Origin of the sequence: Brevibacillus sp. SKDU10 (assembly GCF_001645205.1) — a bacterium.
Lineage (GTDB): Bacteria > Bacillota > Bacilli > Brevibacillales > Brevibacillaceae > Brevibacillus_B > Brevibacillus_B halotolerans.
This window is the reverse complement of record NZ_LSSO01000090.1, coordinates 1-57,671: the sequence shown is the minus strand read 5'-3', so window position 1 is coordinate 57,671 and position 57,671 is coordinate 1. Positions and strand designations below refer to the sequence as shown.

Sequence of the window (57,671 nt, the reverse complement as noted above, 5' to 3'; positions counted from 1 at the left end):
TGAAAGGAAAAACATAAAGAACGCCACTACCAATCTTGTTCTTTTTCTGAATACTCTTTTAAGAAACGCTTTCTTATTTCTCCCCCTTCTTTCCCCATTTAGAGTATGCCATACACTCATCAACATCGGCATCGCAAAGCTTTTCTAAATGATCCTGCATCCGGCACAGCACGTATAGATTTCTATGCTTATCGTGATTTCTTTCTCACAAATGAACAGCTAAAAGTAACTTTGACAAATATATTTTTCGCTATTCAATTAACAGAAAACCAAATGATAAAATATTTTCATTAAAAATAAAAACAAATTATTCCAATGTGAAATTTGTTATTTATAAAAGGGAGGTTTTTTTCTTCATTAAACACGTTTTGCCTTATTGCTAGGTATGATTTCAAAGGCGTACGACCTTGAGAAAATATACTTGGATTAAACCGTAACACTAAATACTCCATAGAAAAGAGATGATACCATGAAGTTACCTAACATGTATAAATGTTTGATGGCAACCGCCCTTCTCGGTCAATTTGCAACCTATCCAGAAATATCACACGCAGCTTCAAACGAAAAGGAAGTCGTAACTACACAAGATGCTAATTTTAAAGGCTTAATAGGCTACTATTTTAATGATAAAGAATTAAAACAGACTGCTCTGATCTCGAATTCAGAGACAGGCGATTTATCCATTGACAGCGATCAACTAGATGAAATGTTGCCTGAGGAATTGCAACAGTTTCAATCTGCCATGTGGAAAGGATTTATTAAAGTAGAAAAATCAGGTGAATATACTTTCTCCACGTCTGATAATGACCACACCACGCTATGGATAGATGATCAACAAGTCATCGATCACTCCTCCGCTACGCAAAAAATCGAACTAGAAAAAGGGAAGCTTTATAAAGTAAAAATTACTTATCAGCCAGAATCCTCTTCCACTGACGAATTTGGCTTAGAGCTTAACTGGATTACTCCACAAGGAACGGAAGAAATCATTCCAGAGGGAAATCTACTGCTTCCTGACATAAAAAATCAACCAGAGAATGAATCTAGCAGAAAAAAAAGAAGTATTTCAGCTCCTGAAGACGGAGTTGAAGATAGTGACGGTGACGGCATCCCTGATTCCTTAGAAGTTGAGGGATACACCTTGGATGTCAAGAATAAAAAGCTTATCCTGATGCCTTGGATTGAAAAAGTTCATGGAAAAAAACGCACAAAATCTGGTGAACCACTAACGAAATATAAATCATCTCCTTTGAAATGGAGTACCGCTTCTGATCCGTATAGCGATTTTGCCAAAGTATCAGGAATGATAGATAAAAAGGTACAAGTGAGAAATCCATTGCTTGCTGCCTATCCTAATTTACAGGTTCATATGGAGAAATTTATTATCTCGAAAAATAGACATGAAACGCTGGAAAATGGCGGGAATACAAGTAGTTCGATCAGTGGAAGTACTTCCACAAGCAATACTCATTCAACAGAAGCTTCTGTTGGGGCGCAAGTCCATGCTTCCTTATTTAACTTTGGCGGAAGTGTATCCACTAATTTTAGCGATAGTAATTCACAGACCGTAACCATTGATCGTTCAAGCTCTGAGAGTTTAGGGAAAAACTGGTCTAAGTCCTTAGGCTTAAATGCAGGAGAGGCTGCCTATTTTAATGCGAACATTCGCTATGTTAATAATGGTACGGCACCTATTTATGAAGCAGCACCTACTACTTCACTAGTACTAGGTAAAAACGATACCATTGCAACGATAAAAGCAAAAGAGAACCACCTAGCAAATGTAGTGTTACCGGACCGTTTTTATCCAAGTAAAGATCAAGCAGCTATTTCTCTACAAACCAAAGACGATTTCGGTTCTAGCCCGATTACAATCAATAAAGATCAGCTTGATAAACTAGAGCAAACACAGCAAATGCGCTTGGAAACAGATCAGGTTTCCGGTTATGTAGGAGTAATTGATCCGAAAACAAAATTAGTATCAGTTGATAAAGATAAGCAATGGAGTCATATTATCCCTCAAATTGAGGAAACTACTGCTCGATTGATCTTAAAAACAGATGATTCAGAGACAGAAAGACGAGTAGCTGCTGTTGATCCTGACGACTACACCGAACAAACGAAGCCAGATATTACATTAGGAGAAGCGCTCCAATTAGCTTTTGGTTTTGAGGACAAGGAAGGAACCTTATATTACAACAATAAAAGTATAGATGAGTTTAAATTGGTATTTGATGAAGAAACTGCTGAAAATATTGAAAAACAATTAGAAGATATGGAATCAGAAAATATCTATGACGTCCAACTGCATGCTCGAATGAATATACTAATCAAGCCAAATAATGATGAACCTATTGATGAAGTTGAGGTATCTGGATGGGAATCATTTGATGGAGAAAAATATTACTATAGATTTGGCGTGATGCAAACTGGTTGGCAAACGATAGATGGGAAAAGATATTATTTTAATGAAAATGGTGCATTAGTACCCAACAGAGTAATTGAGGATGGAACCTATCAAATTAAAACAGCATTAAAGAATACAAGTCTAGTTGATTGGAATAGAAGCGATAATAATATCACTGTATGGGAAACGAACGATGGAAGTAATCAAAAATGGAAGTTAGAATATGATGACTCACATCAAGCCTATGTGATTCGAAGCTTAGAAAATAACGATAAAATTATGGCTTGGAATGCTTACCAGGATTCGATTAATGTATTTGCTACACCGTTTGAAGGAAAACCCGAACATTTTTGGATTCCTGAATGGATTGATAATGACTTCTATATCTTAAAAAATAAGAAAGACCCTACTAAAGTGCTAGATGTAGATGGTTCAAGCACCTCAAACGGGTCCAACATTCAGGTAAGTGATTACAAAGGCACTGATAATCAAAAGTGGGAACTAAAACAAGTGAAAGAAAGTTAAGTTGTCGGTCATATAGGACAATGAAATGAACACGAAGTTGATACATCCCCCTCTCTCTATACCATAGATATCAAAAATAGCCCTCTTTTACATAGTAATCACATATTGGACTTACTAAAAAAGAGGGTTTTTTCACTATTATCTTCTAAGATTTACTACCTGTAAGGAGGAATTTAGATGCCACACAGAAATAAAATGTTGAAAGTCTTGAGTACAACTACTATGCTGTTAGCTTTAACAGTCGCTTCTCCAGCGTTTTCCCATATTACTTATGCAGCAAATGGAATACATGATGTAGAAGATAAAAAGAAAGAGGATAAAGAAAAGAAAGACAAAGAAGATAAAGAAAAGAAAGAGCGAGAGAAAAAAGCCAGAGAAGAAAGAATGAAGGAAGTCATAAAAGGTATTGTAAAAGCAGAAGGTAACAAGGAAGATGAGCGACGTTTAGAAGATACCCAAGCACTATTAAAAAAACTTCCACCAGAAGTATTGGAAATGTATGAAAAAGTGGGAGGAAAAATTCATCTGACCGAAAAAAGTATTGCGGAAAATCCTTTAGTCGAAGAAATCAGTGAAAAAGACAAAAACTTAAAAGATAGTGAAGGAAATGAAGTATCCTTAGATTCTCACGTTGTCTTTTCAATTGGCGGGAAGGAACCAGCTCTGATTATACATACGGAAGAGTTTTCGGATAGCCACACAAAAAGTAAAGAGGTTTATTATGAATTCGGAAAAGCAATCGCTCGTGATACGTTAGAAGAAAAGACTTTTGTCAATGAAGCATTTATAGATGCTTTAGATAGTGTTCAAGCAGATGAGGATGCAAGCGCATTACTCCTATCCCATCTACCTGATCATGAGGGAAATTTTGATTCCGAATATGTGAAAGAACACATCGATGACTTTCGCGAAGTGTTTGGACAAGCTTTTTCGTATTATTATGAACCAAACTATCAGCCGGTATTAAAGGCTTATGCGCCAGAAATGTTCAAGTACATGGATGAAATGAATAAAAATGGGTTTGAAGAAATAAATAAGAGCTTAGATGCACCAGAAAAACAGCCAGAGCGAAAAGACTTCGAGGAAGATGTAACAGCGGCTGACACATGGTACAAAGAAATGTATAAGGATTATAGTCAAAAGCTCAAGCCTGAACAAAAATCTGCCATCCAATTATATACCACGCAAAATTATAAAACGATCAATAAAGGACTACGAGAGAACGATTTGCCTCTAGATAAGATAAAAGAAGTAAGAGACATGTCAAAGGCTTTAGCCAAGTCCCCTCTCTCAGAAGCAGGAACTGTCTATAGAAAAGTGGGAAAAGATGCGCTAGGCATTGACATAACAACTAATTTTAAAAACGAAAACGTTGTACAAAAATTGAAAAGTCAGCTAGAAGGTTCCATTAGAGAAGAAAAAGCTTTCCTTAGTACCTCAGTAGCGAACCACTTTAGTGAATCGTTTGATGCGAAAACAGTTTTAGTTAAATTGAATATTCCAGAAGGAACACATGCTGCGTATATTTTTGGAGATCTTGCCACCTATCAAGGAGAATCCGAACTAATCATAGATAAGGGTTCTTCTTACAGAATTGATAAAATTGACACCTACGAATACACGAAAAAGTCTGGCGTTAAACAAACAAATTTACTAGTAGAAGCAACGTTGCTTCCGAGCCACCTTGCAGAAAATGTAAATACAGCAGCAAGAGAATTAGACAGACAGGGTCTAAAAGAAGAGAAAGAAGATATTGTAGAAAAATTAATTGATTTAGATGAGTCACTATCTGATCTGGATCGTCTATTAAAAAAATCAGACAAAATGGATAAGGAAGAAGTACTAGTGTTTTTTAATACGATTGTAGATAATCTCAGTCATGTTACTAAACAAGATGCTGCTATCCTGGATTCACTAGTAACAAGTAGCCGCAGCCAAGAAAATGAAGAATATCAAACCTGGCTAGAAGATGTAAAAACAATGTATAACCATTATGAAACAATGCAACAATTAGATGACAACGAAATCGTTGAATACGTAACTGATTTGAAGAGTAAATTAGATTCTATTACCAACTAAATAGACTTCAACCCGTTTTTCCGTAATCTATGCACCCCTAACGCTCAGCGGTAAGCTATAAGGTTTTCCATTGACTGCTGAAGGGGTGTTTTTTCTTTTAAAGTCCGACTAAGTTAACTCCCAGACGAAACGATCTATTTACACGTAAAGAAGCCTCCCTTTCTTACATATCTCCAATTTCCCCATACTTATGGCCCAGAAAAACAGCACGCCCCTTTACATGTTTTGTTACCCCGTTTTTATGCTTCCTATAATTGCTTATAATAAAACCTATTTTACATAAGCCGGATGGAAATGCTTGCAAGCTACTTCACACGGCAAACAAGCTGCGGATAAAAAAAGGGACAACCCCTCCTTCTATCTCTGGAGCACTTGTCCCAAAACAGTCATTGCTTCACTCTGTCTTTTTTTAAGCAGCATCTAGTGGAACCAAAATTATGTGCAGCGAGGTGTACCTAACGCTAGCAGAATGTTTGCTAATGCTTCATTAATAGGTGTTCGAATTGTCACACCAGCAGCTGTGACAACTAGGAAGAATTGGCCATTTACTTCATCTATACAAGTAACTTCTACCATATTTTCACCTTCTTTCCGAGAGTATGCTATATACTATGAAAAGAAGGAGTAAAATGATAGGGACAACCTCCTAATTGAGGAAATTTCAACGAATTTACTAGTGTAACTTAGTCTATAAAAACTGTAAGTCTCATTTTATCGCATAAAAATCCTTTGAGGGACAAGATATCCGGTACATCGGTCAATCGATTTGATTTTACGTGTAATTGTCTTGTTTTCGTATGTGCCCATGTAAAAATTCCCTTCTTGCAGAACACGACCTGTTAGTGCTGCTTCAAGTCCACCTTTATCCGTTGCATGAAGCGCTGCTAGTATTTTGGTCCGATTTTAACTCATTCATTTACGACGCTGCCGCATCTATTGCTTTTCCGTCCGTACCACGAATTTGCTCTGCTGTACGAATTGGGTAATTTTTGAATAATAGTGAGCCAATATATCCTGAAAGAATGCCAGATACCATAATACATAAGAAACATAATGTCACTTTCATTGGATCGTTAAACCCGTACATAACCATAAGTCCTGCAATTGGCGTTGCTGTTCCTGTTGCATTATTAATCAGATCAAACATTGAAATAATAATTCCCGCTGTTGCTCCACCAATAAAGTTTGTTACATAAACCGGAATTGGATTTGCTGAAATGAGATCCGCTTGCGTTAATGGTTCAATTGAAACGGCAATTACTGTACGCTTATCTCCAAGCTTCATTCGTTTAAAGAAAACGTAGTTCATAAAGGATGAGCTTGTTACCGCCAATGCACCAATTGCCATCGGTAGCCCTGTTAATCCGAGCAATGCTGTTAATGCCATTGAGCTTAACGGTGCAGTTGCAACGACTGTAATAATTCCACCTAGAATAATTCCCATAATAATTGGATTGGCATCAGTTGATGATGTAATAACTGCACCGATTTGCTTCAATGTTACTGTTACAATCGGATCCATTCCTTTTGCAATTAATCTTGTTAATGGTGCTGCAATTACAATACAAGCAATTAAATCTAATCCTTCTGGTACGCGTTTTTCAATTTGTTTTACTAAAAATGATATAAGGTAACCAGCAATAAACCCAGGCAGCAATCCAAAACTTAACACAGAAGCCCCTACAAGCATAGCATAAACAGGTGATACACCCATCGCTAAAGCAACCAAAGTTGCACCAGCTACTCCGCCTAGACTACCGGAAGATTGCCCAACCTCCTTTAAAAATGGTATACCGATTAAATCGCCACCCACGTATAGCTGAAAAGCTTCAACTAAAAAACTAGCAACTGCCGCACTTGCTAAAGCCCCCATAGCCTTCATTCCGTTGGGTGCTTTAAAACTAAAAAGTGAAAACAGACTTAGTACAAATAATAGTAATATCGTACCCTTAAGAATCTCCATGATATCAACTTCCTTTTAATCAGGTTTGGTATGAAATAATGCCAAAAATCCAGTGTTCAAATCATGATGAATTATAATACGCCCTCATTATAGCTTGTTTATTAGGAAACGTTTACTTTTAGTTAATTTAAAAACTTCTGATTTAAATAGCATTCACTTTTCTTACTATAAAATTACCGTAATGTATTACCAGTAAATAGGAAGTTAAAGGATTAAACTCCAGCTTGCTGCCACATAAAGTCGTAGAGAGCTTGAGCAGCACATCCTCTTAAATCACCTGTCAGAGCTAAGCTAGTATAACTAACAGGGCCTTCTATTATGATTCATGTAAATAGTCTGAGAACAGAGTGAGATCTTCACAAAGAATATACTACGCCATTGAACTCTTTTTGTTTTCCCTTAAGTTCCCAGATCCTATGTAAAGCAAGAAAATACATAAATAAATTCCCAAAAACTAAATATTACCAAAAATAAGTCATACACTAATATTACTAGTACTTTCTGGGCTGCGTTCTTACATTGTACTTGTAAAAGGAGGCTTTACTATGAACTTTAAAAAAAATGGTATTTACAAAATCATAAACAAAAAGAGCCATAAGATTATTGGGGTAAGTTATGGTGGAACTGGAGATGGAGACAGATTTGTCATTTATGATGATAGTAATACTGCTGACCAGCACTACATGTTTTTTTCTTTAGATAGCGGTTATGTAATTGTCCCACGACATAGCGGAAGAAGTATCGCAGTATCTTATGGTTCCAATCAGGATGGAGCTGAAATCCTTCAGTGGAAGTATAGCAATGCAAAGGATCAGCAATGGTATTTTGATTTCATTAACAATGATTATTATTTTATACGAAACAACAATAGTGGAAAGGTTATTGGGGTATCCGATGGATCAGAAACCTCAGGTAGCTATCTGATTCAATGGCAAAAAATCTATACAGCAGATGATCAGCAATGGTATTTTAAAAAAATGAATGAGGAGTTCCCTTTACCCATTCTGCCAGTTTTAGGGACATTAGAACCAGCCCCTCGAATCACATCAGCTACCCAAAATTTAGTTGGTCAAACCAAACCAGTAACAGTCGGAGCCATTATGTTACCCTTCATCATGGTTCAGGACAATAACCTTGATTTAGTGGTGCAGCTAACTGAGAGCCCCTATTATACGTTAGAACATCAGAGAAACTGGGTCTTATTAGCCGAGCATACAATTCCTAAAACAGAAGAGCTAGTGAAAGAACTAACAGTTGGTATGAAAACTACAGACCAAGAAAATATGGCTAGAACCCTTAATATAGATGTTGGTGCTGATTTAGGATTGAATATTGGGGGATTAACTGCAGGGTTAAAATTGAGTATAGTAACTTCATTATCTACTACCTTATCTCATACAAGAGAAAAAATGACAGAGATCAAAGTTACTAGGAAAATTCATAACCCTTATGACATACCGCTTCGTTATGCGTCATACGGCCTACAAGATATCTATGTACTAAAACGTACGAATGGCGAAGTTATAGGATCGTGGTCAGTGAAGGACCCAAATAATATACACGACACAACATATCCGTAACGATAAAACCTCATTAAAACATAAGAAATGTCTTTTTCCTCACTATCTAACAGTACTGTTTCTTCATCCACATACTAAAGAGAGCTGTTTGAACAATGATAGCAACGAAAATATGCTCAAATATCTCATTGCACCTTTGCTGTGTTGCTTCTCACGGGAAATACATGGTATATAAAGCTAATGTTAATTCGCTCTTTTCAATAAATATATCTGACGAAGCAAAAAGGTGAGCAAGGATTAGAAATCTATAAACATCTGATTTTTACCCACGAGCAGGAAAAACCCTTACGTACTCATAAGGACGTAAGGGTTTTAATGATTAATACATGTACCTGTTTTTTCTTAAACATTCGGAGGCAATACCCCATTTTTATGATTTCTAGGACCATGCTACTGGCCACGGTTATTACAAGATCGGATGTCTGAAAAGCTAATCACTATTGTTCTTTTTTCATCAAGCTATTTTCTTGGTTCGTTCAGATACAAATGCAAAAAATGCTCCATTACAGATAATTTATCCCTATTCGTTTTAGTTTTTTGCCTTTTCTGCTGAAATAAGGTAGAACATGGGTCTTCGATTCTCATCTTTTAATGCCGGTTCATCCCTTAGCATTTCATCTGAAGGGTTGGTTCCTTTATAGCTTTTAAAACATAGCCAGCTTCAATTCATTCATTATTATATGTCGAGATTGTGCGATGATGTTTAATAACGTTTTTCGTTAAGAAGGATGTTTTACGTACTCCCTCGGTTTGCTAATTGTCCACTGACCAATGCAGGCGATTTCCCTGAGCATCAAGGTACAAATCTTGTTCATTTGGCGAGCTTCACTAGATAAAATCCCTCACTAATTCTGTATATCCTTATGTACTTTACGCCAGTATTGTCTTGTTTTCTCGTCGCGTACAATGTAGCCAAGCTTTGCAAGTTCATTGCGAAGGTCTTTTATATCTTCCTTTTCTTTCTTTTCCAAGGCAATTTCTCGCGCCTTCATTAGAGCATTGGCAGATGGTGATATATCCGGGGTATCAAGGACCCAGCGCCGATACTCGTCTTTATACGGGTCCCCTTCTGAAGACCAAGGATAACCATGCTTCTTAAAAGCATTACTTATTTTGATAGCTGATTCATCGCTTTGTTCTCGTTCAAGCTCATATCCTGATTTCCCGAGAATGACCAGTTGTTTTCCATCCAAGAAAACCGTATCAATATCTTTTAAGGCAATCGTCTGCTTATACTCATCCTTCTCTACTTGTACTTCCTGATTCGTAATCGTTATGATAAGACATTCTTTAACAACTATGTAAGCAAACACTAGACCAGCAAGTAAACCAATCACTGCCAGCACGATAGTAGGCCAGAATCCTTGAAAGGAATTGATAAGTTTTAAAATTCCTCGGAATGGGACCCAAGGAAGTGTTATAGCCCATGCCGCTATTGTTGGAAGAAAAAAACCAAGAGCAAATCCTACTATTCCGAATCCACCGTATAGAAAAATTCCAGTCATTTTGGTATATCCAACAATTGTTTTTTGTTCATTCAATGATATCTTTGATGCCGTCATCTATTTTCACCTACTTATGTATAATGAGCCTACTTCAAATCACGTCTTGCGTAAACGATGAACGATTGCTTCTCTTCTCCATTAATGTTGCTGTGCTTCTCTGCTTTTCTTCACTGCTTTTGTTCACATAAAAGCTCTCCCTTGAGTTTCCGATTCAATAGCCAATTTTTCGAACAATCAATCAAATGTTATCGCAAAAAAATTTTCTAGTCAATTCACTGCATATTTCTAATTTATTTTTGTTTACGTATGAGAGAATAATGGATTTTTCAATAACACCCATCTTATAAAATTCAATCAACAGTAGAAGAAGGAAACTGCTAGTTGTTTTACATAGTGTTTTTCTCTGTCAATTCGTTGATCTCCACGAAGGCTTTAGTCAAACCAAGCCTTAAAAAAGGTTCTTACTCGAATAATAAAATCCTTTCGATTTTTATGTTTGTACCATATGTTGAAATAACAATAAATCTTTGTGTCCAAATTGTTAACTTACCCATATTTGGAAGGATATTCCTTTTTACCAAAGAATTATTCATGTTGTAACAAAAAATAATTTTTAGGGAGTTGAGGCAAATGTTTAAAAAATTTGTTGTTGGTGCCCTAGCCTTAGGACTAATGAGTGGATTTGGCGGTAGTTTCGCGTCTGCGGCTACTTTAGATTCTGCTCAAGAGCAACAGATTGTTAAAGCACAAATAAGAACTGGAAATCTTTTTATAGTGCCAGGCGGACCACCAGTACCTTTGTATTCCATGCGCAATATTTCATATGTAGTGATATCAGGCAACTCACATTTAGAGGTATATAAAAATCCCTATAATCAAACATGGTACATTAGAGCTGATTCCCATTTTAACGGTGGTTATGTTAAAATGCTTCTCGATGGAGAAGATGAAATATTGTATAAAGTTTATAGAAGATAGGTTTTACAAAGCTCTCCTTATTGATGAAGGAGAGCTTTTCAAATCTTCCTCGTAAATACTTGATGAACCACCTTGCCTACTGATCCGCTGGAAAACAATAGTCCTCCCAAAAAGAAAGCTATCTAATTGCCCCCACACCTTCCAAACAACTAGAATCAAGCCTTCAGTTTGCTTCAACTAATTGTTAGTGCATATTTCTACTTGGTTATTTCTAGAAAATCATATTATGTAAAGCAAGTGACTATGGGCAACTCCTAGTAAAATAAAAAAGATCACGGTGATATCGCGATCTTTTTTACCTATTCCTTATGTAATTACGGTTTATCGGTTTTTATGGTGAAAAAATGCAAGTTAATTTATGCATTCATTTATCGTGTTATATCAAGTCAAGCATTTAGATCTGTAATGGCTGGTACATGAATTTCTTTGACGCAAGAAACCTTTGACAAGCTCACAACACATTTGACTAAAGAGACAATGTCCTGGACTGGAATCCGTGTGCCGTTATATTCAGAAATCGCTTTTTCGGCGCCAGCCTCGTATGGGATTTCCGCTGCTAGTTCACCTGGATTGATGCAAGTAACAGCAATTCCATCTTTCCTGACATGTTCTCGCAAAGCATTGGTTATGCCTCGTAATCCGAATTTAGAACTCACAAATGATACCTGGGAATTATTTGTATTATCTAATCCAGCAGTTGATCCAATTAGGATTATCTTCCCACTTTCTGACCTTCTTAGATTTGGCAACAAGGCTTGGATATAAGTAATCGTGGATGTTATGTTTGTATGAATGATAGTAGCAATATCTTCTGGATCGTCCAGTTCGAAGTCATAATGATCTTCAAACCCCTCTTTTTCCCACACCCCAACATTGTATATCAGGACATCTATTCTTTCATGTTGAAGAGTATCCGTAATCATTTTTATTTTATGTTGCTGCGATAAATCGGCTTCCAGCCATATTCGCTGAACTCCGTCATTTAAGTCTAAGCTTCTGGGTCTGCTTCTGGAAACAATCCATACCTGATCTCCAGAACTGGGTAAGCCTTTGACAAAAGCGTCTCCTAATCCTTTGCTAGCTCCAAATATTATGTATTTTTTCACCAAACGACCCCCTATTTCCGTAATTTCCCATAATTATTCAGAATGTTACCATCTTTCATTATTTAAGTCAATTTACGTTAGATCAAGGAAATAGATAGTGAGCGGATTTTTGCCAAAAGTGAAATATTAGAGGTAACAAAGCTAGTCGATGATAAGGGACGTGAGCAGACGTCCAGTTGAAAGCACGCAACGGAACTAATGGAGGGATTACTCCTGATTTTTAATCAAATCTGTTATTAGGTCCTGTTGCTTTCTCTGTTTGTTCTGCATTTGTTTTTCTCTATTCTTGTTATGCAAGTGTAGGTTGGTTATGCTGAAACACTCTTCTGGTTCCATGTTATCGGCTTTAACAAAGAAAGACTTAGCTTGCGAACATATGACATTATAAAAAGGTAAGGGGCACAAACAGGTAATAATCGTTTGTGCCCTCAGGTTTTATTTTTCCATAGGCGTCTCGGCTTCGCCATTGGTTGGTTCTTTTTGTTCGATAAATCCTGCTAATGCTCGGATCGTTCGGTGTTCATAGACAACCAGATCATCGGAGATTAATCCCTCCTCCTCCATCTCTAAGTCAAGAGTAACAGCAAGTAATGAGTTTCCCCCAAGCTCAAAGAAATCCTCGTTTGTCCCTACTTGTTCAACTTTCAGGACACGTTTCCAAATTTCCAAAAGCTTCATTTCTAATACAGTCTTGGGTTCTTCTCCTTCTTGGTTCCTTGGTGTTAAAAGTAGAGCTTCATCCTGAAGTGCACGTCGATCTACTTTTCCACTGGTCGTTACGGGAAGTTTATCCAGTGTCATGAAATGAGCTGGAATCATGTAGCTGGGAAGCTGTTTACTCAGATGTTCCTTAATCTCACTCATATTGAGTGGATTTGTGGTAATGATGTATGCTACTAGCTGTTTATTTCCAAGTGAATCATCTTTATCTAGCACCACAGCGTCAGCTATCCCTTCATAGGAGCGAAGTCTTGTTTCGATTTCTTCCAATTCAATACGGTATCCGCGGATTTTCACCTGATGATCCATTCGACCCAAAAATTCGATATTGCCGTCAGGTAGCCACCTTGCTAAATCCCCTGTCCGATACATCCTCTCATTCGATACAAATGGGTTGGCAAAAAACTTTTGTTCATTTAGCTCAGGCTTATTCAAATAGCCTCTCGCCACACCTGCACCAGCAATATATAATTCCCCTACTATCCCGATTGATTCCAATTGGATTGACTCATTCATCACATAAACCTGAACGTTTTGAATCGGTTTGCCAATCGGCAATGTACTATATTCTCCTGCGTTTCTCAGCGGAAAGCTTGTTGCGATGACGGTTGCCTCTGTAGGACCATAGAGATTATCAAGTGTTACATTCCTTGTAAGAGAGTAGAATTGCTCAACGACGTCATGCGAGATTGCTTCACCCGCTACCAATACGTATTTCACCTTATTGAGAACCTCAATTGACTCTTCGTGAATTGAATTGAGGAATACTTTAAACATGGATGGAACAAAGTTGATAAGTGCCACATGATAAGACTCAAGAGCACGTAGAATACTCTTAGGATTTCGATGTCCATTTGGTTCAAGAATCACCAATGATCCGCCAGAAATGAACCAGCCAAATAATTCAAGCACTGATACGTCAAAGGTATAAGGGGTTTTTAAGAGATAAGCATCATCTGCTGTCATTGGATAGGTCTTTTGCATGGCAAATAGATAATTGACGATGCTGCTATGTTCAATCATGACTCCCTTTGGTCTGCCAGTAGAACCAGATGTGTATAGAATATAGGCAAGGCTGTCCGCTGCAGATATAGGCTCAAGGTTTGCTGTATCTCCCTCATAGAGAGCTTCAGCGTTAAGATCAAGAATTGGTCCCGTAAAAGCAATGGTATCGGTATGCTTGGTTTCCGTAAGTAAAACCTGCGTTTTGCTATCTTCAAGAATGTAGTGTACATGTTCCGCTGGGTAATCAGGATCAATTGCTACATAAGCAGCACCCGCTTTCATCACTGCTAAAATACCTAGAATCATCTCTACCGAACGGTCAAAAAGTAACCCTACCACATCTTCTTTTCCAATCCCTAAGCCACGTAATTTTCTCGCTAATTGGTTCGCTCGTTCGTTCACAAACTCATACGTGTATGTCTGATTTTCAAAGATAAGAGCGGTCTGCTTCGGATTGCGTCTCGCTTGCTCTTCGAATAATTGATGTACCTGTTTATCTTTTGGATACTCTTCTCTGGTATTGTTGAATTGATAAAGAATCTTATCTTTCTCTGCCCGCGTTAGGAGCTCTATATCAGAAATGCTGATGCTTGGATTTCGAAGTATCTGCTCTATAATCGCAAAAAAGTGATTCACCATTCTCTCAATGGTATCTTGCTTAAACAATTTCGTCACGTATTCTACGTGGAGCAAAAGCCCATTCTTTTCTTGAAAAATTTCAAATGTAATGTCAAATTTAGATGCTTTGTGTTTATATTCATAGGGAGTAAAGGTAAGTGTGTTCGCTTGTGTATGGTAGGATGGAATATTTTGCATGATCAGCATCGTATCAAATAAAGGATTACGGCTGTTATCACGTTCCAACTGCAGCTTATTGACTAGCTCTTCAAATGGATACTCTTGATTCTGATAGGCTTGCAGGGCATTTTCTTTTACTTCCTTAAGGAGAAGACTAAACGGTTTATCTTGGTTTAGACTGTTTTTCATCGCCAATGTATTGACAAACATCCCCACCATTTTTTCCGTATCTGCGTGGACACGTCCAGCAATAGGCGAACCAACAATAATCTCTGTTTGTTTTGTATATTTATGAAGAAGAACATTGTAAGCGGCTAATAAGACGATATACAGGGTAGTACCTGTTGATTCTGTAAAACCACTCAACTGCTTCGCGATAGAATCTGGGAAACGTTGAATGACACGGTTACCGTCGAAGCTTTGCTTTGCTGTTCGAGGGAAATCAGTAGGTAGTTGCAAAATTGGAATTTTACCTTCAAAAGTCTGTAACCAGAAGGCTTCCTGATTCTTTATCTCCTCACTTTTCATACGCTTGCGCTGCCACGCCGCATAATCTTTATATTGGATGGACAAGACAGAAAGCTCTTCTTGGGCGTAAAGCTTAATAAAATCTTGCTGCAAAATCACCATTGAAACTCCATCGGAAATAACATGGTGCATATCAAAAAGTAGCAAATGGCGATATTCATTGAGTTTTACCAACCCAACCCGAAGTAAAGGGGCTTGACGTAAATCGAAAGGCTGAATGAACTCGTCTATGATCGAGTCGATATGCTCCTCCGTAGTTTCATGAAACCAAATGTCGATCGTGGCATGCTCCTGCACTTTTTGCACGGGTTCTCCATCTAGGAAAACAAACGACGTACGCAGGCTTTCATGACGTTGTATCAATTCCTGAATAGCTTGTTCGAATCGTTTTTGATCAAGCTCTCCTTCAACGATTAGTGCTCCTGGAATATTGTAGCTAGTTCCTATCCCTTCAAATTTATTCATGACAAAAAGACGCTGTTGTGCAGAGGAAACAGGATAATAATCACGTTTTTCTACAAGGCCAATTGCTTGATACTGCTTTTTATCACCCCGGTCAATATAGATGGCAAGTTCCTCAATCGTCGGATGCTGGAAAATAACCTGTAAGGGAACCTCCACATGGAAGATCTTCATGATGCGTGAAACAAGCGTCGTCGTATTTAACGAATGACCACCAAGTTCAAAGAAATTCTCGTGTATACCAATCTGGTCTTTTGAAAGGATATTCTGCCAGATTTCCACAAGCTTTGCTTCTGTCTCGTTCCGGGCAGCAACGTACTGTTCCTTGGACATATGTTCAAATACATCCTCGGGATGAGTAAGCATTTTCTTATTTATCTTTCCGTTTGAGGTAATCGGTAGCTTATCCACTTGAATTATGTAGGTAGGTACCATGTAGATAGGGAGATCCTTCGAAAGAAACTCACGCACTTCTCTTGCAACTACTGTATGATCTGCTACGACATACGCGCACAGATAGGTTTCTTGCGACGTTTTACTATCCAAACCAATCACAACAGCTTCTCTCATGCCTGAATATGTGAGGAGCTTGCTTTCGATTTCGCCCATTTCAATGCGCATACCACGTATTTTTACTTGCTCATCAAAGCGACCTAGGTATTCGATATTTCCATCTGGCAGCCATCTGGCTAAATCTCCTGTTCTGTACATGCGTTCACTAGATTGAGGAAATAAATCAAGAAATGGATTTGGCGTAAACTTCATTTCGGTTAGCTCAGGACGATTCAAGTAACCTCTGGCTAATCCCTCACCCGCAATACATAGCTCTCCAGGAATTCCAATTGGCTGAAGCTGATTATTCTCGTTTATAATAAATACCTGTTGATTCGCCAGTGGTCGCCCGATGGAGATATTGTTAACTCGATCAATCTCTTCCAAGATTACATGGCAGGATGTGGAATCTACGCAGGTTTCCGTTGGACCATAGGCATTGAGTATTTTTGGTTTATTTGAGAAATGACGTGCAAAATTCGCTACAACCTTAGGCGTAAGCGCTTCGCCTGCAATGAGTAAGTGTTTGAGAGCCAAATCGGTCGTGTTTGCTTTGTGTAAGCAATCCCCTAAAATCCGTAGATGAGTTGGCGTGCCATCTGAGAGTTCTATTTGGTGCTTACGATAGAAAGCAACCAATTTGTCTCCCTCGACTCGTGCATCCTCTGGAACAATAAATAGGCTATGACCGTTTAACAGGGAACCAAACATGTTTTGTATGGATGCATCAAATTCAAGCGGCGACACCATGGCTACTCGCAGAGGGGATGGATATGTGCCATATAATTCTTGGCTAAGCCCCCAAATAAGATTAACAACGCTACGCTGCTCAATCATCGTACCTTTCGGTTTACCTGTTGAACCAGATGTAAAGATCACATAGGCAAGATTGGATGGATTTGCCTTGCAAAATTCTTCAGCCTCATTTGTCTTATATGAAAGAAGCTCTGTTACACTCAGCACTTCCAAGTCTGGGAGGTCCGCCATAAGCGAACTGTCAGAAATGAACTCCTCATTAGTAATGAGAAGCGGGCTATTCGTGTCCTCTAACATGGATTGAATGCGATTTTTTGGCAGGAACGGATTGAGCGGCAAGTATGCACCGCCAACCTGCAGGATAGCTAGAATTGAAACTACAACATCTATATTGCGCTTTAACATCAAACCTACAATTTGTTCTTGTTGAATCCCTTTTTTCTTTAGTAGATACGCCGCTTGGGTTGCCCTGTCTTTCAACTCAGCATAGGTTAACTGACGATTGTCATCTGCCACAGCAATTACATCTGGCGTCTTTTCAGCTTGTAACGCAAAAAGCTCATATAAATTTTTCTCTGTAGGAAATTCCATTTGCGTATCGTTAAAATCACGAATTTGAAGTTTCTCGTTCTCTGATAGCATGTCAATTACAGACAAAGGTGTATCAAGATTATCTAAGATAGTTTGTAATAGTCCTTTGTAATGAGTAGCTATTCTTTGAACGCCAGCTCTGTGGTATCGATCGGTCGAAAATGTAATCTCCAGCTCAAGACTGTCATTTGTTTTGAGGAATGAGAATAAGACTTCCGGCTGGTTTGCAAGTAGGTAGTTATGATCATGAATGTTCTCTAGTAGAATCCCAACATGAAAGAGAGATGAATGATCAGACCTGGAATGACCCATAATCTGTTCATATAAGGATAAAAGCGGATAATTTTGATTCTGAGTCGCATCATTCAGCATTTCTCTAGTCTGCAAGAGTAGCTCCTTATATGTCATTTCATTTCTTAATTGGTTGCGAAGAATAAGGATCGTATTGATAAAATCAGCTTCAGTTTCCTGCTTTAAGACTGGAGTGACCACGATGATGTCAGTATGGCCCGTATATTTGTATAACAGCACGTTCAATACAGAAGTCAAAATCATGTGCAAGCGTATGTCAGAGCCATTGGAAAGCTTCATTAGCTGGCTAAAAGTCAAGCCATCAACAACACTTTTTACATAATCTCTTTGTTCACAAGGGCTCTCTTGGTTTTTTTGATCGTAGGGAAAGTGGCACTCCGTTAGCTCTCCCGACAGCCTCCTCTGCCAATAATCTCTTTCCTTTGACTTCTGGTTTGCAACGATCATTCGATCTTCTGAAACGTTTATCCTACCCATTGACTGCATTTGCATCTCTCCTAATAAGAAGTTCTTCTTATCCTGCTTTGCATGCCACATGTGTAATGTCCTTGAAGTGGAAGATTACGTTCACGATTTGGGCAGTCTCCTTACCCAAATCGTTCTGATCATCGTGCAATTCAATCACTATTTTAATAACCGTTAGCGTTATTCCTCTTCAGTTAAAAGCAACTTTTTGGTCAAAATTTCCCATTCTTTTAGCCCATGCAAATTTTTCAAATCATTTTCAAATTTCACGTCGCTTGTATCTCTCCAGCCCTTGTCAATGGCTCGTTCTAAATAGGAAAGAGCAGTAGTCGTGTCTTTGCTCACAGCAAAGCCACAAGCGATGAGAAAACAATGCCAGTCTTCCAGTTCTCCCAGTCCTTTTGCTCTTCTAACATAGTCATTGGCTGTAACGACATCGCCAAACTCTTTTAGCTGGTAATAAGCACTGCTTACAAGATTATCTTGTTCACGGTAAAAGAAATAGTACGCCATGTAATCCCGACGGTTTTCAAAGCCTAACTTATTTGCTAATCTTATGGACGCATAACGGAAATGTTCTGTCTTCCAATGTGGAGTGATCTCCCGTTGAAGACATTCATCCAGCACAGCGCGAGCAGCCAGTGTTGCCAATCCCTTGTTCCGATGTTTCATATCGTAGGTGTTAATGCCGATCTCAATATTTCCATCACCTGCATAAACAGAAAGGCAACTGCTAACTGCCTTATCCCCTTGCATAGTGCAATAGCCAATACCCTTCTCGAAAAAAACCTCTGGAGAGACCCAGAAGTTCTCCAGCTCTTCTCGAATAACGCCCTCTTTGTCCCTCTCCATTAATTCCGGAGTAATTTTTTCTACAGAGTAGCCAAAGGGAATCTGATCATGCCATTTTCCAAGCTCTCGATACCTCGCTTCATTAAATGTGAAAGCACAACGTCCATAAGCTTTTGGCAGATAGCTTTTCAGCCTATCAATCACTGTTCCTTCACCCGTATTCGCCCCTGCGAACTCTAACTGAAAAGCAATGTCACCAATCTGCAAACTCTCTGGTGCAATTCTCTCCCGAATGAACGACTCGAGGGTTTTGTTAAATGATTCGTTCTCCTTGTCTCCACCAAGTATAAATATTTCAAATTTTGCCCATATCAATGCTGTTTTTGGTTTTTCTGTATCATCTACATATACTTTTCCTTGGTTATTTCCATTAATGATTCCCCAGATAATAGGATGATTGGTTTGTTCGTGAAAAATATCCTTAATCCGATCGTAATGTTGAACAGGAAGCTCATAAATCATGCCTGATGTTTCCTTTCTTTTGTAGGTTTTCTATTTAGTATTCAAATTCTCTATCTTATGCTTTCTTTTCTAACAGGAGACGATTATATTCTTCAAGCAACTGTACTGCAAAGCATCTTTCGTCCTGTGAAACCTCCATGATTTTTTGGGAGAGCTTCTCCAGTGCAATATCATTACATCTTTTTGTGAGATGCATTTTGATAACAATCCCTCGAATAATATCCCAATTATTCCCTATTCTTTTCATTTCTTCCACAAAAGGAGCTAAACTTGCATAATCACGTGAAGCAATAAACGCTAAAAGATGTGCATATTTAAGACGCCCATTTGCAACATCCGCCAGGTTGTTTATTAGTGGAATGTCATCAAAGTTTTTGTCATATCCTTCTGTCTCTATTTGCAAATCAAAGGTTTTCCGTAAAACATCTGCAAACTCATGCATGTCAGAAAACGCCTTTCCGATCTGTAATTCTGAGGAAAGTCTGTCAGCTAACGTTTGGATGACTTGCTTAGGATCAACCTGTTCATCCTGGACAAGAGAGAATGTCGTTATATGTTGATAGCCCTTGATAAAATTTGTGTGGGACAACTGCACCTCCTTTTTCATAAAATAAGGATCTGTACAATAAAGATCTTGCGTTTCAGAGTTAATTCCCACAATCATAAAGGAATGAACAGTGTGTTCCTTCTGATAGTTTTTATCCCAAGGAACCCAAAAGGAATTCATGGTAGCCACCACGGGGAAGCCAGAAGTCAGCTCCGTTTGAATTAACTCATACACCTCTTCTTCAATTTGTTTATGATAGACTGTTCCTCGTATGCCATGATACTGTTCGAGAAGCGCTAAGAAGTTATTTGAGGGAATGATTAGTTGGTCTCCTATTCTTTGCGTTTGCTTTCTATTAGATTCAAAAGAAAAATTCCACGTTTGTGCAAACATACACTCGTGATTTCGATTAAGCCAACGCGCAAGGGAAGCAATTACATCTTCAATGCAATTATTTTCAATATGTTTTACTGGTTCTATATTTATAAGCAAATAGGGATTTTCCATTGATGATTTCAACATAACCAATTCCCCTCCTAAAATGTAACACGGGTATTTCATTGGTTATCAATATTTTAATTGATAGAAACTTTTGCTTTCTTTAACTGAGGGATAATATGTTGTCCAATACGCTCGATTTCATTGTCATGCAACAAACTTGTCAAGAGAAAGAATTCTGCACCAGCTTCATGATATTTTTTTAGTGTTTCAACAACCTCCTCATAACTGCCTACAATTGATATCGAATTTGATGGGTTTACTTGGCTAAGCCCGCCCCACAGATTCTCTCCTACCATGTAGTTATTTTCGGCAGTCAGGTCTTTGTACCGTCCAAGTCCTACAGAATCAGAGGTTTTGAGAAATGCACGTGTTATTCGCTTCGTGATTGGTGATGTATTTTCCAATAGTTCACTTGCCGCATTCCACGCTTCTTCGCTTGTTTGTCTTGCGATAATATCGACAAGTACTCCGCAGGAAATGCTTCTTCCTTTTTCTGACGCCATCTGTTTGACTTTGTTGTAATGTTTTGAAATCAAATCGAACTCGCACGCATACAAAATATATGCATCTCCAAAATGCGCAGCAATAGTCATCGCTTCCTCAGAGCTGCCCGCGACGAAATAGCGTCCTCTCTTCTCTACGTTCTCCTTTGGATAAATGTCACAGTTGCTAATGTGAAAAAACTCTCCTTTGTAACTAGTAGTTCCTTTACGAAGTAACTGAATGATCTCCATAAACTCTTTCGTACGTTGATATCTGGTGGAATGTGAATCAGCTTGAGCTTCACGGGAAAGAGCAATGCTGGAACTCCCCGTAATCACATTAACATCAGCCCGATGGTTAATCATCTGATTGAGAGTATTCAATGCTTTAGAAGTATAGGTCGGCAAACAATGGTTGGTATTTTGGGCAAGCAGGATGCGAATACTGGTGGTTTCCAAACCAATCTTCGTGGATGCAATAAAGGGATCAACTGAGGTTGGAGTACTAGAAACAAGTACACCATCAAAATTATTTTTTTCAGCGCGTAAAGCTTGATCCGTATACGCGCGATATAGTTCATGGTATTGATCTGTCGGCACAACCGGTAATGCCCAACAAAATTCCATAATCTGTTCCCTCCTGCTTCCGAACTTCCCTGATTGGACATAGCCGGATGGTGCAAAAAGCACCATCCTTCCAGCCTGTCCTGGATATTCCTCTTATTTTAAAAATCGAAATCACCTTGATCAATTTGCAGCACGAGTTCCTTATAATCATGTGAAATCGAGATATCCTGCAGCCTTACTTGGACATCCGACGCAACTTGCTCCATAAGCTCCAGATAGCGTTGGACAAACTTCTCTATCGTCTCCCGTCTAAACAGCTCAGTAGAATATTCGATAGTCATCTCCAGCTTATCCTGAGCCTCAACTGCACGAAGAAGCAGGTCAACTTGAGCTCTTTGGTGCCCAAATTCGAACGGCGATACGTGAAGACCGTTGAACTCTAGTTGCTCGGTATCCATGTTTTGTAGAACAAACATAACATCAAACAGTGGATTGCGTGAAATATTACCTTGCAGTCCAAGACTGAGAACCAAATCTTCATATTGGTACTTCTGATTTTCAAAGGCTTGCAGAGAGTTTTCTTTTACCTCTGCCAAAAATTCCTTAAATGTTCTCTCTCCTTTTGGCTGGTTCCGCATCGGAAGCATGTTAACGAACACTCCCATGATGTTCTGCAAATCAGTATGCGGTCTACCAGCAATTGGGGAGCCGATTACTATATCTTCCTGTCCAGTGTACTTATACAGAAGAGCATTGTAGATTGCTAACATCACAATGTATAGAGTGGACTCTTCCTGACTAACAAGCTTTTTTATCTTTGCTGTCAATTCTGAATTGATCTCAAATGACAATGTATCTCCCACAAAGTTTGATACTTTTGGTCTTGTATAATCTGTAGGTAGATCAAGTACAGGAATTTGATCTTCAAACCGTTTCATCCAGTACTCCTTCTGCTTTTTGACCGCTTCCTGCTCTCTCTCACTGTTTTGCCACTCTGCGTAGTCCTTGTATTGAATGCGAAGCTGTGGGAGTTCTTCTCCAGCGTATAGCTTCATCAGATCCCTTACGAAGATGTCAAAAGAAACACCGTCCGTGATGATGTGGTGAATATCGACTATCAGGATATGCTTCGCCTCATGCAGTTTCACGAGCCCAATACGTAAAAATGGCGCAACACTTAAATCAAAGGCTCTGATAAAATCACGCACAAGCTGTGGTGCTTGGGTTTCTTTCGCTTCTGCATACGTCAATTCAAAATCAACATGGTCATGAATGAATTGCTTTGGTTCATCATCGATCATTTGAATGGATGTACGGAACACTTCATGTCGTTGAATTACATTTCGAAAAGCTTGCTCTAGTCTCTTCCTATCAAGCTCACCTTCCAACAATACGGCAGCCGTATCGTTGTACGCTGTGCTAGCTGGATGAAGCCGGTGTAAAACATAGAAGCGTTTCTGGGGCGAGGATAGAACATACGCGTCCTTAGGTGTTGCTGCATCAATAGAATGGTACCCGCTTTTCTCTGCGTTTTGAATATACGTGCAAAGTGTTTCAATGGTCGGTGTATCGAACAACTGTGCCACCGGTATTTCCACATGCAACTCCTTATGAATTCGAGACACAAGGGTAATTCCTTTCAGCGAATCACCACCAAGCTCAAAGAAATCGTCTTCTATTCCTATTTGATTTACACGGAAAATTTTCTGCCAAATCTCAACCAGCTCTTTTTCTAATTCGGTGCGGGGCTCCACATAAGAGCTCATTAACATTGGTCTGGCATGCAATACTACCTCGCTGTCATTTTCCTCTTCACTGCGTAACGATTGGAGATGAACCCACTGATTGATTCGAACCTGTAAATCCCCTGGTGAGTTGGCAACCCAAGTTTCTCCAGAGGCCAAAATACGTTGAAAAACTTGAACTCCTTCCTCCGGTAGCATCGATAGTTCCCAGATGCTTCCTCCAACAGTTTTGTCCTTTTCAGTCTCATCCCAGTATTTCCAGTCGCTCCAATTCACGCTTATCCAAGGCACGAGCGCGTCCCTGTTATATTTTTGAACAAAATAATCCATATACAGGTTAGCGGCGGAGTATGCAGTAAAACCAAGCCCACCCAACACAGAAGCGATCGAGGACATTAACAAGCAGAAATCTAGCTGTTTTTCCCTAAGGACTTCCGAAAGCACACGTAATCCGTACATTTTCGACTTAAATTGGTCCTCGCAGTCTGTTTTCTTGAGATCCTTCATTAGATTGAACGTGTTGCCTCCTAAAACACCCGCGCCGTGAATCACCCCATTTAGCGAACCGTGGATTTGCTCTGCTTGTGTAATAACAGCTTGCATTTGATCTTTATCTGCGACATCACAAGCAAATAGTAGAACTTCTCCACCCATCTTCTCCAGTTCTTGTATTTTACGGATTTTCTGACTGATGGGGTCTTTTTCATCATGTGTCTCTATCCACTTTTTCCACTGCTCGCGACCAGGCAAGCCTGAACGTCCTGTAAGGATTAATTTGGCTCGTACAGTCTTAACCAGATATTCCGCTAGGATCAAACCAATACCGCCTAAACCTCCCGTTATTAAGTAAACCCCTTTTTCCCGCAGCGGAGACGGGGTTTCTTCTACATTGTCGAGGATTTGCGGTACATAGCCTTGTACCCAGCGATTTTTCCCTCGATAAGCAACAAGTTTGTCTGTGGAAGGAGAGCAACATTCAGCCATTAGTTGTTCTACAAGTTTTTTCTCTTGCTTGCTTCCCATGCTTGGAAAAACAATGTCAATATGAGAGCAATTCAAATACGAATACTCCTGTGGAGCAACTATCGCTGGGGAGAGTACGGTAGCCTTCTCCGGAATCAATGGCTCATCACCTAGTATTTCATGAACATTGTTGCTTATGATCTTGATATCAATCTGCTCATTTATTTGCTTGCCAACAAGTGATTTCATTAAATGGAACAAGCTGTAGAAACCGCGTTCTTGAAAATCTGATAAACTCAGTGCAGCATTTTCCTCTATTGAGGTTACTCCTAAAAAGTGGGCAATGCGTGTTGGAAGCTTATCGTCCTTGCTAAGTTCGCTTAAAAGCATCGAATAGTGGCTCTCTTCCTTCAAATTCAACTGATAGCAATTTTCAGCTAATTTTTCGAAGGTTTCACCTACCTTAACGACCACAACCGATTTCGCCACATTTTCCAGACCTGCTGCCACCTTCGTACCTAATCCACCTTCATCCGTAAAAATAAGCCACCTTTGCTCTGCAAGTGATTCGTTACTTTTCGCCTTCTGAAGAGGGACTGAAGACCACTGCGGTGTGTAAAACCACTCGCTAATATTTTCTTTTTTATAAAGTTGCGGCTTCTTTTTCGTTAATCTCTGACTTAATTCAAAAGGATTCTCTTGTATCTTGTAGCTAATAGGATCAAAGGAATAGGTGGGTAGCGGAATACGCTGACGTTCCTCATCCCCGTAGAAATTAGTCCAGTCTACATATACTCCTAATCCCCACAAGCGAGCAAGCTTTGTTAGCAAGAAGCAAACATCAGAGACTTTTTGCTGGGGGTGCTTGGCTGTATGCAATACTCGTTCAGGTTCATCCTCGAAGAAACGGTTGAGCAGCACGCTTATGTCCCTACTTGGACCAATTTCGACAAAAACGCTATCCTTATCCTGTTTGAGTGTTTCAATTCCATCTGCAAATCGTACGGTTTCACGCATATGAGTCACCCAATACATCGGATCTTGAACTTGTTCAGCTGTGATCCAAGTACCCGTTACATTTGAAACAAATGGAATTTCTGGCTCTTGTAGTGGAATAGTCCGGATAACCTGCTCAAATTCTTCAAGAATCGGATCGAGAACGATGGAGTGGGCGGCATGTTCACTTGGCACTCGCATACTTAACAGACGATTAGCCCGCAGCTCTAGCTCAAATTCTTTAATGGCTTTTTCTGATCCTGACACGATGCTAGACACTCCGTTATCAATTGCTAAGGAGATGGCGTTGCTGTCGCTATCTTTATGTTTTGTTATAAACAATGCCATTCTTTCACTTGTTTCTCTAGCATTTAACGGTACACTAAGCATCGCTCCAGAGACTTTATTCATTAGTCGCCCGCGTTCTACAATTAGTTTTAAAACATTGTGTAGGGAAAATACCCCCGCGATGGTTGCAGCCACATACTCACCAAAGCTATAGCCTATGACAGCGGACGGTTGAATCCCCCATTGCATGAGTAGCTGGGCAAGCGCATATTCAAAAGTGAAGAGAATCGGTTGTCCAAATTCGTTTGTATGAATCTGTGTTCTTGCCTCATCTTCATTATCTGCGGGAAATAACACATTTTTTAGATCAAAGCCCAGCAATGGTTCCAGAATATGAAAGCATTTATCTACTTCCGCTCGGAACTGTGGTTCCTGCTCATATAAATCGCGTCCCATGTTAACATACTGAGAACCTTGACCAGAGAACATGAATACGACAGGACGATGTTCTCCTTTTGCCTTAACCGTGTCTATTTTATTTGTATCTGTGGACAGTAGCAGTTCACTTGCTTCCTCAACGCTTTGGCAAAGAAGAGTTCGTCTATACGTAAATGGTTTTCTACCAAGCTGCAGCGTATAGGAGACATCAGCCAGATTTACATCAGGATGTTGACGTAGATAATTCCCTAGATTCTGAGTCATCCGATCTAATGAGGATACCGTTTTAGCGGAAAGCACAAGCATTTTCCATTCACGTAGAGAGTCACTGGAAATAAGAGGAGACGATGCCTCTTCCAGAACAATATGTGCATTCGTACCACCGATGCCAAACGAACTGACTCCTCCGCGCAACGGATAAGACTCGGATTTCCATTCTCGCAATTGGGTATTGACGAAAAACGGACTATTATCGAAATCAATTTGTTTATTAGGCGTTTCAAAATGGAGGCTAGCTGGAATTTGACGGTTTTGCAAAGCCATAACAACTTTGATAAAACCAGCTACGCCTGATGCCGCATTAAGATGACCTACATTTGATTTCACCGAGCCTATTGCACAATACTGGCGCTTATCTGAATGGAATGCTTGCTTTAAGGCACTAATCTCAATTGTGTCACCTAATTTGGTCGCCGTTCCATGCGTTTCTATATAGGTAATGCTCTTCGGATCGACATTTGCACTGGAGTGCGCGGCACGGATTACATCGGCTTGGCCCTCCACGCTTGGTGCCGTGTAACCGACTTTACGATTGCCGTCATTGTTAATGGCCGATCCTTTGATAACGGCATGGATGAAGTCTTTATCTGCTACTGCATCCTCCAACGATTTGAGTACAACGACACCTACTCCATCGCCAAACAGCATTCCGCTTGCCTTTTCATCGAAGCTTCGGCAATGCCCATCTACCGAGAACAGCATTCCTTCCTCATAGACGTATCCAGCTTTATCCGGTTGTGTAAGCGTAATTCCTCCCGCTATTGCCATGTCACACTGTCCGTTTAACAGGGATTGGCAAGCCGTAATAATTGATACAAGGGAAGTAGAGCAGCCTGTAAATATATTAGAGCTTGGTCCTTTTAAATTCAATTTATAGGAAATTTGTGTACTTAAAGAATCTTTATCGTTTAAAAGAGAGGCGAGGAATTGCCCCGATGGTTCATTCGCTTCTGCCAACGTAGCCATTACCTGCCAGTACAAATTTGGCGACGCCCCTGCAAAAACCCCGACAGAGCCTTGATAGGAATCTATGTTATAGCCCGCGTGTTCAAGTGCTGCCCACGTACACTCATGAAAAACTCGTAGCTGAGGGTCCATTACCATAGCGTCTTTTGGTGTGTAATCGAAGAAGGCAGAGTCAAAACACTCCGTCCCTTTCAAATATCCTTTGGCCTTTACATAATTAGGAAGACGGTATTGATCAGGATCTACACCCGCTTCTTTAAGCTCTTCATCTGTGAAAAAGACGACGGATTCTACTCCATTTCTTAGATTCTCCCAGAATTCATCAATATCCTTTGCCCCCGGGAAACGTCCTGCCATCCCGATTACAGCAATATCACCACTCATTTTTCGTGTGTTGTTTATACGGCCCGTCGATACTTCCTCCACTTCCTCTTCTACTTCGTCACCGCTCAAATGTTTCGCCAGTAACTGGATGGTTGGAAATTCAAACATGGCTTCAATGGGTATATGCTTCTCCAGGCCTTTGACAATCTTATTGTGAATTTGAATAATGTCTAGTGAGGTAGCTCCCAATTGAAAGAAATTTTCGGCCGGATTAACGTTATCTACTCGATAGAAATCCATCCAGATTTCGGAAATCAATTGCTCTATCTCTGCCATTCTGGTTCTATTTTTCATGTATTGGATACGTTTCTGCTGTTTTGGTGCTTTTCCTTTTCCGCTCATACCCGATCGTTCTTCCTGAAGGACCTCTAAGTTAATCCATTGGTTAAAGCGACTGTATAAATTCCCTGAAGAAATAACAACCTGATGAACTCCTTCAAGGCCTAGCACACATTGGAACGTTTTGATTCCTTCCGTGGGGGTCATTTCTAGCATTTCGATGCTTTCGCTAACGAAGGTTTTATTGTACTCTTTGCCCGTATATTGCCAATCGCCCCAGTTCACACTAATCCAACGGTTTGGATTCAAAAGACTTTGTTTTTCGGCAAAAGCGTCCAGATAGAGATTAGCTGCCGCATACGCTACGAAACCTAGTCCCCCAAGGATCGGAGACAGGGATGACACAAGCATGCAAAAATCAAGCGGCTTGTCACGTAGAACTGTTTCCAGTGTCAATGTTCCATATAATTTTGGCTGAAATTGCTCCTCGCATTCCTCTTTTGTAATTCTTTCCATCATACATTGAGCTGACTTCACTCGCAAAATTCCTGCAGCATGAATTACGCCGTGGATTGATCCGAACTTGTCTTCTGCTTGAGCAATGACATCGGGCATCTGATTTTCGTCCGCGACATCGGCACTGATAACGAGCACTTCTGCTCCATACTCCTCCAAATGCTGAATGTGGCGTATTTTTAAGCTGATGTCGTCCTGTTCTTCATGATTTGCAAGCCATGTTTTCCACTCTGCACGCGGTGGCAATTGGGTACGTCCCACGAGTACCAGTTTTGCTTGGATTGATTTTGCGAGGTACTCGGCCAGTTTAGTTCCGATACCGCCAAGCCCACCTGTAATCAAATAGACTCCTTTTTTACGTAATTGTGGTACCGTAGCCTCGTTGCTTAAAGAAAGTACAGCTTCTACTTGTTCTACAGGAACACGGCTAAAGGTACGAACATAGCGCTCTTGATTCCGATAGGCAATAACTGTGTCTCCTATCTTGCTGGTCAGTTCTGTAAACAATGGTTCAATGACATCTTTCCCACTCAAGCTCTGCTCATCTGTCCCGGCTATATCAATGCTACGGCACCTGATATTTTGAAACTCCTGAGGTATTACTTTGACGGGAGCAAGCAACATTGCCTTTTCAGGCTGAACACGATCGGTATCAGTCACTTTTTGCATCTGGCTTGTTATTACGGAGATTTGAAGCGGCTCGATCATATTTTGTTCAGAAATCGCTTTTACTAGGCGGATAAGAGAGTAATAGCCAAACTCCATAGATGCAATGCCTATCTCATCCTTATTGACATTCCACATATGGATGATCTCATCGGGGAGGGTGTCATGATAGCGCAGGTTCTGAAACAACTGTTTATAATCGTTTTCCTCACTTGCTTGGATGGCATATTCCCCTTCTGATTTCTGGCTGTAAGCTGCCCCACTTCTAACGATTGACACATGATGACCCGATTTTCTCAAGCGGTTGGCTAGCTCGCTTCCCACATTCTCCTCGTCAATAAAAATCAGATATTTTTTATTTTCTTGCTTCTCTTGCTTCATAGTGAAAGGTGCTGATTCCCATGTGGGTAAATAAAACCACTCCGCAATGTTTTCGTTTTTTTGAACCTTTTGTGTTTTCGGCATGACAGTTTGGGGAATGACAGGATCAGGCCAGTAACGTTGTTTTTCAAAGGGATAGGTTGGAAGAGATACACGGCGTCTTTTTTCTCCGTCATAAAAGCTCTTCCACTCTGGTGTTTTTCCATGTGTCCAAAGTGTGCCAAATGATTGCCACAACTGATAAGCCTCGCTGTTACCTTTCTCCTGATTCATAACAGTCACAATTCGTTTTGCCTTGTCATCGAGACATTTCGCTAAGTAGATGCATTGTTTATCCGAAGCGAACAATTGCAGAAATAACGCATCGGCAGTTGTTGCAACCTCTTTTAAGCCTACAGCCTCTTCTTCCTGTTCATACAGGTGCCGAACCCAGTAGCCACAATCAGATGCTTGTTGATTGGTAATCCAAGTACCTGTCACGCTTGAGATAAAAGGTAGCCTTGGGGTTTGTAGGGAGATCGTTTGAGCCAATCGTTGGAAGTCCTCTACGTTCGCTGTTTGAGAATAAAGGATCTTTCCACGAGCGACCACTAGAGACAACGCTTCCTCCAGACTCATAACTTCCCCTACTACTGCACTTACATATTCTCCTATGCCAAATCCAAGCATCGCCGTAGGCTTAACTCCCCGAGCGATTAACAAGGAAGCAAGCGCGTATTGCAAGACGAATGCAAGCATCTCTGAAATTTCTGGCTGCTTCAAAACGATTGCAATATCGTCAAGGTTATATTTGGGATACAATACATTTCGCAAGTCATACCCTGTAATGGACTGTATTTGATTAAAACAGCGATCTAAAGCATTTATGAATGTAGGCTCTGATAAATATAATTCCTCCAAAAGGTTAACCTCTGAAAAACCATGCTTCTGAAATAGGAAAATCACATCACTTTGATTTTCCTTAGCCAATGTAGCCTTTCCTTTGCTTGCTAAAAGCTTTGTAATGGCTTCCTCTCGATTCGATGCCACAATGGCTCTGCGATATGGAAATTCTCGGCGTCCAACCTGCAACGTGTAGGCTACATCCGCTATCTCTACTTTTGGTTGGCTACTGAAATACTCCACCAATTGATTTGCAGCGTTATCCAATGCAGTCAATGAACGTGCGGACAGTGGAAAAACGTACTGATTGATGCTTTGATTAGGTTCGCTTTCGATGGTCGGAGCTTCTTCCAAAATCGCATGAACATTGGTTCCTCCATACCCAAAAGCGCTTACGCCGGCACGCAGTGGATAGTTGTCGTGCTCCCAAGCCTGTAATTCATTCACAATATAGAAAGGACTGTTGACAAGCTTAATCCTAGGATTAGGACGATTAAAATGAAGCGTTGGGGGTAGTTGCTTATGCTTTAAAGCCAGGACTGTTTTTAAGAACCCAGCTATCCCTGCCGCTGTGTCAAGATGCCCAATGTTAGATTTAACTGACCCAATTCCACAAAAGCTTTTTTGTTCGGTTGGAAAGGCTCGTTTAAGAGCTTCAAATTCAATGGTATCCCCCAGATTAGTCGCTGTGCCGTGAGTCTCGATATAACTGATACTCTCTGGCTCTACCTCGGCAAGAGACTGAGCAGCCATGATGACCTCTGCCTGTCCCTCTACACTTGGCGCCGTATATCCTACTTTACGTGCGCCATCATTGTTTGCGGCCGTTCCCTTTATTACAGCCCAGATATTGTCTTTGTCAGCCATTGCATCCTCAAGTCTTTTCAGAACAACCATCCCAACTCCATCGCTAAATACTGCACCTTTTGCATCAGCGTCGAATGCACGAACATGCCCATCTGGTGACGAAGTAAGTCCCTGCTCGTAGAGATAGCCTTTTTTGTTAGGATAGGAGACACGCACACCCCCTGCTAAAGCAATGCTACACTCCCCGGTAAGTAGAGCACGGCAAGCTAAGTGGATGCTCAACAGAGAGGTAGAGCAAGCTGTGTACATCGTAAAGCTTGGCCCTTTTAATCCTAGTTTATAAGAAGTAAGCGTACTAATCGCATCTTTGTAGCAAAGGGTTCCTGCTTCATGTAATGCCGCTCCGCCATCATTTTTCATAAGCGGGGATTGTGCCACCCACTCGTAGTTGGAGGCCGCTCCAACATATAGTCCGATCAATCCCTCATAGGATTTAGGATCATAACCAGCATCCTCTAATGCTTGCCAGCTACATTCCTGGAGAAGACGAATCTGCGGATCCATAATCTCCGCTTCCCGTGGAGAATAGCCAAAGAAACCAGAATCAAATTCTTCAATACCTTCAATGTATCCTTTTGCTTTTACGTAGTTTGGCTTTTGCAGGAGAGCGGGATCAATTCCCGCCTCGCGCAATTCTTCATCGGTAAAAACCGATATGGTTTCTACCCTATTTTTTAGATTTTCCCAATATTGTTCTAGGTTATCAGCTCCTGGAAATTTACCCGCGATTCCAATAACAGCAATTTCCAGTCCAGTATGATGAGTTTGCTCTGCTTTTTTCGTCATTTTGTGGACCGCCCCATTTTCGAGATTGTGCTCTTCATGAGTTGTTTAGACTTGTTCAACTCATCCGATTTTGTTTGTTCCCGTATTTCCTGTTTATCCTCTGACAACTCCTGAATCAAATAAGCTGCAAGCGAGGCAATTGTCGGGTATTCATACATCGTCACAACTGAAATATCAAGGTTGAGCATCTCTTTTACCTTTCGATTAACCTGAATCAAGTCAAGTGAGCTTGCTCCTAGGTCGAAGAAGTTATCATGTATCCCAACTTGCTCAATGCCGAACATTTTTTGCCAAATATTCGCAAGCTTTCCTTCTATTTCACTCTTCGGAGCAACATAGTTGGTAGAGAGTTTTGGACGCTGATTTATTTCGCGTGAAAACTGTCCCTGTTCCAAAACAGCCTGGAAATGGGCCGAACCCTCAGCGATTTTCTTAATCAAATCCTCAGATGAAACCGCCACCTGTGGTGAAGCGCTGTGCAAGGCACGCTTGAGAACTTCCACTCCCTCAGATTGATTTAACCCGTCCTGGAGAATAGTCTCTACATTTGTATGGAGTGCTTTCGCCCAGTACTTTGCTGACTCGATAGACATTCCTACCTCTTGCCAATCAGGCCAGTTGATTGACACAGTGTGAACGCCATCCCGTGCCGTTTTATAAAAGGCATAGGCATCAAGGAATTCATTTGCAACGTTGTAGGCAACTTGCCCGACCTTACGATGATAGGAAACGTTACCTATGGAGGAGCATAGCACGAAAAAATCGAGCTTTTGTTCACGTAACAAATAATCTAGCGCAAGTGTTCCATGTATTTTCGGTTTAAGAATAGTCCCCACCGTTTCACGTGTGCGATTTTGAATTAATCCTGCATAGTCAGCAATCCCAGCGGCATGAACCACACCGTTTATTCCGCCGAACCGCTCATTCGCAGATTGAATCACGTCTGCCATTTGAAGCTGATTCGATACATCTGCTCTGGCAACCATTACTTCTGCTCCATCGCTTTCCAGCTGGATAATCTCTCTGATTTTCTGGCTGATGCTGTTATCCTCTGGATGACTGTTCAACCAATCACTCCATGCCATTCGCGGCGGAAACTCCGAACGTCCAATCAAAATTAACTTTGCCTGATAGTTCTGGGCAAAATCCTTTGCTATAGCAAAGCCCATGCCACCCATGCCACCTGTTATCAGATAAACGCCATGCTGTTTAAGCCTTGGTGTTGACATTAGAGCTTCCCGATATGATTTTTTCATGATTTGTACCCATCGATAATTGTTACGATAGGCGACAACCTTATCCTCAGATACGGTCTCTAGCTCCGCTAACAATTGCTGTGCTACTTTTTCCCGCTTATAAGGATCTGAGGTAGACAGGATATCAATATGGCGGCAATTCACATTGGAGTACTCTAGAGGTGCAACTTTAACAAATCCAAGTACTGTCGCCTTTTCAGGCTGTAACTCTTCTTCACCGGTTACCTCTTGCGTGTTGTTTGTAACGACGAGTATATCAAGGGGAATGGTATTCATCTGTCTTCCAAGAGCCTGTACAAAAAAAACAAGACTGTAAAATCCGAAGTCGATCGCTTGTTCTACACGTGTTGTATCAAGCCCATAATACTTATCCTCATTCACACTCCACAGGTGCAATACCTTGGTTGCTGTGAATCCCAACTCTTGCATTTCATGAAGCAACTGGTCATAATGATGGGTTTCACTCGGATGGATTACGAAGCTACGATCGTCTATCTTTCTATACGTAACACCTTTATAAACGACAACAATATTTGAATTCATCTGTTTAATCTTCTCTAGTAAACATTTGCTTAGTGAAGTATCGTCTGCAAAAATCAGTACGGACTCCATCGCAAGACGTTCCCCATAGCCATCAGACAAAGGGACCCTCTCCCATGAAGGCACATAAAACCAATCTGCCATATTCGTCTTTTTGGCGCTCATCGCCTCCTGTAACAAATTCTGAGCTTTGCTAGAGATTGGAGTAGATTGAGTCCACGACCAAAAGCGTTTCCGCTCAAACGGATAGGAGGGAAGTGGGATTCTTCTCCGCTGTTCCTTTTTATAGAATGCCTGCCAATCTATTTGTACACCCACTAACCACAACTGAGCGATTTTTCGATAAAAGAACAAAGCTTCAGCCGTTCTTTCTTGTGGATGAGGAAGTAAATTAGTAACGAAGTGATCCTCTCTTCTGTCAGTGTGGCGAAGAACAAATGTACTAAGGACACGGCCGGGTCCTACTTCAATAAAAGCAGATTGTTCGGTATTCAACAGCTCCTTGACCCCAGCAGCAAACTGAACCGTCCCGCGTAAATGCTTCACCCAATACATAGGATCAGTAGCATCCTCTATAGTAATCCAAGTGCCTGTTACATTTGATACAAAGGGAAGTTGCGGCTCACGAAGTTCAATTGTGCGCACCACCGATTCGTACTCAGTCAAGATTGACTCCATCATCGCTGAATGGAAAGCATGAGAAGTATGCAACTGGCTGTGCTCTACTCCTTTTTCTGTTAACAAAGCACTACACTTCTCCATCGCTTCATGACTTCCTGAAACTACACACAGCGCTGAGCTATTCACGGCTGCTAACGAGACATCGTGAGGGAGTAGCGAAAGAAGAGCTGATTCTGCGAGCTGCACACTGAGCATCGCCCCCGCTGGCATTGATTGCATCAATTTGCCCCGCATTGCCACCAGTCTTAATGCATCTTCTAATGAAAATACCCCAGCAATGCAAGCCGCAACATATTCACCTATGCTGTGACCGATCATTGCCTGCGGCTGTATGCCCCATTCCATTAACATTTGGGCCAAAGCATACTCTACTGTAAAGAGAACCACCTGTGTTACTTCCGTCTGCAGTAGCCTTTCAGAAGCCCATTCTTTTTGATCCTCTATCGGATAGATAATTTCCCGCACATCGTACCCGATGATAGGCTGAAGTATTTCAGAACACATATCCACGATAGTACGGAAACTTTCTTCTTTTTGATATAATTCATGACTCATATTGATATACTGCGAGCCTTGTCCGGAAAACATAAATGTAACAAAGCGATTAGGTTTGATAAGCTGTTTGGTCATCACCCTATCCGTATCTGGAAGACCAAGCAGCACAGTCGCCTCTTGCACATTTTTAGCCACAATCACTTTTCGGTATGGAAAGGTTTTCCGTCCAACCTGTAATGTATAGGCTACATCCGAGAGGTTTACTTCCGGCTGAGCAGTGAGATATCTTTGTAAATTCTCTGCCGCCTTTTTCAAGGCAGTTTCCGTTTTAGCGGAAAGCATTAGGAGCTTCCATTCGCGCTTCTCAGGGTAATTAACCATCTTTGGAGCTTCTTCAAGGATTACATGAGCATTGGTCCCTCCCATACCAAATGAGCTGACACCTGCTCGTCGTGGTTTTTCTCCTCTTGGCCATGCAGTGAGCTGTTTATTAACAAAAAATGGACTGTTTACAAAATCGATCTTTGGATTCCTTGAGTGGTAGTGCAGACTCGGGGGAAGCAGTTCATGCTGAAGAGAAAGTACTGTTTTCATAAATCCCGCTACACCAGCAGCAGCATCGAGATGACCAATGTTGGTTTTTACTGAACCAATTGCACAGTACCCTTTTTGATTTGTGTGGAAAGCGAGTCGTAATGCCTCAAACTCGATTGGATCACCTAGTGCAGTTCCCGTTCCGTGTGCCTCAACGTAACTGATGCTCTCTGGTTCAACTCCGGCCTGTCTCTGAGCCTGATGGATGACTTCGGCCTGTCCCATGACTCCTGGAGCAGTAAATCCTACCTTGTCGATACCATCATTATTGATTGCTCCCCCTTTGATAACAGCATGAATGGTATCACCATCTAACAATGCATCATCGAGCCTCTTCAACACCACAATCCCGATACCATTCCCACCGATTGTCCCATTGGCATCCTTGTCAAACGCACGGCAGCGACCATCTGGAGAGTGAATCATTCCTTCCTCGTATAAATATCCAGTTTTTGGCGGGTAGGTAATTCCAACACCACCAGCTATAGCAATTTCACAGTTGCCTTGTATTAATTCTTGATAAGCCATTTGAATTGCTACCAATGATGTCGAGCAAGCGGTTTGCACTGTCACACTTGGACCTTTCAGATTTAGCTTGTACGCTAGACGTGTGCTAAAAAAGTCCTTCTCATTAAGTAGCATTGCAGCGAACTCTTCCAAGGAGTTTTGGTTTTGAAGTGCTACTTGATGAAGCCAATGAAAATTCGAGGAAGCTCCAACAAACGTACCGATACGGTGAACATTTTCATCCATTAAGTAACCAGCCTGCTCTAAGGCTTCCCACGCACATTCATGAAGCAAGCGCAGCTGCGGGTCCATCCATTCTGCTTCCTTTGGCATATATTCAAATAAAGATGCATCAAAATATTCAAAATCATCAAGATATCCCTTTGCCTTTACGTAGTTTGATTTCTTGATCAACTCCGCGTCAATTCCTGCTTCCAGAAGCTCTTCGTCCGTAAAAAAACGAATACTTTCGATTCCATTTTTTACATTTTCCCAAAATTCATCAACATTCCTTGCTCCTGGGAACCGTCCTGCCATTCCAATGACAGCCACATCCTGATTGTTAGTGTCCTTTACCTTCTGGAGAGATTCTTGCTCTGAATGGTGTAAAAGCATTCTTTTGTCCTGCTCCGCTTCTTTATCTGCTTGAGACAAATATTCAGTGAGCGAAGCTATCGTCGGATAACGAAAGAGTGTAGCTACTGTCAATTCTGTTTCCAAGGCCTTATTGAGTCGGCTGTATATACGAATTAACTTCAGTGAGTTTCCGCCTATGTCAAAGAAATTATCGTATAAGCCAACACTCTCGACTTCTAACACTTCCTTGTAAATGTCCGCAATCGTTCGTTCTAATTCGGTTTGTGGTTTCACATAAGTCGTCTTCTGAGCTGATTGGGTAAGCTCTGGAGCAGGGAATGCTTTACGGTCTAGCTTTCCATTGGTGGTTAAAGGCATTTCATCCAGACGGATAAAGACATGTGGAACCATGTATTCCGGAAGACGTTTAAGCAGAAATTGCTTTGTCTTTGCCACATGTAGTTCTTCTTGACTTACTACGTAGGCAGCAAGATAATCATCTTGATTTTTATCTTGTTTTACCAATACGACCGCTTCTTTTATGCCGGGAAACTCAAGTAGTTGATGCTCAATTTCTCCAAGCTCGATGCGGAATCCTCGCACTTTTACCTGATAATCGACGCGCCCCAAATATTCGATGTTGCCATCCGTTAGCCATCTGGCAAGGTCACCTGTCAGATATAATTTCTTTTCTGGATCAAAAGGATGATCAATGAATTTCTCACGGGTCAAGGCAAGGTTGTTCGCATAACCACGTGCGAGACCCGCTCCCGAAATGCACAGTTGGCCTGGAACACCTACTGGCTGTAACATAAGGTTTCGATCTACTATCAAGAATTGAATATTGTCAATTGGCTTGCCGATAGGAACCTTTTCATAATCAATCCATGGTGAGCAATTGAAATATGATACGTCTACGCATGCCTCAGTCGGTCCATACAGATTGATCAGCTCTGTTTTACATTGCTCAAATAGCAGCTGATTAAAACGTTTCACCAGATGAACGCCCAATGCTTCTCCGCTTGCAAAGACTCTCTGTAAGCTTTTCAACTTGTGTGTTTGTTCAAATTCCTCAATAAATTCCAAAAAGACATGTAGCATAGAAGGCACAAAATGCATCGTCGTTACTTTATCACGCCGAATCGCCTCTACAATGCATTCGGGATTCCCTTCTTGACCTGGTGCGAGGAAAGAAACCGTCGCCCCCTGAATCGACCACCAAAACAGCTCCCAAACAGAGACATCAAACACATATGGTGTTTTCTGCAGAATCACATCCTCAGGGCTGATCGGGTAGGCCTTTTGCATCCAGCTCAATCGATTTACAACGGAGTGATGTTCGATGCATACCCCTTTTGGCTTTCCAGTAGAGCCTGACGTATAGATCACATAGGCGAGGTTTTTGGGCCCACTGTTATGTTCCAAGCAGTCTTTATTAGAATGGTAAGTATCCCTGTCCTCTAAATTAAGGACATTGTATTCCTTGGAGAATTTATTCATAAATGGCGGTTGTGTGACAACCAGATTCGTTCCACTATCATTGAGAATATAGGTAAGACGTTCCATAGGAATGTTTGGATCAATCGGTAAATAGGCTCCGCCTGCTTTCCAAATTCCCAATAACCCAACAATCATTTCAACAGAACGCTCCGTGCAGATTCCTACTATTGTATCCGCTTCAACTCCATGTTGGCGAAGAGTTCGTGCTAATTGATTCGTACGTTCATCCAATTGACGATAAGTAAGGCTCGCTTCTCCACAAATAACAGCTATTTTCTCGGGAGTCTGCTTTGCTTGTTCACTAAATAATTGATGGATTGGTTGTTCGAAAGCATACCAAGCATCAGTTTGATTCCATGCTTCCAGCTTTTCAAGCTCCCTTTCAGAGAGGAGTTCCAGCTTTCTAAAGCATCTTGTTGGATGTTGGATGAGCTGAGTAATGATTCTTGAATAGTGTTGCGCCAACCGTTCTACTACATCCCGATCAAACAAAGCCTGCTCGTAAGTGAAAACCAGATTGGTTTCTTCAAACAATTCCACTGCAACCGTTAAATCATAATTGGTTACCTCGTGCATCTCATATGAAGTAACACGTAAACCCTGGTTCTCTTGAAAGAGTTGTTTGTCTAACGGATAGTTTTCAATAACGAGAAGCGTATCGAAAAGTTCTTCTTTTTTATCTAATAGACTCACTTGTTTTATATTGACCAGCGACGTGCTTTCAAATCGGGTTCTGTTCTGAACGTCTTGGTTGACTCGTTTCAGATAAGTAAGCAACTCCGTTTCCGAATCTATTTTCATACGGAGCGGAAGAGTATTAATAAAGAGCCCAACGACTTGTTCAAGACCCTCTGTATCTCCCGAACGACCTGAAACCGTTGTACCAAAAATTACATCATTCGTATTATTATACCGGTTGAGCAGAAGTCCCCATGCCGTGTAGAACAATGACGCTACGGTGACTTGGTGCTCTCTGCAAAATGCTTCGATTTGTGATGCCACGTAGGAATCCAACGTAATTTTGTGCTTAGCGATATCGCCTTTCTTAACAGCATTATGTTTTTTAATCGCAAGCGGAGTCTGTGTATCAAATCCTTCCAAATACTTTTCCCAAAAAGCATTTTGTTTTTCCTGATCTTGCTGTTGCAACCACGCAATATATTCCTTGTACTTAGGCTTCTTTGGAAAGAACGAGGACTGTCCCGTCACCAAGCTGCAGTATCTTTGAAAAAATTCCTTTAGGATAAGACCGTTGCTCCACCCGTCATATAAGATGTGATGATTGCTGATTGCCATTTGATGATGATCAAAAGCTAATTTATAAAGCTCAATTCGAAAAGGAACCTCCAAAAGACTGAAGGGTCTGCCAAGATCCGCTTTCTTTTGTAAGGTAATCTGTTTCGTTTGCTCAGCAGAAGGCAAGTCAGAGAAATCATAGTAATTACATTCGAGCTGATGTTCTTTTAAAATGATTTGAACAGGCTGATTAACCTCCTTCCACCGGTACAGAGCTCGCAACATTTCGTTAGCTTGAATAACATCGTTCCAAGCTTGTTTAAAAACGGCTAAATCCAGCTTTCCTGAAATTGTTAGCGATAGTTGTTCATGATATTGCTCCCATTCAGGCTCTTTTAAAAAGTGAAATAACATTCCTTCTTGAACGGGAGATAGTCCCATGACATCCTCAACGTTATTTCTGTCTATTTTTTCTGAATGTGCCATTTTATAACCTGCCTTTATTAAAGGATCGTTTCCTAGCTTTGCGGATCAGGCAAAGATTTGCGATCAATCTTGCCGTTGGAAGTTAACGGCAGTGATTCAAGTGTCATGTAAATACTGGGAACCATATATTCGGGCAAGCGTTCTTTCACGAATCTTTTTAGATCAGATACCGAAAACTCTTTTTTAGAAACAACATAGGCAACAAGGTGAACGATCGTTTCTGATTGTTCATTGACTGTTACGACGCATTGGTCAATCGTTTCGAAATCAGTAATGGTTGCTTCAATCTCTCCCAGTTCGATCCGTAGCCCTCGGATTTTCACTTGATGGTCCAATCTGCCCAAATATTCAATGTTTCCATCGGGTAGAAAACGAGCTAAATCGCCGGTCTTGTACATCTTTTCTCCCAGGATAAAGGGATTTTCAACAAATTTTTCCGCTGTCAAGGCAGGATTATTTAGATAGCCGCGGGCTAGCCCCACTCCACCTATACAAAGCTCCCCTAACTCTCCAGATAGTTGCAATTGATCTTCTTGGATAATATACATGCTTGTGTTGTGTATCGGCTTTCCTATTGGAACCCTCTTGACTTCCTCATTCATCGGGCAATCATAGTAGGTTACATCGATCGTTGCTTCCGTTGGGCCATACAAGTTCGTCAGTTTTGTTCCATTGGTTTCATGCAGAACCTGATTAAATTTTTTCACATGGTTAGGCGTCAATGCTTCCCCGCTGACAAAAACTTGTTTTAAGCAACGCAATCGCCGAATTTCTTCTTCTCCTGCATCCTGAAGATAATTGAGAAAGGCGTTCATCATAGACGGTACGAAGTGCATCACCGTAATCTTATTCTTCATGGCAGTCTCAACGATCGCTTGCGGGAAACGTTCGAAGTTAGGTAGCAGGAAGCATACTTTTGCGCCAACTATAGACCACCAAAACATTTCCCATACAGAAACATCGAAACCAAAAGGCGTTTTTTGCAGTATCACATCATTCGTATCGAGAGGATAAGCTTGCTGCATCCAGTGTAGGCGATTCACTAAAGAATGGTGTTCGATCATTACACCTTTTGGTCTTCCAGTCGAACCAGATGTATAAATGACATAGGCCAGATCGGTCGGACTATTGGTGCATGACAAATTATCAGAATCCCCCTTGTAAAGATTCTCATCTTCAAGGAAAATGGTCGGAATGTCATACGAGTGCATGACTTCTCTTTTGGTCAACATCAGCCTACAACCGCTGTCCTCCAACATATAACGGATTCGCTTCTCTGGATTGGACGGCGTAATGGGCAAGTATGCACCGCCTGCCTTGATAATGGCAAAGATACCTATAATCATTTCAAGTGAACGCTCAAGCATGATTGCCACAATATGGTCAGGGCCAATACCATGAGCGCGAATACGTCTTGCCAATTGGTTTGCTTTTCCATTCAACTCTTGATACGTAATCGTCTGATCCTTATAAATAGCAGCAATCGCATCTGGTGCAACAGCCACCTGTTCTTCAAATAATTGATAAATTGTTTTGTTTTTAGGATAATCTACTTTTGTTTTATTGTTTTGTAGGAACAAAATTTGCTGTCTATCGGCTTCTGAAACAAATAGGTTCGATTTACTCATATCGACTCTACCCTTCTGTTCTCACGCTAGCCAGCGTTCTTTTCGCTTTTTTGGCAAAGCTTGAACCAAGTATCATTTGATGAATCTGATTGCTGCCCTCTACAATTTCCATCGTTTTAGAATCTCGGTAAAATCTAGAAACAGAAAAGTTCTCATTGCACCCCATCGCCCCCAATATCTGGACTGCGTTAGCAGAGTGTCTAGCTCCAGCACGGGAAGCGAAGTATTTAGCAATCATGATTTTTTCAGTTGCTTCCGGGGAGTGCTCATCCTTAGCCTTACACGATGAAATGCAGAGATGAGCTGTTGCTTCATAGTCAACACCCATGTCAGCCATAAAATGTGAAATCATTCCATGATCGATTAAGCGAGCGTTAAACGCTTTTCGTTCCATCACATGAGAACCGCATATTTCTAAGCAGCCTCGCAACAGCCCTAATGAAGCAAAAGCAATGCTGATACGACCGAATTCCAGTGCGTAGGGAGCAAGATAAGACAGCGCAAAATTGGGTTTACCAATCATATTTTCCTTGGGAATCACACAGTTATCGAATTCTAAAAACGCCAAATGCGATGCCTTAAATCCTAGCATTCCCTGAATCGGTGTGATCGTTAGCCCTGGTGAATCTCTTTCAACAAGGAAAGCAACAGGTTTGTCCTCTAGCTTTCCAAAGACAAGTAGGACATCTGCAACAGCACCAAAGGTAATCCATTGCTTTTTACCGTTTAGGAGAAAATAATCGCCCTGCTCCGTATAGCTGGTCTCCATCATTTGCAAATCACTGCCTGCCCCTGGTTCGGTCAACGCAAGTGCCGCGATTTTTTTTCCTGTAGAGAGGTCTGTTAACCAACGTTTTTTCTGCTCTTCCGTTCCCCATTTCAGCAATGTTTGGGCTACCATGGTGTGTACGTTAAACAATCCGCTCAGAGAGATGCTGAACCGACCAATAGCTTCGTTCAGCAATCCATACGTTACAAAATCCCACTCCTGACCCTTGTATTTTGCAGGTAATGTTCCTCCAAGGAAGCCTGCCTTTGCAGACGTTTCGATGATATCCCGCGGAATTCTCTCTTCGCGGTCCCACTGATTTGCGTATGGCTCTACATGTTCTTCGGCGAATGCAAGAAATTGATCATAATGAGCTTTTTGTTTTGAAGTTAACAGATTATGCATACTTACACCTCGCCCTGTTTGCTTTTCACGAATTTAGAAATTGCGTTAACAGAACGATAGTTCTCAATATCGAGATCATCCATTGTGATTTTGATGCTGAACGTCTTCTCCAGAAACGTCATGAGCTGAATGGCGAATAAGGAATTGACTAAGCCTTCTTCAAAAATCAGAAAATCATTGTCCAGCTCACCAACGTTTACATGATCGATGATATAATCACTAATCATTTTTTCAGTTGTCAACGTACTCATGTAAGAATCATTCCTCTCTTTTCTATCAATTCACTATTTCGAATAGTCATAAAATCCTTTTCCGGCTTTTCGCCCCACCAAGCCTGCATCCACCATTTTACGAAGAAGGGGGGCCGCCCGGAATTTTGGCTCTTGGTAGCTGTCATACAACACTCCCAAGGAATCGAGCACCGTATCCAAGCCTATTAGATCTGCCGTTTCAAGTGGACCCATTGTATGACCGAAGCACTTTTTAAATATCTCGTCTACCTGCTTAGGTGTCGCCACTTGATCTTGTACGACAAATGCTGCCTCATTCATAAATAAGTGCGAAATGCGATTGGATACAAATCCAGGTAAGTCATTGATAATAATCGCATCCTTGTCCAACTGTGAGAGAAACGCTTCTGCATGCTCGATCGTCTCCTGAGAAGTAAAATGCCCTTTGATTACCTCGATGGAGGGCTTCATAAAAACAGGGTTCATAAAATGCATGCCGATTACCTTGTCAGGGCGTTTGGTCACACCGCCAACCTTCGTAATGGAGATGCACGAGGTGTTAACCGCAAAGCATACATTCGGTTTGCAGATTCGATCTACTTCCATATAAACAGCATGTTTAATCTGCCAGTTCTCCGTTACATTTTCCACGATGAAATCGCACTCACTGACATCCTCTAAAGAAGTCGTAAAGGAGACAAGCTCAATCACTTGCTCTGGTGTCAATTTCGGTACGTCTTTCTTTACCAGTGGTGCAAAGCGAACCGTATGTAATATCTCCTTTTTCGCTTTTTCCAACGTTTCTTCCGATACATCTACAAGCACAGAGCGAATTTTGTGTAGGGCAAGATCGACAACCATGCCAATCCCCATTGTTCCTGCTCCGATGATTCCCACGTTTTGAAACATGCTATCATTCTCCTTTTTGTTTACACAAAATGATCGTAAATTAGCTAGAAAATCGTTTATGACCCAGTACTTTTTTCATTTGATCGGCACGTTTCTCCTCAGGCAGGTTCTTTGCTACTAATGCAGTTTGAAGCATCTGAATTGCCGCTTCCGCATGTTCTTTTTTTGCCAGTGTTTTTGTTTCCAGCAACTGCTCGTAACTGTTTTGCACCTGGTCAAATGTTTGCACTACCAGTTCTTCATAATGGCTAATCTGCTTGTTATAGTTTTTCGTACTCACTACTGTTGCCAGACACTTGGCAATAAGATGCATATACTCCTCTTCGTTAAAGAAGAAGACATTTTTTATCACTTGTAAATCTTCAGCTTTATCAAATGAATATACTGGATATTCCTTGGTGTTGCTCTCCAGCAAATACTTCAGTACTGTTTTTGGTCCTAGCTCGATTGCTATGTCAGTTTCTCGTGAAAGTCCATATTCTAGTGATTCTTGCCAACGAATGGGGGAAACCAGTTGTAAGGATAGATTTTCGGAAATACTTGCTCGATCTGTAAATGGAAGTGCAGTGTAATTGGATATAACGGGATATTGCGGCTGTTGATAGTTATAATTGCTTAAAATTCCTTTGAACTTGCTTGCTGCTTCTTTCATTAGCGGACTGTGAAACGGACCTGACATTTTTATTGGAATGGCAATGCCACCAGCTTCAACAACTTTATCCCCTGCTTTGCGAATAGCAGTGTTTGTGCCTGAAATTGAGGTTTTTAGAGGTGAATCATAAGCAGATACATATACTTCCTCCCCTATTCGTGAAACTTCCTCACAAATTTTCTCAACGGTTTTCGAATCAATATTCGTTACCCAAGCCATTGTACCCGCGATTCTTTTGGCTACGTCACTAACCACATCACCACGTTCCTGTACCATTTGCAGAGCATCCTTAAACTGAATGGCACCAGCACAAACAAGCGCCGAATACTCCCCGAGACTATATCCCATCGAAAAAGCCGGTAATAAACCGATCTCTTCCATAAAAACTCGATACGTTGTCACCCCAACACATACAAGAGCTATCTGTGAATTTTTTAATTTTTGCAGTTCATCTTTGCAGTCAGGAGAAAAACATAGCTTGGCTATATCCATTTTTACGGCGTCACTCGCTTCTTCAAAGGCAAGCTTCGCCACCGAAAAGTTGTCATAAAGTGTTTTGCCCATCCCAAAATAATGGGAGCCCACTCCTGGAAACATGAAGATTATGTTCGACATATATTTTCTCCCTTGTAAGTTGGTGTTTTAGCATGATTTTTTTAGTTGGATGTAAACTTTTGATTTAACAACAATCAGAAGCGAAAAACATCCTACACTTTTGTCCCTACTTTTTTCTCAATTAATCGAACGATATTGCTCACGGAGCTAAAATTTATGAGATCAAGTTCATCATTGTCTATGGTGATGTTGAATTCCTCCTCAACGAAGGTCAGCATCTTCATGGCAAATAAAGAGTTGACAAAACCAAGCTCAAAAATATTATCTTCGTCACTAAGTTCAACATGATCATCAAAGATTACAAGGTTTTTTTCTATAAAGTGGCGTATTTTTTCCCGTGCCGTCATTACGCATCCCTCGATTCTGTATCTTTCTTATTTGATCTCTTTTCATAATTTTTACTGATCGAATGCTGGGCAATCATGAGCTGCATAACCTGTGATGTACCTTCGATAATTTCGAGAAGCTTGGCCTCACGGAAGTAGCGTTCTACTGGATATTGGTTGGAAAAACCATTTCCACCATGTGCTTGCACCACATCCGTGGTCACCTCCATTACCATCTTAGAGGAAAAGTATTTCGCCATGGCAGTTTCCATAATCGAATCAGGCTCTTTATTCATTCGCATCTTCCCTGCATGAAGACATAAGGCGCGTGCAGCATGAATTTTTGTGGTCGCATCAGCAATAATTCCCTGCATGAGGTCAAACTCGCACAGCTTTTTCCCAAACTGTGTTCTCCTACGCGAATAAGAGATCATTGCTTCTAATGATGCTTGGGCAATGGCGACGCCTCCCCAAGCGATGTTATAGCGTCCATGATCTAATCCATATGAGGCGATATAGCTAAACCCGCCTCCAATAGGTCCGAGTACATTTTCTGCTGGAACAACCACATCTCTAAATTCAACTTCAGCAATATGCGAGGCCTTACTTGCCAGCAGTCCGGTCATACGAGTAGTTCGTATTCCCTTCGATTCACGCTCCACCAAAAAAGCAGTGACTTGACCTTCCTCTTCATGTGACGCGATGACAAGAAATACATCTGCGATATCAGCGAAGGAAATCCATTTTTTTATCCCTGAAATAATGTACTGATTCCCCTCTTTTCGATAGCATGTCTCTACGCTTCTAGCATCTGTACCAACATTCGGTTCACTGAGTGCAAATGCAGCTATTTTTTTGCCTTGCGTCATTAAGGGAAGCCATTTTTCTTTTTGTTCTTTCGTCCCCCATCTAACAATCGTTTCTCCCACAAGCGAGTTGTGTACCGTGATCAATTCTCGGACGGAATTGCATGATTTTCCTATTTGCTCTATAAACAATCCTAATTGTATTGGATCAAGGCCTAACCCTCCGTACTCTGTAGGAATACTGGGAGTGAGGTATCCTTTCTCTCCCATTTTCTTCCTTAATTCAGAAGGCAACTCTTCGTTTAGCTCATATTCTTTCGCGAATGGACGAATCTCTTCTTGAGCAAAATGCTCCACTTCAGCTAAAATATCAGCTTGCTCCACACTTGTATTCATACCGTCTATCTCCTCTTCATCCGTTTTATTATCTCTTTTTAAGAGCATGATTTACTTTTACGTAGATATAGGGTGGAAACGGCTGAATCATAGACAAATCATTTTTAAATACAACATGTCCGTCGTCATCAGACGAAATTTCTTGGAAGTTAGCGAAGCGGTAAGTGGCATACATCATGCGGTTCCGGTCTGTCTTTTGGAAGTCCGCCAGCAAAATTTTTCCTTCCTCCTTGGCCTCTTGCATAATATGGCTAAGCAGCACTGTACCGACCCCTCTAGACATCACCCGGCAAGACATTAGAAGAAGTTTGACATGCCACGCTTCCTCCGTTATTTCCACTAGTGCCAGTCCAATTTTGCCGTATGAACCATATTTATCTGTTAGCTCACATACCACCAATTTATATTTTTCGTTTGTACGAAAAGCATTTAATTCATCATAATCATAGGTTATCCCTGTTGAGTTCAACTGATTGGTTCGAACCGTTAGCTCCTCGGCACGCTTTAAATCCTCTTCTTGTGCCTCTGAGATGATAAACTTCATTTCAAGAGATGCAAGAAAAGATTCCTGGGGGCCGACAAAGGCTTGTTCTTCCTGATTACGTTTCATATCTTCCATGTACATATGTCGACGTCTTTTCGAATCCTCAGTGATAAACTTTGGCTTGAGACGAGGATGATCCAATAGATTCGTATATTCAGTCTCACTCATGCAGGTAACCTCTGGATGAACGCTGCGTACTTCATCACGTTCAAACGGTTGATCGTCAATAAATAACAGGGTATCCATGCCAACGTTTATCTCTTTCTGGATCACAGATATATTGGCTGATTTCGCATTCCAATTGATCTGAGGATAGAGAAAATATTCAGCTATGCCAAACTCTCGAAGCTTATCGTATGCTAAATCAAAATTATTCTTACTTGCAATCGAATGAAGAATGCCTCGTGAATCCAATTCTGTAATAATCTCCACAATTCCGGGACGAAGCTGAACATCCGGCGATTCTAACAAAACCCCCTCCCAAATCGTATTGTCCAGGTCCCAAATCACGCACTTGATTTCTTTCTTCATGATTTTCCCTCTTTTCGTATCCGATATCTTCATCAATCAGAACCTATTTTCAAAATAGGCGGGGCTAGTGGAACCAATCCCATGTAAGAAGCATTTCTTGTGTTTCTACCTCAACAATGGGTCACTCACTATTCATTACAATCAAATTTGGGTTACAAGACGTGCTCTTACAATCTGTGAAGATACCATAAAAAGTAAAACCTTCGTTGCACATAATATAACGCAGCCGAGTATACCAATAATTCGATCACTTCTGTAAACTCATCCAAAATTAGTTAATACATTCTAAAAATATTGGATAATATTTAATAGTATTCCAAATATATCAAATAAGTTAAAATTATACTATATAAATAGAGTTCATTTTAGAAAAAAATTACCTTTTTTTTACATAAAAATCGATCATTTACTATTCATTCTCTTGTCGTCTGTTTGATTTGCAAGTTGTTTTAATATTCATAAACTATTTTTTACTTGTTAAAAACTTGTTAGAGGACTTATCAAAGTTGCCCATTACTCCAATCTATCGGGATACATGGCAGTATTACATTTTAGTAGATGAGTACCAAAAGCGATCCTGGCTACAAATAATTGCAATTTCAACAGATTATAAAAGAGCGATATGGAAGTAATTCTCACCAATCGCTCTTTTATATTAAGGACTAAATATGATTTGTTGCGGCAAATTAACTTTTTGCTTATTTGCTTAATGGATAATTGAACTAGGAGATTCTAATACACATGCTGGTACAGCAAAGGTTAAAACGGCAACCGCCACTATACGAAGGGAATCGTTTTTCAACGTATAGTCATTAACACATTGTACCTTCTAAGTAACCATATATTATATTAATTTACATAAAATTACAATTAAAATTTTGTATTAAACGTACGATAAACAAGCTTAGTAAAATCTCTTCTTAAATCGGTTAATCGTTAGACCTGAATTTTCTCAACCTTTCGTTCCTGGTTACGTACGAAAGGCTAAAAAATATATCAAGCAATACGAAAGTAGCCATCCGTAATCAGATGGCTACTTTCATATTTATCACTTCTTATGCTTCCCTATTCGAGATTTCCCTTGCAGTTAGTTCTATAGGAGTACACCTAATTACACCGATTTACTCTCCACCCTATACAAGCAAAAAATAGCCGGTTTTCTCCACATGAAAGTGGTAAACCCGCTTTTCTTATCAATCATTATCAACTACGTTGTCTTTTACATTAAGCAAATTTCCTTATCTGTTACATTGCTCGAAGGATACTTTTTGTTCCTCATTTTTTTCGGCCTGAGAGCTAATTACTAAAAATAGCAATGGTAATAATAGTAGAAAGATTGCGGACAAACAAGTTACTACTTTTATGTCGAATCTTTCGTTTGGACAAGATAAGAGTGTAATGCATGTTGACTGTGTGCATACTGTGTATTATTATAATATACAGTTAGAATAACAAGGAGTACACTCATGAAAATTATTATTCAAAATAATTCTGGTCAACCATTATATCAGCAAATAAAGGATCAAATTAAATCGGCTATTCTTCGTGAAGAATTAAAGGCAGGAGAACAGCTTCCTTCCATTCGTTCATTAGCAAATGATCTCCAGGTTAGTGTACTTACAACCAAAAGAGTCTATGAGGAGTTAGAAAAGGAAGGGTTTGTTGTAACACAAGCAGGTAGAGGCTCATTCGTGGCATCAGAAAATGTAGATATATTAATGGAAACGAAAAAGCACCTAGTAGAAAAAAAATTATCAGAGGTATGGCATATGGCAAAAAACCTAGGGATTCAGAAAGAAGAACTATATGCCATGATGGATATACTTTTTGAAGAGGATGAGGAACAATGAAAAATGTTTTAGAAGTGAATCATTTATCCAAGAAATTAGACAGTTTTAGTTTGGATCATATTAATTTTTCTTTACAAGAAAATTGTATTACTGGATTTATTGGCACGAATGGATCAGGGAAAACTAGTACGATAAAAACAATACTCGGACTCTATAAAAAGGATTCAGGAGTTATACGCTTTAACGGACAAGAAATAGAAAAACATGAACAACAAATAAAAAATCGGATTGGAATAGTCTTGGATGAGGGTTATTTCTATGAGGAAATGACATTAAAAGAAATGAAAAGTATAATAGCCCCTGCTTATAGTAACTGGGATGAATCAGTATTTTCCCAGTATATCAATCGATTTCAATTAAAATTAGATCAAAAAATTTCTCATCTATCAAAAGGAATGCGCATGAAGTTTGCCATTACCTTGGCTCTTTCTCATCATGCCGATTTATTAATCATGGACGAACCAACAAGTGGCCTAGACCCACTCGTTCGAAGTGAGCTAATGGAGATCCTGTTAGAATTTATGAAAGAGGAAGGAAAAAGTGTATTTTTTTCTACTCATATAACCTCTGACTTAGAGAAGATTGCTGACGTTCTTATCCTCATTGATAATGGTCGAATCATATTAAATGAGAGTAAGGATGAACTATTAGACCGCCATGCCTTAATCAAGGGCGACAATCATTTGATTAATCAGCATACGGAAAAATTATTCTTAAAGCTGCGCCAAACAGCATACGGATTTGAAGGAATTACAGATAACCCGGAAGCGATTCTAGAACAGATGAATGGTGTCATCGTAGAGAGACCATCTATCGAAAATGTAATGCTAGCTTATATAGGAGGACATAAAAATGGTTTTGAATCTTGTTAAAAAGGATTTAATTCTTGCCAAAAAATATATCATCCCCATGCTCATTTTTGCAGTTATTGGCCCCATCTATATCTATTCGAAGCTAGAATTTAGTGGAGGTAGCTTTATAAGCTTTCTAATCACTGTGATATTCGCAGAATTTATTCTATTTAATATGGTTTCCATGTCAGAAGAAAAATATAAAGGTGCTGTTCTGCTATGCACTACCCCTTATACACGTAATGGCATCATTAAGGGAAAATACCTATTGGTTCTTTTGATCTTTATGAGCTGCTTTTTACTGTATAACCTAGCAGCAGTACTTGGAGCATCTATTGGCTTGGAGCTGCTAACCCCTTTGACTTTCGGGATAGCCTTATTGATCGTTTCTATTTCCTTTGGAATATTCATACCTATTCAGATTAAATTAGGTTATGAGAAAACAAGATATATCTCATTCTTTACAATCTTTCTAACACCTTTTGTACTTCCTACTATTTTAAAATGGATACAATCTTCAAACCTATCCTGGCATTTTTCTTTGACCGAAGTAATCCCTGGCATAATCATAGATTGGCTTCCATTAGGTATTGCCTTATTCATTGGTTTCCTATCTATGTACATCTCTTTAAATATTTATGCGCAAAAAAATCTATAGGAATATAAGATTGCAGCAGTTTACAGTTGATGCACGCAATTGGAAAGCTATTATATTTTCAAAAGCAGATTACAACACATGCCACGTTTGTAATCTGCTTATTTTTTCACAGCTTATAGATTATTCAGTATTTCTTTTACAATTTCATCTAGAGGAAGCTGACCATCAACGATATAGTCCGCATCAGGTTTCACCTTATTTTCCATCATCTTGTATGCCTTTCTTCCCATCTCCAAATATAGTTCGTAATCATCTATGACATCATTTATCGAATCCATCGGCTCACGAAGGAACCTTCTTGCCATCGCTATATCTAATGGTGTATCGATATAAAAGGAGTGATTTATCAATTCCTTCATCTGCTTATTAAGATAGGAAAAAGGATAGTCTACAATAATATATTGCAAATTAGATTCATGTAATAGCGATTTGATGTCTTTTACGATTGGCTCAACATTCCAATCATCATAACTTGCACTTTCTTCTACCCATGTACCAATATCACTTGGTCCTTGAATGTCATAATCATCGAAATGAATGGTTCTAGCATTATTAAGTTTACTAGCTACATTTTTTGCAACGGTTGTCTTACCTCCACCCGACACAGCCGCAATGGTTATTACTATTGGTTTCTGTTTCATTTTTCCTCCTTAGGATGGCTCGTTTTGTTGACAGACCTAATAGTTAGTCTTCGATTAACATCAGAATACTCTTTACTAGCCTAAAAAGAGCAATCCAAATAATATGGAAACATACCCCTATATCGATAGGGATAAAAATGGTGCCCCAAGTCCTATTACTGATATCTTTGTCTATCCAGAAGTAATAACTCTAAACGTTACAAATCTTATAAATCTTGCGATAGACGCACCATATCTATGCACTGTATGCCATTTTCAAATATCGGTTCGTCATAATGTCTGATAAAAAAGTCCTTATCAATATGAGTTATTCTAAATCCACATTTTTGATAAAGTGCTAATTGAACAACACTTGAATTACCCGTTCCAATTTCAATCGTTTTATAATGATTCAATCTTGCACTTTCAATGGCATGTAGAACTAGTTGTTTTCCATATCCTTTCCCATGCAGTTCTTCATCAACCGCGACATTGACAAGCTCTACTGTTTCTGGACGAGTTGGGATAAGCACATATGCACCGATAATTCGTCCATCCTGTTCCATAATATAGCATTGCCCTCTCGCTACATATTCCTTCACAAGCCTCTCAGATGGGTCTGCCAACAACAGTAATTCCATCGGTAAATCCTCAGTTTCATGTATCATTCTAATCTCCATTTTTTCACCTCTTGCAGAATAATTTTGTATGTATCAATAATTATTTCAGAAATATTTTACATCAATTCGTTACAAATAGATATTCTAGGTTGAACCTTAAAAGGAAGAAAAGGCTGCGATTTGCAACCTTGTTTCTATCGGATAAGATCAATTATATTTACTAGGAATAAATACCCTCTCTAAACAATTTTATTGGTTGGTGCTGAGAAAAAAGCTTTCCTAATCCCAAATGGATTTATGTATGTAATGGCAATTAAGCTTAAACTAAGTAAGAAAGGTACTACGTAGCAATGGCTGTTAACCAAACTATTATATCGCTCAAGAGGGGTAAAATAAATTGCGACAATAAGACTCATCAGAGCTAATGTAACTGTAGTAGCTTTATTATCATTTTAAATCCTATAAATAGAGATATAATTGGCAGTTAACAGCTAGATGCTTAATATAAGCAACGCGTGAGAAATTCTTTCTTCATAATAATGAATGAAAATTCTCTGCAAAGCTACAGCTAGATTAAAACCTCTGCTCTCACACGAAGAGTTGTCTTTTCAGTATTATGATGAGGAATTTATTACCGAAAGCTTAACACTAGTGTTTCTAAAATCAAGCGTAGACTCTAATTTGAGCTATATTCTTCTAATAAATGCTCTTCAATCATATCTATATTCCTTTTACTTTTTGCATAATTAATTATATGCTCTCTTATGTTTGGATACAGGATTATATGCTGTAATTCAGAAAGCGGTATCCATTTTACATCGGTTTGATTCTGATCAGGATGAACAGGCATTTTCGGTGTAAAACCATCTTTTATTGTACATTCAAACATTAGACCTAACGAATGTGTTGATCCATATTTATTAGAATTTAGATGAGGGGCATATTCATAAGCAAATGCTAGTGAACCCACTTCTGCATCAATTGACGCTTCCTCTTTCGCTTCTCTTTGCACGGCTTCTATAATGGTTTCATTAGGTTCCACTCTGCCTGCTGGTAAATTATAATGAAGTCCATTTTCATCATGAAATTCAATTAACAGGATTGAATCAATTTCTAGAATAACTGCTCCCGCTCTTACCCTAATATGATAAGCAACTAGTATCTCCCACCTTTTAAAAAATTGATAGTCTCTCATTTTACATTATTTTAGAGTCCTTTGTCTCGTTACTAGGAGAATATTTTAAGGCAATGAAACAAGGAAAAAAGACGGTTGAGGTTCGATTAAACGATGAAAAAAGAAGAAAAATCAAAGTTGGCGATACTATTGCATTCATGAAAGTCCCTGAGAAAGATGAAACAATAAATGTTCAAGTTACAGAACTCAGACAATACGATACGTTTCAAGCAATGTATGAGGATATTCCATTTCAAGCTTTTGATTGTGAAGGCTGGACAATGCAAGAAATGCTAGAAGGAACTTATGAAATCTATTCTCCACAACAAGAAGAACAATGGGGAGCCTTGGCTATTACAATTAAGTACTAAACCCAAACGAAAAGTAAGCTAACGGGTGCCCTTACTTGCAGAAGTCAGAAAAAGGTCGATTCCTCGTGTACAGGAAATCGACCCTTTTTTGTTTTGACGAAACGAAAGCACCTGTTCGTTCAATAAAATTTTTCGTTTCTACATGTACATAGAAAACGTTCTACACCTGGATACTTTTCACCCAAGCTCGTTACCTCGAAACCGTAATTTCGATAAAAATCCACTGCATCATGATCCGTCTCAGCATAAATCACTGAATATGTATCAGAGACATAGTTAATCATCTTGCTGCCAATACCTTTACCTCTTTGGCCTGAAGATACCGCAATATGTTTAATTTCACACTCTTTATCACTGATCATTTCAATTCCAATACAACCAACAATTTCCCCTTCAAGCTCAAAACTATACAATTTTCGGTTTAGCAATTCTAAATATTTCTGGTATTCTTGCCCAACCTTAAACTCTGATGTGGCAAAGGACAAAAGCTTCCTTATAGATGGATGAATCGTTTCTGTATGAACTTCTTTCATAAATATCACCTTTAGCTATTCCTCTTTAATAGAGCATTCTTTCCTTACGCAGCATTTCTTTTTATCAAAAACTCTATTTTCGTTACATTTAAATACATTTTTCCTTGTCATCCAATTTCTATCTTAATATAAATATCCATTTCAAAACAGTGCCACCACGAGCGGTTATGATAGGATGCCAATATCGTTTTTTACGGATTTCGAATCTTTCAATCGTTTTGAATTACTAAGGAAGATTCTACTTTATATCCCGATTGGAATTCTGATTCCTTTGTTATTTATCTCGATAAATAATATGCTAAGAATTTTGTATTTACTCTAACCCTTAGCCTTTTAATGAATTCAATGATATTAGTAATTCGGGCTGGCTTTTTTGATATTGATAATCTCATCCTTAATGTAATAGGTGGTGTAATAGGATTCGTATTTGTTAAAGGTTGGTTTTCGCTTATAGCAATTTTATTTAAACCTATGGAATCTAAAAAAAGCCGACTGCAACTCTAAGCAATCGGCTTGTTCTTCATTTATGAGGTTTTTTGATTTGAGAGATCATTTTTTTTTCTGTTTCTCTGGTAATAGTTCAGCTTCTATATTGACAACGATCTTACCATTTAAAACTATACCTTTCACATTTATAATTTTATAAGAAGAATCTCTTTTCAATAATAACTCTAACCAGCTATTATCCATGTAAATTGCAGGAGTCCCTTTTGGGAGTTTCATTTGTATAAGAATTGATTCCTGATTTCCACCTAAAGGAACACTATTAAGAGCTAGTGATGTGCTAATAAACCCTTTATCCGTTTTTATTTTGCCTTCTAGTTTCTTTAATTTATTAATGGCGTCGTGATTAACATTTCCATCCTTAGTGAATAAAGACCCCGCTGGGAGAGCAAATTCCCTCTCATCCGTTCTTCGATATACAATAAGATCATTAGGAAGCTTTGCTTCTTCTTTTTTAAAGAGACTGTCGATCCCATGAATGAACAGATCAATATCAGAAATTCCCGGATGTTTGTCGACCCCTCGTAAAATCCTATTTAACATTGGGCCATATGCTACATAACCATCCATAAATTTTTTGTCTTCTTTTGTCACTACAGTATCCGATAGTTTTATTTTAGCTCCAAATTCCTTAGCAGCATCTATATCACCTTGAAAGTCTAAGGGAGTTGTTTGTTTTTCCATTAATGGAGTATTGGTTTCATTAAATCCTTTTTTGCTCATGTCATTCATATATCTAAACATTTCCGGTGCATAAGCTTGTAAAACAGGTTGATAACTAGGTTCATAATAATACGCAAAGGCCTGTGCAAACACTTCTCGAAAGTCATTGATGTGTTCTTTCACATATGCGGTATCATACTCACCTTCATGAGGAGGTACATGTGAAAGAAGTAAAGCACTTGCATCTTCGTCTGCCTTTGCTTGATGTACAGCATCTAAAAAACTTTCATTTACAAAAGCACTTTCTCCTAACGTGTCACGAGCGATTGCTTTTCCTATCTCATAATATATCTCTTTGCTTTTGGTGTGACTTTCTGAATACTCTTCTGTATGTATAATCACAGTTGGATTTTTACCACCTATTGAAAATACAAAGTGAGAATCTACAGAAACCTCTTTTCCTTCGCTATCTTTTATGTTTTTGTCTTTTTCACTGAGTCCTTTGACTATAGGATTTTCCGCGATACTATTTTCGGTCAGATGAATTCTCCCTCCCACCTTTTCATACATTTCCAATATTTCAGGCGAAAGTTTGTTTAATAGTGCTTGGGTATCTTCTAAGCGTTGCTCATCCTCCTTGTTACCTTCTGTTTTTACAATTCCTTTTATGACTTCCTTCATTCTTTCTTCTCTGGCTTTTTTCTCTCGCTCTTTCTTTTCTTTATCTTCTTTGTCTTTTTTTTCTTTATCCTCTTTCTTTTTATCTTCTACATCATGTGATCCATTTGCCGCATGAGCAATATAGGAGAACGCTGGTGAAGTGGCTGTTAAGGCAAATATCATAGCAGTTGTACTCAGAACTTGCCGCATTTTATGTCTGTGTAGCATTTAAATTCCTCCTTACAGTAGTGGCCCCCCGAAAGCAGTAGAGTCTTTTGTAAATCCATCGAAGAATAGAACGCTCGTTTCTCAGATTCATCGACAAAGAAAGAAAACAGACCTCTTTTTTAGTAAATCTAATATGTGATTACTATGTAAAAGAGGGCTATTTTTGACATCTATGGGATAGCGGGAGATTCAGACACTACCTTCATGTTTATTTCGTTGTACATACGTAGATTGACAACCTAATTTGCTTCCACTTGTTCTAATTTCCATTTTTGATTATCAGTGCCTTTGTAATCACGCACCTGAATGTTGGACCCGTTTGAAGTGCCTGAACCATCTACATCCAACACTTTAGTCGGATCTTTCTTGTTTTTTAAGATATAGAAATCATTACCTAGCAATTCAGGAATCCAAAAATGTTCGGGTTTCCCTTCAAACGTTGCAGCAAATACATTAGTGGAATCCTGATAAGCATTCCAAGCCATAATTTTATCGTTATTTTCTAAGCTTCGAATCACATAGGCTTGTTGAGAGTCATCATATTTCAATTTCCATTTTTGATTACTTCCATCGTTCGTTTCCCACACTGTGATATTATTATCGCTTCTATTCCAATCAACTAGACTTGTATTCTTTAATGCTGTATTTATTTGATAGGTTCCATCCTCAATTACTTTGTTGGGTACTAAAGTGCCATTTTCATTAAAATAATACTTTTTCCCATTTATCGTTTGCCAGCCAGTTTGCAGCACATCATATTTATAGTAATTGTCTTCCCCATCTATTTCCCAGCTAGATAACCCTTCATTAACACCAGGTTCATCCTTCTTCGGTGAAATTAGTATATTCATTCGAGCATGCAGTTGGACGTCATAGATATTTTTTGTTTTCAGATCTTCTAATTGTTTTTCTATATTATCAGCAGTTTCTTCATCAAACACCAATCTAAAATCATCTATACTCGTATTGTTGTAATATAATTTTCCTTCCTTGTCCTCAAAACCAAAAGCTAATTGGAGCGCTTCTCCTAATGTAATATCTGGCTTCGTTTGTTCGGTGTAGTCGTCAGGATCAACAG

At 39.7% G+C, this 57,671-nt stretch carries 32 protein-coding genes; 8 read left to right on the top strand and 24 right to left on the bottom strand.

Annotated elements, in window-relative coordinates:
• Nucleotides 1-469 precede the first annotated feature (469 nt).
• Nucleotides 470-2,932 (top strand): binary toxin-like calcium binding domain-containing protein, encoded by a 2,463-nt coding sequence (locus AYJ08_RS05620; protein ID WP_064016912.1) that lies wholly within the window; start codon nt 470-472, stop codon nt 2,930-2,932.
• 177 nt (nt 2,933-3,109) lie between these two features.
• A complete protein-coding gene (locus tag AYJ08_RS05615) occupies nt 3,110-5,011 on the top strand; it encodes an ADP-ribosyltransferase (RefSeq protein WP_064016911.1) in 1,902 nt (633 codons plus the stop codon).
• A 435-nt stretch (nt 5,012-5,446) separates the two neighbouring features.
• On the opposite strand, the gene AYJ08_RS23365 is transcribed toward AYJ08_RS05615, so the two are convergent.
• Nucleotides 5,447-5,587 carry a DUF3956 family protein gene (locus AYJ08_RS23365; RefSeq protein WP_157452791.1) on the bottom strand — a complete coding sequence of 47 codons (141 nt, stop codon included), beginning with the start codon at nt 5,585-5,587 and terminating at the stop codon, nt 5,447-5,449.
• A 340-nt stretch (nt 5,588-5,927) separates the two neighbouring features.
• Nucleotides 5,928-6,974: a PTS sugar transporter subunit IIC gene (locus AYJ08_RS05610; protein WP_064016910.1), complete on the bottom strand. Its 1,047-nt coding sequence runs from the start codon at nt 6,972-6,974 to the stop codon at nt 5,928-5,930.
• Between the two features lie 545 nt (nt 6,975-7,519).
• Here AYJ08_RS05610 and AYJ08_RS05605 point away from each other — a divergent pair.
• Complete coding sequence (locus tag AYJ08_RS05605) at nt 7,520-8,554, top strand: RICIN domain-containing protein (protein ID WP_064016909.1); 1,035 nt, start codon at nt 7,520-7,522, stop codon at nt 8,552-8,554.
• An 845-nt stretch (nt 8,555-9,399) separates the two neighbouring features.
• Here AYJ08_RS05605 and AYJ08_RS05600 read toward each other — a convergent pair.
• Nucleotides 9,400-10,116 (bottom strand): YqeB family protein, encoded by a 717-nt coding sequence (locus AYJ08_RS05600; RefSeq protein WP_064016908.1) that lies wholly within the window; start codon nt 10,114-10,116, stop codon nt 9,400-9,402.
• A 573-nt stretch (nt 10,117-10,689) separates the two neighbouring features.
• On the opposite strand from AYJ08_RS05600, the gene AYJ08_RS05595 reads away from it, so the two are divergent.
• The gene (locus AYJ08_RS05595; RefSeq protein ID WP_064016907.1) at nt 10,690-11,037 is read left to right on the top strand and encodes a hypothetical protein; all 348 of its coding nucleotides are present in this window, start codon (nt 10,690-10,692) and stop codon (nt 11,035-11,037) included.
• Between the two features lie 386 nt (nt 11,038-11,423).
• Here the strand turns inward: AYJ08_RS05595 and AYJ08_RS05590 are convergent, their stop codons facing one another.
• The 15 genes from AYJ08_RS05590 to AYJ08_RS05520 form a co-directional block, all read right to left on the bottom strand.
• Nucleotides 11,424-12,143, bottom strand: a complete 720-nt coding sequence (locus AYJ08_RS05590) for an SDR family NAD(P)-dependent oxidoreductase (RefSeq protein ID WP_082890875.1) — start codon at nt 12,141-12,143, stop codon at nt 11,424-11,426.
• 435 nt (nt 12,144-12,578) lie between these two features.
• Nucleotides 12,579-18,404, bottom strand: coding sequence for a non-ribosomal peptide synthetase (locus tag AYJ08_RS05585; protein ID WP_082890874.1), 5,826 nt, complete (start codon nt 18,402-18,404; stop codon nt 12,579-12,581).
• A gap of 108 nt (nt 18,405-18,512) precedes the next feature.
• Nucleotides 18,513-19,646, bottom strand: coding sequence for a GNAT family N-acetyltransferase (locus AYJ08_RS05580; RefSeq protein WP_064016905.1), 1,134 nt, complete (start codon nt 19,644-19,646; stop codon nt 18,513-18,515).
• A gap of 55 nt (nt 19,647-19,701) precedes the next feature.
• Complete coding sequence (locus AYJ08_RS22865) at nt 19,702-20,715, bottom strand: C39 family peptidase (RefSeq protein WP_197490594.1); 1,014 nt, start codon at nt 20,713-20,715, stop codon at nt 19,702-19,704.
• A 53-nt stretch (nt 20,716-20,768) separates the two neighbouring features.
• Nucleotides 20,769-21,803 (bottom strand): LLM class flavin-dependent oxidoreductase, encoded by a 1,035-nt coding sequence (locus AYJ08_RS05570; protein ID WP_064016904.1) that lies wholly within the window; start codon nt 21,801-21,803, stop codon nt 20,769-20,771.
• Nucleotides 21,804-21,901: 98 nt separating this feature from the next.
• Nucleotides 21,902-32,179, bottom strand: a complete 10,278-nt coding sequence (locus tag AYJ08_RS05565; protein WP_064016903.1) for a type I polyketide synthase — start codon at nt 32,177-32,179, stop codon at nt 21,902-21,904.
• Complete coding sequence (locus tag AYJ08_RS05560) at nt 32,176-40,050, bottom strand: non-ribosomal peptide synthetase/type I polyketide synthase (RefSeq protein ID WP_064016902.1); 7,875 nt, start codon at nt 40,048-40,050, stop codon at nt 32,176-32,178. Before AYJ08_RS05560 ends, AYJ08_RS05565 begins: the two co-directional genes overlap by 4 nt.
• Nucleotides 40,051-40,082: 32 nt before the next feature.
• Nucleotides 40,083-41,678, bottom strand: coding sequence for a non-ribosomal peptide synthetase (locus AYJ08_RS05555; RefSeq protein WP_064016901.1), 1,596 nt, complete (start codon nt 41,676-41,678; stop codon nt 40,083-40,085).
• A gap of 7 nt (nt 41,679-41,685) precedes the next feature.
• Nucleotides 41,686-42,852: an acyl-CoA dehydrogenase family protein gene (locus AYJ08_RS05550; RefSeq protein ID WP_064016900.1), complete on the bottom strand. Its 1,167-nt coding sequence runs from the start codon at nt 42,850-42,852 to the stop codon at nt 41,686-41,688.
• 2 nt (nt 42,853-42,854) lie between these two features.
• Nucleotides 42,855-43,103 (bottom strand): acyl carrier protein, encoded by a 249-nt coding sequence (locus tag AYJ08_RS05545; protein WP_031415676.1) that lies wholly within the window; start codon nt 43,101-43,103, stop codon nt 42,855-42,857.
• Nucleotides 43,104-43,136: 33 nt separating this feature from the next.
• Nucleotides 43,137-43,991: a 3-hydroxyacyl-CoA dehydrogenase family protein gene (locus tag AYJ08_RS05540; protein ID WP_064016899.1), complete on the bottom strand. Its 855-nt coding sequence runs from the start codon at nt 43,989-43,991 to the stop codon at nt 43,137-43,139.
• Nucleotides 43,992-44,031: 40 nt separating this feature from the next.
• Nucleotides 44,032-45,258 carry an ACP S-malonyltransferase gene (locus AYJ08_RS05535; RefSeq protein WP_064016898.1) on the bottom strand — a complete coding sequence of 409 codons (1,227 nt, stop codon included), beginning with the start codon at nt 45,256-45,258 and terminating at the stop codon, nt 44,032-44,034.
• Nucleotides 45,259-45,350: 92 nt separating this feature from the next.
• The gene (locus tag AYJ08_RS05530; protein WP_064016897.1) at nt 45,351-45,605 is read right to left on the bottom strand and encodes an acyl carrier protein; all 255 of its coding nucleotides are present in this window, start codon (nt 45,603-45,605) and stop codon (nt 45,351-45,353) included.
• Nucleotides 45,605-46,786, bottom strand: a complete 1,182-nt coding sequence (locus AYJ08_RS05525; protein WP_064016896.1) for an acyl-CoA dehydrogenase family protein — start codon at nt 46,784-46,786, stop codon at nt 45,605-45,607. Before AYJ08_RS05525 ends, AYJ08_RS05530 begins: the two co-directional genes overlap by 1 nt.
• 28 nt (nt 46,787-46,814) lie before the next feature.
• Entirely contained in the window at nt 46,815-47,861 is a 1,047-nt protein-coding gene (locus AYJ08_RS05520) for an HAD-IIIC family phosphatase (protein WP_064016895.1), read from the bottom strand.
• 1,466 nt (nt 47,862-49,327) lie between these two features.
• Between AYJ08_RS05520 and AYJ08_RS05515 the strand changes: the two genes are divergently transcribed.
• From AYJ08_RS05515 to AYJ08_RS05505, 3 genes are read left to right on the top strand one after another with little or no spacing between them, the layout of a single operon-like run.
• Entirely contained in the window at nt 49,328-49,711 is a 384-nt protein-coding gene (locus AYJ08_RS05515; RefSeq protein ID WP_064016894.1) for a GntR family transcriptional regulator, read from the top strand.
• The gene (locus AYJ08_RS05510) at nt 49,708-50,583 is read left to right on the top strand and encodes an ABC transporter ATP-binding protein (protein WP_064016893.1); all 876 of its coding nucleotides are present in this window, start codon (nt 49,708-49,710) and stop codon (nt 50,581-50,583) included. Before AYJ08_RS05515 ends, AYJ08_RS05510 begins: the two co-directional genes overlap by 4 nt.
• Complete coding sequence (locus AYJ08_RS05505; RefSeq protein WP_064016892.1) at nt 50,564-51,220, top strand: ABC-2 transporter permease; 657 nt, start codon at nt 50,564-50,566, stop codon at nt 51,218-51,220. The genes AYJ08_RS05510 and AYJ08_RS05505 overlap by 20 nt, the downstream gene beginning before the upstream one ends.
• Nucleotides 51,221-51,333: 113 nt before the next feature.
• Here AYJ08_RS05505 and AYJ08_RS05500 read toward each other — a convergent pair whose 3' ends face one another.
• The 3 genes from AYJ08_RS05500 to AYJ08_RS05490 form a co-directional block, all read right to left on the bottom strand.
• The gene (locus AYJ08_RS05500; protein ID WP_064016891.1) at nt 51,334-51,861 is read right to left on the bottom strand and encodes a nucleoside/nucleotide kinase family protein; all 528 of its coding nucleotides are present in this window, start codon (nt 51,859-51,861) and stop codon (nt 51,334-51,336) included.
• 206 nt (nt 51,862-52,067) lie between these two features.
• Nucleotides 52,068-52,520, bottom strand: coding sequence for a GNAT family N-acetyltransferase (locus AYJ08_RS05495; protein ID WP_064016890.1), 453 nt, complete (start codon nt 52,518-52,520; stop codon nt 52,068-52,070).
• Between the two features lie 616 nt (nt 52,521-53,136).
• Nucleotides 53,137-53,655, bottom strand: a complete 519-nt coding sequence (locus tag AYJ08_RS05490) for an NUDIX domain-containing protein (RefSeq protein ID WP_064016889.1) — start codon at nt 53,653-53,655, stop codon at nt 53,137-53,139.
• Here AYJ08_RS05490 and AYJ08_RS05485 point away from each other — a divergent pair.
• On the top strand, nt 53,640-54,005 hold the full coding sequence (locus AYJ08_RS05485; protein ID WP_369799665.1) for an ASCH domain-containing protein: 366 nt from the start codon (nt 53,640-53,642) through the stop codon (nt 54,003-54,005). The genes AYJ08_RS05490 and AYJ08_RS05485 overlap by 16 nt on opposite strands.
• A gap of 119 nt (nt 54,006-54,124) precedes the next feature.
• Here the strand turns inward: AYJ08_RS05485 and AYJ08_RS05480 are convergent, their stop codons facing one another.
• The 3 genes from AYJ08_RS05480 to AYJ08_RS05470 form a co-directional block, all read right to left on the bottom strand.
• Nucleotides 54,125-54,538, bottom strand: a complete 414-nt coding sequence (locus AYJ08_RS05480) for a GNAT family N-acetyltransferase (RefSeq protein ID WP_064016887.1) — start codon at nt 54,536-54,538, stop codon at nt 54,125-54,127.
• Nucleotides 54,539-55,087: 549 nt separating this feature from the next.
• Entirely contained in the window at nt 55,088-56,593 is a 1,506-nt protein-coding gene (locus AYJ08_RS05475) for an anthrax toxin lethal factor-related metalloendopeptidase (RefSeq protein ID WP_064016886.1), read from the bottom strand.
• A gap of 239 nt (nt 56,594-56,832) precedes the next feature.
• Nucleotides 56,833-57,671, bottom strand: an 839-nt coding sequence (locus tag AYJ08_RS05470; RefSeq protein WP_197490593.1) for an RICIN domain-containing protein, incomplete at its 5' end; no start/stop codon positions are given.

Bases quoted from the DNA above. Each gene is read 5' to 3' on its own strand.
- AYJ08_RS05620 (WP_064016912.1), top strand. From the start codon at position 470: ATGAAGTTACCTAACATGTATAAATGTTTGATGGCAACCGCCCTTCTC.
- AYJ08_RS05615 (WP_064016911.1), top strand. From the start codon at position 3,110: ATGCCACACAGAAATAAAATGTTGAAAGTCTTGAGTACAACTACTATG.
- AYJ08_RS23365 (WP_157452791.1), bottom strand. From the start codon at position 5,587: ATGGTAGAAGTTACTTGTATAGATGAAGTAAATGGCCAATTCTTCCTA.
- AYJ08_RS05610 (WP_064016910.1), bottom strand. From the start codon at position 6,974: ATGGAGATTCTTAAGGGTACGATATTACTATTATTTGTACTAAGTCTG.
- AYJ08_RS05605 (WP_064016909.1), top strand. From the start codon at position 7,520: ATGAACTTTAAAAAAAATGGTATTTACAAAATCATAAACAAAAAGAGC.
- AYJ08_RS05600 (WP_064016908.1), bottom strand. From the start codon at position 10,116: ATGACGGCATCAAAGATATCATTGAATGAACAAAAAACAATTGTTGGA.
- AYJ08_RS05595 (WP_064016907.1), top strand. From the start codon at position 10,690: ATGTTTAAAAAATTTGTTGTTGGTGCCCTAGCCTTAGGACTAATGAGT.
- AYJ08_RS05585 (WP_082890874.1), bottom strand. From the start codon at position 18,404: ATGTGGCATGCAAAGCAGGATAAGAAGAACTTCTTATTAGGAGAGATG.
- AYJ08_RS05580 (WP_064016905.1), bottom strand. From the start codon at position 19,646: ATGATTTATGAGCTTCCTGTTCAACATTACGATCGGATTAAGGATATT.
- AYJ08_RS22865 (WP_197490594.1), bottom strand. From the start codon at position 20,715: ATGTTGAAATCATCAATGGAAAATCCCTATTTGCTTATAAATATAGAA.
- AYJ08_RS05570 (WP_064016904.1), bottom strand. From the start codon at position 21,803: ATGGAATTTTGTTGGGCATTACCGGTTGTGCCGACAGATCAATACCAT.
- AYJ08_RS05565 (WP_064016903.1), bottom strand. From the start codon at position 32,179: ATGACGAAAAAAGCAGAGCAAACTCATCATACTGGACTGGAAATTGCT.
- AYJ08_RS05560 (WP_064016902.1), bottom strand. From the start codon at position 40,050: ATGGCACATTCAGAAAAAATAGACAGAAATAACGTTGAGGATGTCATG.
- AYJ08_RS05555 (WP_064016901.1), bottom strand. From the start codon at position 41,678: ATGAGTAAATCGAACCTATTTGTTTCAGAAGCCGATAGACAGCAAATT.
- AYJ08_RS05550 (WP_064016900.1), bottom strand. From the start codon at position 42,852: ATGCATAATCTGTTAACTTCAAAACAAAAAGCTCATTATGATCAATTT.
- AYJ08_RS05545 (WP_031415676.1), bottom strand. From the start codon at position 43,103: ATGAGTACGTTGACAACTGAAAAAATGATTAGTGATTATATCATCGAT.
- AYJ08_RS05540 (WP_064016899.1), bottom strand. From the start codon at position 43,991: ATGTTTCAAAACGTGGGAATCATCGGAGCAGGAACAATGGGGATTGGC.
- AYJ08_RS05535 (WP_064016898.1), bottom strand. From the start codon at position 45,258: ATGTCGAACATAATCTTCATGTTTCCAGGAGTGGGCTCCCATTATTTT.
- AYJ08_RS05530 (WP_064016897.1), bottom strand. From the start codon at position 45,605: ATGACGGCACGGGAAAAAATACGCCACTTTATAGAAAAAAACCTTGTA.
- AYJ08_RS05525 (WP_064016896.1), bottom strand. From the start codon at position 46,786: ATGAATACAAGTGTGGAGCAAGCTGATATTTTAGCTGAAGTGGAGCAT.
- AYJ08_RS05520 (WP_064016895.1), bottom strand. From the start codon at position 47,861: ATGAAGAAAGAAATCAAGTGCGTGATTTGGGACCTGGACAATACGATT.
- AYJ08_RS05515 (WP_064016894.1), top strand. From the start codon at position 49,328: ATGAAAATTATTATTCAAAATAATTCTGGTCAACCATTATATCAGCAA.
- AYJ08_RS05510 (WP_064016893.1), top strand. From the start codon at position 49,708: ATGAAAAATGTTTTAGAAGTGAATCATTTATCCAAGAAATTAGACAGT.
- AYJ08_RS05505 (WP_064016892.1), top strand. From the start codon at position 50,564: ATGGTTTTGAATCTTGTTAAAAAGGATTTAATTCTTGCCAAAAAATAT.
- AYJ08_RS05500 (WP_064016891.1), bottom strand. From the start codon at position 51,861: ATGAAACAGAAACCAATAGTAATAACCATTGCGGCTGTGTCGGGTGGA.
- AYJ08_RS05495 (WP_064016890.1), bottom strand. From the start codon at position 52,520: ATGGAGATTAGAATGATACATGAAACTGAGGATTTACCGATGGAATTA.
- AYJ08_RS05490 (WP_064016889.1), bottom strand. From the start codon at position 53,655: ATGAGAGACTATCAATTTTTTAAAAGGTGGGAGATACTAGTTGCTTAT.
- AYJ08_RS05480 (WP_064016887.1), bottom strand. From the start codon at position 54,538: ATGAAAGAAGTTCATACAGAAACGATTCATCCATCTATAAGGAAGCTT.
- AYJ08_RS05475 (WP_064016886.1), bottom strand. From the start codon at position 56,593: ATGCTACACAGACATAAAATGCGGCAAGTTCTGAGTACAACTGCTATG.